This is a genomic window from Actinoplanes philippinensis, from assembly GCF_900113015.1.
Classification (GTDB): domain Bacteria; phylum Actinomycetota; class Actinomycetes; order Mycobacteriales; family Micromonosporaceae; genus Actinoplanes; species Actinoplanes philippinensis.
In genome coordinates this window covers 113,897-170,549 of record NZ_FONV01000015.1, presented here as the reverse complement: position 1 = coordinate 170,549, position 56,653 = coordinate 113,897, and the positions used below count along the sequence as shown (strand labels likewise).

54 protein-coding genes and 1 tRNA gene (2 of these 55 cut by a window edge) are annotated in these 56,653 nt (G+C 71.1%); 27 read left to right on the top strand and 28 right to left on the bottom strand.

Annotated features, from left to right (window positions below; translation table 11 throughout):
* A protein-coding gene (gene cobC / locus BM290_RS35855; RefSeq protein WP_239143955.1) for an Rv2231c family histidinol phosphate aminotransferase CobC crosses the window boundary here: on the bottom strand, positions 1 to 556 show its 5' portion. It extends 497 nt beyond the left edge of the window; 556 of the gene's 1,053 nt are visible here — the first part of the coding sequence; it begins with the start codon at positions 554 to 556; its stop codon lies off the left edge, out of view.
* 84 nt (positions 557 to 640) lie between these two features.
* On the opposite strand from cobC, the gene BM290_RS35850 reads away from it, so the two are divergent.
* Entirely contained in the window at positions 641 to 2,785 is a 2,145-nt protein-coding gene (locus BM290_RS35850) for a transglycosylase domain-containing protein (RefSeq protein ID WP_093620383.1), read from the top strand.
* Positions 2,786 to 2,830: 45 nt separating this feature from the next.
* Here BM290_RS35850 and BM290_RS35845 read toward each other — a convergent pair whose 3' ends face one another.
* Positions 2,831 to 3,463, bottom strand: a complete 633-nt coding sequence (locus BM290_RS35845) for a TIGR03086 family metal-binding protein (protein WP_093620382.1) — start codon at positions 3,461 to 3,463, stop codon at positions 2,831 to 2,833.
* Between the two features lie 110 nt (positions 3,464 to 3,573).
* Positions 3,574 to 6,462 carry a cobyrinic acid a,c-diamide synthase CobB gene (locus BM290_RS50965; RefSeq protein WP_342352060.1) on the bottom strand — a complete coding sequence of 963 codons (2,889 nt, stop codon included), beginning with the start codon at positions 6,460 to 6,462 and terminating at the stop codon, positions 3,574 to 3,576.
* 137 nt (positions 6,463 to 6,599) lie between these two features.
* Here BM290_RS50965 and BM290_RS35835 point away from each other — a divergent pair, with 137 nt between their 5' ends.
* On the top strand, positions 6,600 to 7,586 hold the full coding sequence (locus BM290_RS35835) for an SURF1 family cytochrome oxidase biogenesis protein (protein WP_239143954.1): 987 nt from the start codon (positions 6,600 to 6,602) through the stop codon (positions 7,584 to 7,586).
* Between the two features lie 128 nt (positions 7,587 to 7,714).
* Complete coding sequence (locus BM290_RS35830) at positions 7,715 to 8,146, top strand: hypothetical protein (RefSeq protein WP_093620381.1); 432 nt, start codon at positions 7,715 to 7,717, stop codon at positions 8,144 to 8,146.
* Between the two features lie 75 nt (positions 8,147 to 8,221).
* On the opposite strand, the gene BM290_RS35825 is transcribed toward BM290_RS35830, so the two are convergent.
* The 9 genes from BM290_RS35825 to BM290_RS35785 all read right to left on the bottom strand — a co-directional run bounded on the left by BM290_RS35825 (position 8,222) and on the right by BM290_RS35785 (position 18,840).
* Positions 8,222 to 10,024: an ATP-dependent DNA ligase gene (locus tag BM290_RS35825; protein WP_093620380.1), complete on the bottom strand. Its 1,803-nt coding sequence runs from the start codon at positions 10,022 to 10,024 to the stop codon at positions 8,222 to 8,224.
* Positions 10,025 to 10,317: 293 nt separating this feature from the next.
* Positions 10,318 to 10,506 carry a hypothetical protein gene (locus BM290_RS35820; RefSeq protein ID WP_239143970.1) on the bottom strand — a complete coding sequence of 63 codons (189 nt, stop codon included), beginning with the start codon at positions 10,504 to 10,506 and terminating at the stop codon, positions 10,318 to 10,320.
* A gap of 220 nt (positions 10,507 to 10,726) precedes the next feature.
* Entirely contained in the window at positions 10,727 to 12,202 is a 1,476-nt protein-coding gene (locus BM290_RS35815; RefSeq protein ID WP_093620379.1) for an FAD-dependent monooxygenase, read from the bottom strand.
* 15 nt (positions 12,203 to 12,217) lie between these two features.
* Positions 12,218 to 13,564, bottom strand: coding sequence for a dipeptidase (locus BM290_RS35810; protein WP_177320036.1), 1,347 nt, complete (start codon positions 13,562 to 13,564; stop codon positions 12,218 to 12,220).
* A gap of 57 nt (positions 13,565 to 13,621) precedes the next feature.
* On the bottom strand, positions 13,622 to 14,701 hold the full coding sequence (locus tag BM290_RS35805) for a M48 family metallopeptidase (protein WP_093620377.1): 1,080 nt from the start codon (positions 14,699 to 14,701) through the stop codon (positions 13,622 to 13,624).
* A 107-nt stretch (positions 14,702 to 14,808) separates the two neighbouring features.
* Positions 14,809 to 16,335, bottom strand: a complete 1,527-nt coding sequence (locus tag BM290_RS35800) for a cobyric acid synthase (protein ID WP_093620376.1) — start codon at positions 16,333 to 16,335, stop codon at positions 14,809 to 14,811.
* Positions 16,332 to 17,390: a cobalamin biosynthesis protein gene (locus BM290_RS35795; protein WP_093620375.1), complete on the bottom strand. Its 1,059-nt coding sequence runs from the start codon at positions 17,388 to 17,390 to the stop codon at positions 16,332 to 16,334. The genes BM290_RS35800 and BM290_RS35795 overlap by 4 nt, the downstream gene beginning before the upstream one ends.
* 1 nt (position 17,391) lies before the next feature.
* Entirely contained in the window at positions 17,392 to 17,862 is a 471-nt protein-coding gene (locus BM290_RS35790; RefSeq protein WP_239143953.1) for a hypothetical protein, read from the bottom strand.
* Between the two features lie 312 nt (positions 17,863 to 18,174).
* Positions 18,175 to 18,840, bottom strand: coding sequence for a single-stranded DNA-binding protein (locus BM290_RS35785; RefSeq protein ID WP_093620374.1), 666 nt, complete (start codon positions 18,838 to 18,840; stop codon positions 18,175 to 18,177).
* Between the two features lie 171 nt (positions 18,841 to 19,011).
* Between BM290_RS35785 and BM290_RS35780 the strand changes: the two genes are divergently transcribed.
* The 3 genes from BM290_RS35780 (at position 19,012) to BM290_RS35770 (ending at position 21,162) form a co-directional block, all read left to right on the top strand.
* A complete protein-coding gene (locus BM290_RS35780; RefSeq protein WP_093620373.1) occupies positions 19,012 to 20,094 on the top strand; it encodes an alpha/beta hydrolase in 1,083 nt (360 codons plus the stop codon).
* 18 nt (positions 20,095 to 20,112) lie between these two features.
* Positions 20,113 to 20,185: transfer RNA gene (locus BM290_RS35775), tRNA-Arg, on the top strand.
* Between the two features lie 95 nt (positions 20,186 to 20,280).
* Positions 20,281 to 21,162: an SPFH domain-containing protein gene (locus BM290_RS35770; RefSeq protein WP_093620372.1), complete on the top strand. Its 882-nt coding sequence runs from the start codon at positions 20,281 to 20,283 to the stop codon at positions 21,160 to 21,162.
* Between the two features lie 19 nt (positions 21,163 to 21,181).
* On the opposite strand, the gene BM290_RS50255 is transcribed toward BM290_RS35770, so the two are convergent.
* From BM290_RS50255 to BM290_RS35750, 3 genes are all read right to left on the bottom strand, one after another.
* Positions 21,182 to 22,153 carry a hypothetical protein gene (locus tag BM290_RS50255; RefSeq protein ID WP_239143952.1) on the bottom strand — a complete coding sequence of 324 codons (972 nt, stop codon included), beginning with the start codon at positions 22,151 to 22,153 and terminating at the stop codon, positions 21,182 to 21,184.
* A 310-nt stretch (positions 22,154 to 22,463) separates the two neighbouring features.
* Positions 22,464 to 23,303: a DMT family transporter gene (locus BM290_RS35755; protein ID WP_177320030.1), complete on the bottom strand. Its 840-nt coding sequence runs from the start codon at positions 23,301 to 23,303 to the stop codon at positions 22,464 to 22,466.
* A gap of 67 nt (positions 23,304 to 23,370) precedes the next feature.
* On the bottom strand, positions 23,371 to 23,589 hold the full coding sequence (locus tag BM290_RS35750) for a hypothetical protein (protein ID WP_093620371.1): 219 nt from the start codon (positions 23,587 to 23,589) through the stop codon (positions 23,371 to 23,373).
* A 119-nt stretch (positions 23,590 to 23,708) separates the two neighbouring features.
* Here BM290_RS35750 and BM290_RS35745 point away from each other — a divergent pair, with 119 nt between their 5' ends.
* Together BM290_RS35745 and serA are read left to right on the top strand one after the other, a co-directional pair.
* On the top strand, positions 23,709 to 24,632 hold the full coding sequence (locus BM290_RS35745; protein ID WP_093620370.1) for a phosphotransferase: 924 nt from the start codon (positions 23,709 to 23,711) through the stop codon (positions 24,630 to 24,632).
* A gap of 244 nt (positions 24,633 to 24,876) precedes the next feature.
* A complete protein-coding gene (serA, locus tag BM290_RS35740) occupies positions 24,877 to 26,094 on the top strand; it encodes a phosphoglycerate dehydrogenase (protein ID WP_093620444.1) in 1,218 nt (405 codons plus the stop codon).
* A gap of 40 nt (positions 26,095 to 26,134) precedes the next feature.
* Here serA and BM290_RS35735 read toward each other — a convergent pair whose 3' ends face one another.
* Positions 26,135 to 27,535 carry a hypothetical protein gene (locus BM290_RS35735; RefSeq protein WP_093620369.1) on the bottom strand — a complete coding sequence of 467 codons (1,401 nt, stop codon included), beginning with the start codon at positions 27,533 to 27,535 and terminating at the stop codon, positions 26,135 to 26,137.
* A 267-nt stretch (positions 27,536 to 27,802) separates the two neighbouring features.
* Complete coding sequence (locus tag BM290_RS35730) at positions 27,803 to 28,477, bottom strand: response regulator (protein ID WP_093620368.1); 675 nt, start codon at positions 28,475 to 28,477, stop codon at positions 27,803 to 27,805.
* A 207-nt stretch (positions 28,478 to 28,684) separates the two neighbouring features.
* On the opposite strand from BM290_RS35730, the gene BM290_RS35725 reads away from it, so the two are divergent.
* From BM290_RS35725 to BM290_RS35705, 5 genes are all read left to right on the top strand, one after another.
* The gene (locus tag BM290_RS35725) at positions 28,685 to 29,170 is read left to right on the top strand and encodes an HTH domain-containing protein (protein WP_093620367.1); all 486 of its coding nucleotides are present in this window, start codon (positions 28,685 to 28,687) and stop codon (positions 29,168 to 29,170) included.
* Between the two features lie 18 nt (positions 29,171 to 29,188).
* Positions 29,189 to 29,794 (top strand): class I SAM-dependent methyltransferase, encoded by a 606-nt coding sequence (locus BM290_RS50845; RefSeq protein ID WP_093620366.1) that lies wholly within the window; start codon positions 29,189 to 29,191, stop codon positions 29,792 to 29,794.
* A gap of 96 nt (positions 29,795 to 29,890) precedes the next feature.
* Positions 29,891 to 30,310 (top strand): MarR family winged helix-turn-helix transcriptional regulator, encoded by a 420-nt coding sequence (locus tag BM290_RS35715; RefSeq protein ID WP_093620443.1) that lies wholly within the window; start codon positions 29,891 to 29,893, stop codon positions 30,308 to 30,310.
* Complete coding sequence (locus tag BM290_RS35710) at positions 30,307 to 31,959, top strand: MDR family MFS transporter (RefSeq protein WP_093620365.1); 1,653 nt, start codon at positions 30,307 to 30,309, stop codon at positions 31,957 to 31,959. Before BM290_RS35715 ends, BM290_RS35710 begins: the two co-directional genes overlap by 4 nt.
* A gap of 90 nt (positions 31,960 to 32,049) precedes the next feature.
* Complete coding sequence (locus BM290_RS35705) at positions 32,050 to 32,358, top strand: antibiotic biosynthesis monooxygenase family protein (protein WP_093620364.1); 309 nt, start codon at positions 32,050 to 32,052, stop codon at positions 32,356 to 32,358.
* 67 nt (positions 32,359 to 32,425) lie between these two features.
* Here BM290_RS35705 and BM290_RS35700 read toward each other — a convergent pair whose 3' ends face one another.
* Positions 32,426 to 33,238: a GAF and ANTAR domain-containing protein gene (locus BM290_RS35700; RefSeq protein WP_093620363.1), complete on the bottom strand. Its 813-nt coding sequence runs from the start codon at positions 33,236 to 33,238 to the stop codon at positions 32,426 to 32,428.
* Between the two features lie 363 nt (positions 33,239 to 33,601).
* Here BM290_RS35700 and BM290_RS35695 point away from each other — a divergent pair, with 363 nt between their 5' ends.
* Positions 33,602 to 33,802, top strand: a complete 201-nt coding sequence (locus BM290_RS35695; protein ID WP_239143951.1) for a hypothetical protein — start codon at positions 33,602 to 33,604, stop codon at positions 33,800 to 33,802.
* 9 nt (positions 33,803 to 33,811) lie between these two features.
* Here BM290_RS35695 and BM290_RS35690 read toward each other — a convergent pair whose 3' ends face one another.
* The gene (locus BM290_RS35690; protein WP_093620362.1) at positions 33,812 to 34,321 is read right to left on the bottom strand and encodes a DUF1360 domain-containing protein; all 510 of its coding nucleotides are present in this window, start codon (positions 34,319 to 34,321) and stop codon (positions 33,812 to 33,814) included.
* A complete protein-coding gene (locus tag BM290_RS35685) occupies positions 34,321 to 34,569 on the bottom strand; it encodes a DUF6158 family protein (RefSeq protein ID WP_093620361.1) in 249 nt (82 codons plus the stop codon). Before BM290_RS35685 ends, BM290_RS35690 begins: the two co-directional genes overlap by 1 nt.
* 90 nt (positions 34,570 to 34,659) lie before the next feature.
* On the opposite strand from BM290_RS35685, the gene BM290_RS35680 reads away from it, so the two are divergent.
* From BM290_RS35680 to BM290_RS35670, 3 genes are all read left to right on the top strand, one after another.
* The gene (locus BM290_RS35680; protein WP_093620360.1) at positions 34,660 to 35,088 is read left to right on the top strand and encodes a hypothetical protein; all 429 of its coding nucleotides are present in this window, start codon (positions 34,660 to 34,662) and stop codon (positions 35,086 to 35,088) included.
* An 18-nt stretch (positions 35,089 to 35,106) separates the two neighbouring features.
* Entirely contained in the window at positions 35,107 to 35,424 is a 318-nt protein-coding gene (locus BM290_RS35675; RefSeq protein ID WP_093620359.1) for a DUF3817 domain-containing protein, read from the top strand.
* Between the two features lie 337 nt (positions 35,425 to 35,761).
* The gene (locus BM290_RS35670) at positions 35,762 to 36,724 is read left to right on the top strand and encodes a C40 family peptidase (RefSeq protein ID WP_239143950.1); all 963 of its coding nucleotides are present in this window, start codon (positions 35,762 to 35,764) and stop codon (positions 36,722 to 36,724) included.
* A gap of 129 nt (positions 36,725 to 36,853) precedes the next feature.
* Here BM290_RS35670 and BM290_RS35665 read toward each other — a convergent pair whose 3' ends face one another.
* Positions 36,854 to 37,855: a sigma-70 family RNA polymerase sigma factor gene (locus tag BM290_RS35665; protein ID WP_093620358.1), complete on the bottom strand. Its 1,002-nt coding sequence runs from the start codon at positions 37,853 to 37,855 to the stop codon at positions 36,854 to 36,856.
* 531 nt (positions 37,856 to 38,386) lie between these two features.
* Between BM290_RS35665 and BM290_RS35660 the strand changes: the two genes are divergently transcribed.
* Entirely contained in the window at positions 38,387 to 39,073 is a 687-nt protein-coding gene (locus BM290_RS35660) for an SDR family NAD(P)-dependent oxidoreductase (RefSeq protein ID WP_093620440.1), read from the top strand.
* Between the two features lie 8 nt (positions 39,074 to 39,081).
* Here the strand turns inward: BM290_RS35660 and BM290_RS35655 are convergent, their stop codons facing one another.
* Positions 39,082 to 39,675, bottom strand: a complete 594-nt coding sequence (locus BM290_RS35655) for a dTMP kinase (protein ID WP_093620439.1) — start codon at positions 39,673 to 39,675, stop codon at positions 39,082 to 39,084.
* A gap of 197 nt (positions 39,676 to 39,872) precedes the next feature.
* Here BM290_RS35655 and BM290_RS35650 point away from each other — a divergent pair, with 197 nt between their 5' ends.
* From BM290_RS35650 to BM290_RS35625, 7 genes are all read left to right on the top strand, one after another.
* Positions 39,873 to 40,457, top strand: coding sequence for a nucleotidyltransferase domain-containing protein (locus BM290_RS35650; RefSeq protein WP_093620357.1), 585 nt, complete (start codon positions 39,873 to 39,875; stop codon positions 40,455 to 40,457).
* 1 nt (position 40,458) lies between these two features.
* Positions 40,459 to 40,707, top strand: a complete 249-nt coding sequence (locus BM290_RS35645; RefSeq protein WP_093620356.1) for a hypothetical protein — start codon at positions 40,459 to 40,461, stop codon at positions 40,705 to 40,707.
* Positions 40,704 to 41,447, top strand: a complete 744-nt coding sequence (locus BM290_RS35640) for a metallophosphoesterase family protein (protein ID WP_093620355.1) — start codon at positions 40,704 to 40,706, stop codon at positions 41,445 to 41,447. Before BM290_RS35645 ends, BM290_RS35640 begins: the two co-directional genes overlap by 4 nt.
* Positions 41,448 to 41,489: 42 nt before the next feature.
* The gene (locus BM290_RS48740) at positions 41,490 to 41,633 is read left to right on the top strand and encodes a GPGG-motif small membrane protein (RefSeq protein WP_170167261.1); all 144 of its coding nucleotides are present in this window, start codon (positions 41,490 to 41,492) and stop codon (positions 41,631 to 41,633) included.
* A 163-nt stretch (positions 41,634 to 41,796) separates the two neighbouring features.
* A complete protein-coding gene (locus BM290_RS35635; RefSeq protein WP_093620354.1) occupies positions 41,797 to 42,753 on the top strand; it encodes an MHYT domain-containing protein in 957 nt (318 codons plus the stop codon).
* Between the two features lie 66 nt (positions 42,754 to 42,819).
* On the top strand, positions 42,820 to 43,515 hold the full coding sequence (locus BM290_RS35630; protein WP_239143949.1) for an HD domain-containing protein: 696 nt from the start codon (positions 42,820 to 42,822) through the stop codon (positions 43,513 to 43,515).
* 27 nt (positions 43,516 to 43,542) lie between these two features.
* A complete protein-coding gene (locus BM290_RS35625) occupies positions 43,543 to 45,162 on the top strand; it encodes a glycoside hydrolase family 13 protein (RefSeq protein ID WP_093620352.1) in 1,620 nt (539 codons plus the stop codon).
* On the opposite strand, the gene BM290_RS35620 is transcribed toward BM290_RS35625, so the two are convergent.
* Positions 45,070 to 46,530 carry an MFS transporter gene (locus tag BM290_RS35620; RefSeq protein ID WP_093620351.1) on the bottom strand — a complete coding sequence of 487 codons (1,461 nt, stop codon included), beginning with the start codon at positions 46,528 to 46,530 and terminating at the stop codon, positions 45,070 to 45,072. The two genes, BM290_RS35625 and BM290_RS35620, sit on opposite strands and share 93 nt — an antisense overlap.
* A 122-nt stretch (positions 46,531 to 46,652) precedes the next feature.
* On the opposite strand from BM290_RS35620, the gene BM290_RS35615 reads away from it, so the two are divergent.
* A complete protein-coding gene (locus BM290_RS35615; protein ID WP_093620350.1) occupies positions 46,653 to 47,777 on the top strand; it encodes a glycosyltransferase in 1,125 nt (374 codons plus the stop codon).
* Positions 47,778 to 47,780: 3 nt separating this feature from the next.
* Here BM290_RS35615 and BM290_RS35610 read toward each other — a convergent pair whose 3' ends face one another.
* The 4 genes from BM290_RS35610 to xylA form a co-directional block, all read right to left on the bottom strand.
* The gene (locus BM290_RS35610; RefSeq protein ID WP_177320028.1) at positions 47,781 to 49,220 is read right to left on the bottom strand and encodes an RICIN domain-containing protein; all 1,440 of its coding nucleotides are present in this window, start codon (positions 49,218 to 49,220) and stop codon (positions 47,781 to 47,783) included.
* Between the two features lie 2 nt (positions 49,221 to 49,222).
* Complete coding sequence (locus BM290_RS35605; protein ID WP_093620349.1) at positions 49,223 to 50,665, bottom strand: pectinesterase family protein; 1,443 nt, start codon at positions 50,663 to 50,665, stop codon at positions 49,223 to 49,225.
* Positions 50,666 to 50,942: 277 nt separating this feature from the next.
* Complete coding sequence (gene xylB, locus BM290_RS35600) at positions 50,943 to 52,322, bottom strand: xylulokinase (protein WP_093620348.1); 1,380 nt, start codon at positions 52,320 to 52,322, stop codon at positions 50,943 to 50,945.
* A gap of 2 nt (positions 52,323 to 52,324) precedes the next feature.
* Positions 52,325 to 53,512: a xylose isomerase gene (gene xylA, locus BM290_RS35595; protein ID WP_093620347.1), complete on the bottom strand. Its 1,188-nt coding sequence runs from the start codon at positions 53,510 to 53,512 to the stop codon at positions 52,325 to 52,327.
* A gap of 104 nt (positions 53,513 to 53,616) precedes the next feature.
* On the opposite strand from xylA, the gene BM290_RS35590 reads away from it, so the two are divergent.
* Positions 53,617 to 54,837, top strand: a complete 1,221-nt coding sequence (locus BM290_RS35590; protein WP_177320027.1) for an ROK family transcriptional regulator — start codon at positions 53,617 to 53,619, stop codon at positions 54,835 to 54,837.
* A gap of 192 nt (positions 54,838 to 55,029) precedes the next feature.
* Here the strand turns inward: BM290_RS35590 and BM290_RS35585 are convergent, their stop codons facing one another.
* A protein-coding gene (locus BM290_RS35585; protein ID WP_093620345.1) for a substrate-binding and VWA domain-containing protein crosses the window boundary here: on the bottom strand, positions 55,030 to 56,653 show its 3' portion. 101 nt of this gene lie beyond the right edge of the window; the window shows 1,624 of its 1,725 coding nt (coding positions 102–1,725); the start codon falls outside the window, past its right edge; it ends in the stop codon at positions 55,030 to 55,032.

Sequence of the window (56,653 nt, the reverse complement as noted above, 5' to 3'; positions counted from 1 at the left end):
ACTCCGGCTCTCCCGGCGCCCCGGCGCGGAAAGTGGTGTCGGCGAACGCCTCGTCGACCACCAGCACACGGCCCGGGCGGGCCAGTTTCGCCACGTCGGCGGCCGGGTGCAGCACCGAGGTCGGGTTGGTCGGGTTGCCCACGAAGACCAGATCGGCGTCCTCGGGGACCAGGCCCGGATCGAGCCGGAAGCCGTCCGCCTCGCGCAGGATCACCCGCTCGACCTCGTGGCCGGCGTTGCGCAGCGCCGCCTCCGGCTCGGTGAACTGCGGATGCACCACGACCGGCCGGCGGGCGCCGCGCAGCGCCTGGGCCAGCAGCACGAACGCCTGGGCCGCACCGGCTGTGAGCAGCACTTCTGCCGGGTCCCGGCGGTGCCGTGCGGCGACGGCCGCGGTGGCGCCGCGCTCGTCCGGGTACGCCGAGAGCGAGCCCAGCGACGCCGCGATCGGATCCGCCAGCCAGCCGGGCATGGCCTGGTGCCGCACGTTGACCGCGAGATCGATCAGGCCCGCACCCACCTCGGCGTCGCCGTGATGATCGAGGTCGAAACTCATGGGCTCAGCATGCCGGACCCGGTGGCACGCCTGACTTCGGCCGTTCCGTCCGAACATGAGCAGCTTTGGCCATACCGTCAAAGAGTGACGAACCGACACCTCACCGTAGCCGGAAGAGTCGCCCTCCTGATCCGGGCCGGGCTCATCGCGGGCCTGGTCATCACCGGCCTGTCCTACCCGTTCGCCGCGCTGGCCGGCATGGGTGTCAAGGCCGGCGCCGAAGCTCTCGAGAGCATGCCCGAGCAGCTCACCGAACTCCCCCCGGCCCAGACCACCTACGTCTACGCCGGTGACGGCAAGACCCTGCTCACGATGTTCTACGAGGAGCACCGCAAACACGTCGCCCTCAAGGACATGTCGCCGTACGTGATCAAGGCGATCGTGGCCTCCGAGGACTCCCGCTTCTACGAGCATCACGGTGTCGACGCCAAAGGCGTGGCCCGGGCCTTCGTCGCCAACCAGAAAGCCGGCGGCGTCTCCCAGGGCGCGTCCACGCTGACCATGCAATACGTCCGGATGGCGTTGCGCGACAGCGCCCGCACCCCGCAGGAGGCTCTCGAAGCCACCGAGCAGACCGCCGCCCGCAAACTCCGCGAGATGCGGCTCGCCATCGAGGTGGAACAGCGGCTCAGCAAGGAGGAGATCCTCGAGCGGTACCTCAACGCCGCCTATTACGGGCATCGTGCCTACGGCATCTTCGCGGCGTCGCAGATCTTCTTCTCCAAGGCGCCGCGTGATCTCGGCCTCACCGAGGCGGCGCTCATCGCCGGGCTGGTCAAGGCGCCGTCCGCCTACGACCCGGCCACCAAGAACCAGAAGGCCGCCCTGGACCGGCGCAATTACGTCATCGACCAGATGCTGAAGAGCAACGCGATCACCGCCGAACAGGCCACCTCCGCCAAGAAGTCGAAGATCAAACTGAAGCTCAGCACGCCGCCGAACGGTTGCATCTCTGTCGCCCCCAAGCACAACGACTGGGGCTTCTTCTGCGATTACTTCACCAGCTGGTGGCGCGAACAGCCGGCTTTCGGCCGGACCCCGCTGGAACGCGAGGAGAATCTGCGCCGCGGCGGATACCGGGTGGTCACCTCCATCGACCCCAAGATCCAGCGGTACGCCATGCAGCACGTCCTGGAGAAGGAGAGGAAGACCAGCGCCATCGCCCACGGACAGGTCGTCGTGCAGCCCGGCACCGGGCGGGTGCTCAGCATGGCGGTGAACCGCACCTACTCCCTGGACCAGGAGAAGAACGGCCGGCACAGCGACTGGCGTCAGGACGACGACGTCAAAGGCAATTACCCGAACACCGTGAACCCGCTGCTCGGCGGCGGCGACATGGCCGGTTACCAGGCCGGATCCACCTTCAAGATCTTCACGATGCTGGCCGCTCTCGAAGAAGGCCTGCCGCTGTCCACCTCCTTCTACGCCCCGCAACGGTTCGTCTCCCGTTACATCACCGCGCCCGGGCCGGCCACCTGTGGCATCTACTGGTGCCCCAAGAACTCCAGCAAGTCGATGACCGGCAACCAGAACATGTGGACCGGTTTCGGCAAGTCGGTCAACACGTATTTCGTGCAGCTCGAACAGCGGATCGGCTCGGAGAAGGCGGTCCGCATGGCCGAACGTCTCGGACTGCGCTGGCGCACCGACATCGACCGCAAGCTCGCCACCAAGGAGCACGCCTCCGGCTGGGGCGCCTTCACCCTCGGGGTCAGCGACGCCACCCCGGTCGAGATGGCCAACGTCTTCGCCACCCTCGCCGCCGAGGGCGAATTCTGTGAGCCGCTGCCCGTCCTCAGCATCCGCAACCCCGACGGGTCGAACGCCCTTTACCAGGACCGGCTCATCGCCGAACCCCGGTGCCACCAGGAGATCAAGGCGAACGTCGCCCGTGCGGCCACCGACGCGGCCCGCTGCGTCACCGGATACGGCTCGGCCCGCGGCGGCTGCGGCGGCTGGGGCACGTCGTCGATGGTCTACGGCACCATCGGGCGGCCGATCGCCGGCAAGAGCGGCACCACCGACGGCAACAAGACCGCGTGGTTCAGCGGATACACCCCGCAGCTGGCGGCGTCGGCCTTCGTCGCCGACCCGGACAATCCGGAACACCTGGTCGGGTCGGGCCGCTCGACCATGTCGAAATACACTGTCGCTCAGACCTTGCGTGATGCCCTCAAGGGCAAACCGAGAGAAGATTTCAAACCCCCCGCCGACAAGTACGTCTGGTAGCAGCTCGCAGAAGCCGCGCCCACCACGCCCGCCGCCGGACCGGGGTCAGCCTCCGGTCGCGGCGCGGGCCGTCGCGGGACGGCGGCGGGGTGGTCGCCAGGACGGGTCGCGACCGGCCAGGCCGACCGCTCTGAGCAGGAGATCCTCCTCGGCGTCGACCGGGAACCGGGGGCCGAACAGGCCGGGCGTGCCGTCGGCCGGGCCCTGGGCCAGGAACTCGACGAGCACCTCGAGGGCACGGGGATCGGCCGCGTAGTCCTGCTCGGTGGCGCGGGCCAGATCCCACCCGTGCATGATCAACTCATTCATCGCGACGGCGCCCATCGCGGTGGCCGGCAGGGTGACGCCGCCGGCCAGTGCCGTGCCGGTCCAGGCGGCCGGGTCACGCCAGGCGATGGCCAGGTCGGCCAGGAGCACCGGAAGACGGCTGCGCCAGTGTGGTGACAGATGCCCGGCCGAAGGCTGGGGCGGTGGGCCGTCGGTGCCCGGCACGCCGGCGCGTTTGCGGGCGGCCATCGTGAAGGCGGTGGAGAGGCCCATCAGATGATCGAGCAGGGCCGCGACCGTCCAGTCCGGGCATGGGGTCGGCGCGGCGAGATCGCGGTCGTCGACACCCAGCAGCAGCGCTCTGATCTGACGAACCGGCGGGTCGAAATCCAGCGGCACACGATCGGCCACGATCTCCTCCTTCGGTTGTCGTAGACCTCACCGTACGAGGGGGGTACGACAATTTCTCAGGTGGCGGATCGACCTTTCGCACGCTGGGCCGCTTCCGGCGACCGGATCGATCAGGTGTGCATGGAGAGGTCCGCGGTGTGGCCGTCGGGACCGCCCTGCGACCCCGGTGCGGGATGCTGTCCCGCCCCGGGAGACGTGCCCGGACCGTGCCCGCCCGCCGGTCCGTGGCCGCCGGGCTGGCCGTGCCCCGCCTGGCCGTTCGCACCGGACGACCCGTGCCCCGGCTGCCCGTTCCCACCGGGCTGACCGTTTCCGCCGGACAACCCGTTGCCGGGCTGACCGTTTCCGCCGGTCGGTCCGAAGCCACCCGGCTGGCCGTGGCCGTCTGTCTGGCCCGGAAAGTCGGATTGCCCATGGCTGCCGGGCTGGCCGGGGAACTCGGACGGGCCGCGATAGTCCGGCTGCGCCGCGAAGTCGCGCTGACCGTGGTCGCCGCCCTGCCCGGGGTAGTCGGACGGCCCGCGGAAGTCAGACTGCCCGCGGTCCCCCAACTGGCCGTGGAAGTCGGATTGACCCCGGTCGCCCAACTGGCCGTGGAAGTCGGATTGACCCCGGTCGCCCGGCTGGCCATGGAAATCGGACGGACCCCGGTCGCCCGGCTGGCCATGGAAATCGGACGGACCCCGGTCGCCCGGCTGGCCATGGAAATCGGACGGACCCCGGTCGCCCGGCTGGCCGTGGAAGTCGGATCGAGGCTGGAAGCTGGGCTGGTCACGATCGCTTGGGGAGCCGTGGAAATCGGGTCGGCCCTGGAATGGGGGCCGGCCCGGGAAGTCGGGCTGACCGCGGAAGTCGGACTGGTCGCGGAAAGCGGGCTGGCCGTGGTCGTCCCGCAAGCCGTGGAGATCCGGCCGGTCCCGGAAGTCGGACGGACCGTGGCTGCCGGGCTGTCCGTGGAAATCCTGCTGGCCCGGATAGTCCGCCGGGCCGTTCTGCCCTCGGAAATCCGGTGACCCGTGGAAGTCGTCCCCGGGGAACTCGGACTGGTCGCGATTGCCGGCCGGCCCGTGGAAATCGGACTGGCCGTGGTAGTCGGGCAGGGGCGGCAGCACCTGGCCGGTGAGCGGCGGCCGGCTGTCGGACGACGAGTGGCCGTGGTATCCCGGCAACGGCGGCAGCACCTGGCCGGACAACGGCTGCTGACTGGCCGGGCCCTGCTGGCCGGGCACACCGTTGCCGGGGCCGGCGGACATGCCCGGCGGCATCGGTGGGGCGGCTGGACCGTACCCCGGATTGGCAGTGCCGGGCGCCGGGATGCCCGAACCCGGACCGCTTCCGCCGGGGATGCCGGAGCCGGGAATCGGCTGGCCGGGAGGCACCGAGCCGGGCTCGTGCAGCATGCCGGGCGGCGGGCCGAGCGGAGCGCCGGGCGAACCCTGACCGACGGGAACCCCCTGTGGCGGCATCGCGGGCGGGGCCGACGGCATCCCCACCGGAGGGCCACCGGGCATGCCGGGCGGCATCGAACTCGGCTGGCCGGGGCCGGCCGGGGACCCGGCCGGGCCGTGCGAGCCGCCGGAGCCCGGCGAACCGGCAGGACCGTGGGCACCGGCGCTGTGCGGGCCGGACTGGCCCTGCGACGCGCCGCCGGAGTTGCCGGAACCGGGCGGGCCGGCGTGGGCGGCGGCGACCAGGCGGCGGGCGATCTCCGGGGCGGCTGCCCAGTGCAGCCCCAGCTGGGAGGCGTGGACCTGCCGCCAGACGAAGCCCTCCGGGTTGCCGCCCGACCAGGTCCAGGCGGGGCTGTTGCCGGCACGCGGGGTGACGACCGCCCGGTGCTGCTTGTAACCGGTGATCCGGGCGCCGGCCGGAGCCAGCACGGACGTGCCGGGGGCGGTTGCCTCGCGATACCCGGCGACGGTCTGCTCGGCGGTGGTCGCGGTGGCGTCCAGCACACCGCACATCGGGCGGCCGTCCAGCTCGTGGCCCAGCCACGGCAGCGCGACGCCCTCGGCGATCACCGGCCAGCCGTCCCGGGCGAACTGGGCGACGGCCGCGCAGAGCCGGCGGTTGGCGGAGAGCTCTTCCGCGTACCCCTCGGGAAGCCCCGCGCCCACCACCAGCGCCCGCGTGCCCGGCGGCAGTGCCTCGTCGCGCAGCGGATCGACCACCGCGACGTCCGCGCCCGCGGCGGTGAGCAGCTCGGCCGTCTCCACGTAGGTGTAGGGGGCGCCCTGGCCCCCGGCCAGGGCGATCACCGGCCGGTGATCGAACTGCTGCTCGCCGGCCGCCTCAGACGGGGTCCAGATCGGGCCCGGGATCGGCGGCGCGGACGAGGCCAGCGCCACCAGGCGCTCGATGTCGAGGGAACCGGCGACCGCCTCGCCGAGACGGCGCACCGCGCGCCCGGCCTCGACGGTCCGGTGCGCCACCGGGACCAGGCCGTGGGTGCGGGCCGGGAGGGCATTGGGCAGGTCACCGCGGTGCAGGGCGCCGAGCACCGGCATGCCGATGTCGTCCATGGCGCTGCGCAGCATCTGCTCGTGCCGGTCCGAGGCGACCCGGTTGAGGATCACACCACCGAGGTGGACCATCTCGTCGAACATCCGGAAGCCGTGCACCAGCGCGGCCAGCGAGTGGCCCATCGCGGCGACGTCGACGACCAGGACCACCGGCGCGCGCAGGGCGGCGGCGACCGAGGCGGTGCCGTCGATCTCCGGCTGGCCGGTGAGGCTGTCGAACAGACCCATCGCGCCCTCGATGACGGCGACCTGCGCACCGGAGGCGCCGTGGGCGAAGAGCGGCGCGACACGCTGCGCACCGACCAGGCGCGGGTCGAGGTTGCGGCCGGGCCGGCCGGCGGCCAAGCCGAGATACGCCGCGTCGGTGTGATCCGGGCCGACCTTGAAACCAGCCGTCGGGACGCCACGGCCGCTGAGGGCAGCGAGCAGTCCCACGGCGATGGCCGTCTTGCCGTGACCCGATGACGGCGCGCTCACGACCAGTCGAGGCTGGGCGGTGATCAATGTCTCCCCCGAGGTTCCGCAGGCGGCCGCCACGTGTTCTATCGACTGCCGGATGTCGCAGACTACCTGGCTGCGGCAGGAGCCACCGCTTCGCCAGGTAGCCTCAGGGGGTGTACCGGTTCCTGCTGACCCCGCGCTGGCTGGGCGCCGCAGCGCTCACGATCATCGCCTCGGTGGTCATGGTGATGCTCGGCAATTGGCAGCTGGATCGTTATCGGGAACGCACCGCCATCAATACCCGGATCGACAGCGCCAACGGCGTCGCGGCCGTCCCGCTGACCGAGGCGCTCGCCGCCCCGACCGCGGCCGGGACCGCCGGCCCGGATCCCGGCGAGGCTGTGGCCTGGACAAAGGTGACCGTGAGCGGCCGCTACGACCCGGCCAACGAGATTCAGGCCCGGGGCCGGACGGTCGGCAGCAAGGTCGGCTTCGAGATCCTCACGCCGCTGATCCTCGACGACGGCACTGCCGTTCTGGTGGACCGCGGCTGGGTGCCTGCGCCGCCCGGCGGCGCGCTCGAATCACCCCGGGTTCCGGCAGCTCCGACCGGCCGGGTCACGGTCACCGGCCAGATCCACCTGTCGGAAAGTAGACCCGCTCCGGTGGAACGCCGCGACGGCCGTCTGGACACCCGCCGGATCAGCCTGCCCCGCCTGGCGACCGAGTTGCCCTTCCCGGTGTACGGGGCGTATGTGCTGCTGAGCGAGCAGGCCCCGGCGGCCGATCCGGCGTTCGTGGCGATCCCCATCCCGCACGAGGACTCGTGGCAGAACGGTGGCTACGCCGTTCAGTGGTGGCTCTTCGCCGGCATGGTGTTCGTGCTGTTCGGCTGGCAGGCCCGCAAGGAGGCGCAGGAGCCGTCCGGCGGCGCTCGTCCGGCCGAGCCGGCGGAGCGTTCCCGGGATCGGGTGGCCCACGCCGACTCCCGGGATCGGGTCGTCGCGGCCGACTCCCGCGACCGGGCCGCCGAGGCCAGCTCCCGGGATCGGGTCGCCGCCGCGGATCGTGCCGCTGCGGCGGTGGAGACCGACCGGGTTGCGGCGGCGGACCGCGCTGCCTCGGCGGAGCGCAAGGCTGCCGACGCCGGGGGTTCCTAGCCCGGCCGGTGTGGCGGCCGGTTCCGTCCGGTGGCGGCCGGTTCCGTCCGGCGGGGCTTTCGGCTGCTTGTGGTGACGTGCGTGGCATCGTTTCGCGACAGAGGGCGGCGCCGATTAATGTCGCGGGCATGACCTTCCCGTCGGGTGATCCGTGGGGCGTGCCGTCGTCCCCGCCCGCGTCCGAGACACCGGCGTCGCCGGAGCCGTCCGGGCCGGTGATCGCGGAGATCGCCGAGATGCAGATCACCTCCACGACGGTGCGTACGCCAGTGGGCGATCTGCCGCTGGCCGGGTCGCGCTGGGTGGTCACCGATCACTGGCTGAGTCAGCGGCGCACCCCGACCTGGGCCCGGATCGTCGCCTTCGGTGGCATCTGCTTCACGGCCGGCCTGAGCCTGTTCCTCCTGCTCTTCAAGGAGGCGGTCGCTCAGGGCACGGTCAGCGTCACGGTGACGAGCGGCCAGCATCAGTACGTGTCGCGCGTCCCGGTTCGGCACGAGGACGATGTGAACGAGATCAACCAGCAGGTCAACTACATCCGCAGCCTCGCCGCCCTGTAGAGAGCCGGCGCCGGCTCCGCCCGTCCCGGTCAGGACGACCACGGTGGTCGACCGGTGACGGAAGGCTGCTGCTGATCAGGCCGGTGACGGTGGTCGGCCGGCTCCGATGGCCCGGACCGTGTCGATGGTGTCGGCTTCGGCGGCCGGCTTGTCGTCCCGGTAGCGAAGGACACGGGCGAAACGCAACGCGACACCGCCCGGGTAGCGGGGTGACGTCTGGACGCCGTCGAAGGCGATTTCCACCACCTGTTCGGGGCGGACGGTCACTCCCCAGCCGTTGTCGGCGACGGCCAGTTGCTGGAACCTTTCGGTCTGCCAGCGCAGCAACTCGTCGGTGAGCCCTTTGAAGGTCTTGCCGAGCATGACGAATCCGCCGGTCTCCGGGTCGCGGGCGCCTAGATGCAGGTTGGACAGCCAGCCATGGCGGCGCCCGTGGCCCCACTCGGCGGCGAGGACGACCAGGTCGAGGGTGTGGCGGGGTTTCACCTTCACCCAGGCGGAGCCGCGACGACCGACGTCGTACGGCGCTTCCGGGTCCTTGATCACGACGCCTTCCTGGCCGGCCGCGAGCGCCTCGGCGAACGCGGCGGCTGCTTCCTCCTCGGTCTCGGCGATCGATCGGCCGACAGTCGCGGCGGCCGGGACGATCTCGGCGAGGGCAGCCCAGCGGACCCGGCCTGGCTCGTCGAGCAGATCGACGCCGTCCAGGTGGAGAAGATCGAAGAAGTACGGCCGGAGGCCGGTGTCCGCCGCATGGCTGCCCGGCGGAGAGGAAACCCCACCGGAGGCGACGCCGGCGGAAGAAGGGGCCGCAGACGATAGGCCGGCGGACGAGCCCCCACCCGAGGCGACAGCAGCGGAGGAAGGGGCCGCGGAGGAGAGTCCGGCAGACGAAGGGTCAGCCGAGGACCCGCCGGCGGAAGAGTCTTCGGCGGAGATGCCGACGGCCGGGGTGGACGCGGTGTCGCTCGCGCGGGAGCCTCGACCGGTGGCCGCTCGCCTGGCGGGGGCTTTCGCGCCGCGGGTGGCGGCACGGCTGGAGGTTTCCTGGAAGGGGCGGGGCCGGCCGGACTCGTCGAGCAGCATGGCCTCGCCGTCGAGGATCACCTCGCGCAGCGGCAGCGCCCTGACCTGGGCGACCACTCCGGGGAGACGGGCGGTGACGTCGTCGAGGCTGCGGGTGAAGACGGCCACCTCGTCGCCGGAACGGTGGACCTGGATGCGGATGCCGTCGAGTTTGGTGTCGACGACGGCGGGTGTGCCGGTGGCCAGGAGAGCTGCCGCGACGTCGGGGGCGCTGCTCGCCAGCATCGGGCTCAGCGGGGTGCCGACCCGCAGGTGGATCTGGGCGAGCGCGGGCGCGCCGCCGGTCAGGGCGGCCTCGGCGACAGCCTTCAGGTCACCGGCGAGCAGGAGCGCCCGCCGGACCGTGGCGGCCGGCACCTGGGCGGCGGCGGCGATCGCCTCGGCCAGCAGGCCGGCCTGGGCGCCCTGGCGTAGCTCGCCGCCGAACAGGCCGATCAGCAGCAGTTGCTCCTGGGCGGTGGCGGCGGCGAAGAGGGCGCCGAGAAGCTGTTTGCGCCGGGCCTGCGATCCGGTGCCGGAGACGGCCGAGATCTCGGCGATCGCCGCGTCGACGGCCGCCACGGTCAGGGTGGCCTCGGCGGCGGGCTCCGGCCGGTCACGCAGTGCGGCGTAGCCGACACCGGTCTGTCGTTGTCGCAGCTCACCCGCGAGGTAGGCGGCCCCGGCCACGATCTCGCCGGGGCCGAGGCGTCGCAACGCTCCGGCGAGCAGCTCGATCTTCGCCTTACGGCCCGAGGTCGCGGCCACGGCGGCCGAGGTGGCTGCTATGTCAAGGAACCGCACGATCTCCATCCTGGCAGCCGAGCACGTCATCCGGTGCCCCGTGACATGCGCCGAACACGATCGGCCGAGACCGGGGCCGCAGGCGCACGCCCGGCCGGACGCGAGCCTGCGGCCTCGTCACGAGACCGCACCGGGTCAGCGATACCCCACCGCGCCGGGAACGAACACGAGACCCGGCGAGGGATCAGCAGCGCAGAAGCGGAACGAGCCGCGGGGGTGACGGTGCTGGGGACCCGGCGGGAGTGCTCACCCCGTACCCCCAGGGAAGTTGTCTGATTTTGACCTTGGTTTCGGTGTCGTGATCATGCGGCTTTGGGCTCCTCGATGCGGAAACCGCGAGCGCGGACCGAGTCGGCGACCCGGGCCAGCTCGGCGTCGAGCGTGCAGAGGACTTTGGAGAGATCGTCGAGGTGATCGGTGAGGGTGGCGTCGTCCCACCCGGAGACGTCGACGTCGCCCAGGGCGCGGGCCGCGGCACGGAGCCGGGCGATCGACTCGATCCGCTCGCGTGTGCGAAGTCGGTCGAGCGAGTCACGTGGGCCGGCGGGGGTGACCCGGGCCGCGCGACCGGCCAGCGCAGCGGAGAGCTGCGTGGCAGGCCTGTTGGTGGCAGGCATGTTCGGTGCAGGCGAGGCAATCGAACGCATGTTCGAATCCTAACAGGAATGATCGCCGCCGCCAGGGGCTGATCCACCCTGTGGACACCGGAATTCACCTGCCCAGGGCATGCCGGAACAGCGTGTCGGCCTCGGCCGGGACGGCCCGCGCGGCGACGAACCCGTCCGGCCGGACCAGGTAGAACAGGCCCGGCTGCAGGCCCGTCTCGGGGGCCGGCGGGAAGAGGTGCACCGGCATCCCGAGGTCGGGCGCGTCGGCTGTGGTGACCTCGCCGTACCCATGAATCTGCCAGCAGGCGGCGCGCAGGGCCGCATGGTTGACACCGGTCCAGGGCAGCCGGCGCCCGAGCACCGGGTCGCGGGGGCCGGACGGGCCGGCGTCGGGGTCGAGGCGGTAGTGGATGCGGATCTGCGACACGTACTGGAACAGGCGGGAGCCGCCGGACGAGGTGGGCAGCACCCGCACCGCGATCGGCGCGATCACGGGGATCAGGATGCGCCGCAGCGCCCGCAACGGCAGCCGGGTCGAGGTGATCGCGTTGAACACCCGGTCGGTGGTGGCGACGAGTTTGCGGGCGACCGGCCGGCGCTCGGCCTCGTAGCGGTCGAGCCAGCCGTCCCGGCGGGTGCCGCGCAGCACGTCGGAGAGTTTGAAGGCGAGGTTGTGCGCGTCCTGCAGACCGGTGTTCATGCCCTGCCCGCCGACCGGCGAGTGCACGTGGGCGGCGTCACCGGCGAGAAAGAACGGGCCGTCCCGGAAAGCGGCGGCGACCCGGTGATGCACGCGGTAGGTGGCGAACCAGCGGGCCCGGTCGTAGGTGACGCCGTAGGTGCGCAGCATCCGCTCGCGGGCGTCCTCCTCGTCCAGGTCGCCGTCGCCGTTCGTGTCGCGGACCAGGCCGATCAGCCGCCAGGCGCCCTCGCCGCGCATCGGGAAACCGAGCAGGAAGTCGGTCCGCTCGGGGCGCACGTTCACCGCCCCGGGTGTCAGGCCACGCGCGCCGAGCGCGTCGAGCACGAAGAAGCGGTGCGGGTTGGTGACCCCCTCGAAGTCGATCCGGCGAGCCTTGCGGACCACCGAGTTCGCCCCGTCGCAGCCGACGCAGAACCGGGCGCGGACCGTGTGGTTCCCGACTTTCGCCTCCACGCCGTCGTCGGTCTGCACCACCGCGGTCACCGGCGACTCCCAGAACACGTCGCCGCCGAGTTTGCGCAGATTGTCGTAGAGGATCTCCTCGTTGCGGCTCTGCTCCAAGACCTCGATGAAGGGGTACGGGGTGAGCCGCGCGCCGATCCGCCCGAGTGGAATACGCCCGAACGACCGCGCACCGAACCCGGGCGACAGCGCCTCGGCCCGGTGCGCGGCCTCCAGAACCTGGTCGCCGATGCCGAGCTGGTCGTAGATCTCCAGGCTGCGCGCCTGCACGACGAGCGCGCGGGACTCCGCCGTCGGACCGTCCTTGCCGTCCGCGACCATCACCTGCGCCCCGAGCCTGGTCAGCCAGTTGGCGAGCATCAGCCCGGTCGGACCGGCGCCCACCACGAGGACCTCACAAGTCAGCTCGGCCATCGGCCACCCCGTCTCCTACCTCGTCAGAGTCTCCGCAACGTTCTTGAGCAGCAGCGCCTCGGCGACACAGACCTTCTCGAACTCGCCCAGGTGCAGGCTCTCGTCCGGCCCGTGCGCCGCCGAATACGGGTCTTCGACACCGGTGACCAGGATCGCGGCGCCGGGGAACAGCTCCTGGAAGGTGGCGATGAACGGGATCGAGCCGCCGACACCCATGTCCACCGGGTCGGTGCCGTCCCACGCCGCCCGGAACGCGGAACGGGCCGCGTCATACACCGGACCGGTCGCGTCGATCACGCACGGCGAGCCGTCGCTCTCCAGCGTGACCTCGAGGCTCGCGCCCCACGGGACGTTCTTCTCCAGGTGGGCCCGGACCGCCTCGAACGCCGATTTCGGGTCCTCGCCGGGCGCCAGCCGCACGCTGATCTTCGCCTTGGCGGTCGGCTGCAACGCGTTCGCCGCCTCCAGGGTGCGGGGAGCGTCGATGCCGAGGACCGACACCGACGGCTTGGTCCAGATGCGGTCGGTGATGGTGCCCTTGCCGATCAGCTCCACCCCGTCGAGGATCCCGGCCTCATGCCGGAACCGGTCGGCCGGGTAGTCGACGCTTGCGCCCTCACGACCGACCAGGCCGGCCACCGCGACCTCGCCGTCGTCGTCGTGCAACGTCGACAGCAGCCGCGCCAGGGTGATCAGAGCATCGGGCACCGGGCCGCCGAACATGCCGCTGTGCACCGCACTCTTCAGCACCTTGACCTCGGCGAACAGGTTGACCAGACCGCGCAGAGAGGTGGTCAGCGCGGGCTGGCCGATGTCCCAGTTACCGGAATCGGCGATCACGATCACGTCGGAGCGCAGCTCCTCCAGGTGCTCGTGGATGATCGTGTCGAGGGAGTCGGAGCCATACTCCTCCTCGCCCTCGACGAACACGACGACGCCGACCGGAAGCTGGTCGCCGAACGCGCGCAACGCCGCGACGTGCGCCATCACACCCGCCTTGTCGTCGGCGGCGCCACGGCCGTAGAGGCGGCCGTCACGCTCGACCGGCTCGAACGGGTCGCTCGTCCACAGCGCCGGATCACCGGCCGGCTGCACGTCATGATGCGCATACAGCAGGACGGTCGGGGCGCCGGCGGGGGCCGCCTTACGGCCGATCACCGCGGGCTGGCCACCGTGGCGGACGATCTCGGTGTCGAGCCCGCACCCGCGCAACAGCTCGGCGACCGCCTCCGCGGACCGCTCCACGTGCGAGTGGTCGAAACCTTCGAAGGCGACACCCGGGATCCGCACCAGCCGTTCCAGGTCGGCGCGGACACCGGGCATCTCGCGCCGGATCGCGGCGCGCAGATCGGATTCACTCAGGCTCATGCCGCCGATCGTAGGCCGGAGATGTGACAGGTTTCCGGCCCGACCGATGGATCATGCGTCCGGTGTACCCTCTCCGCCGTTGTCGCGGCGCCCACGCCGGGCCGCGTCACTGGCCCAGCCATACGCCTTGCCGGCGGCTGCCCCGGCCAGATCGGCGGCGCCGCCGCCGAGCCGCCGCACCAGCCCGACCAGCGGGTCCTGCGAGGTGGCGAAGTCCTCCCGGTACGCCTTGGCGGCCGCTTTCACGTCCTCGGTGACCGACGCGTCGCCGTCGGAGTCACGGCGCGGGTAGTCGCCGCCGAGAATCTGCGCATACTCCCCCGAGTCGATCCACTTGCGCAGCTCGGCGGCCCGGGCGACCGGCACCGGGTGGCTGCTCCACGCGGTCATGCCGATCTTGTGAAGGCTGTCGCGCAGGTCACCGCCGCCCTCATACTCCGCGGCCTGCTCCAGGAACGCCGCGGTGTCGATCTGCGAGAGGTCGCCACCGCCGGCCAGTTTCATCAGCAGGCGCAGCGAGGCGGCCGGGTCCTGGCCGGCGAGCAGACCGGCCCGGTCGGCGGACAGCTCCGCCTTGCGCCACCACTCGTACATCGCCGCGATGATCGCCCGCAGCGCCATCACCCCGACCGGCAACCAGCTGATGCTGGCCAGCCAGCCGGTCAGGATCTGCAGGATCGTCTTGTAGACGGCGTGGCCGCTGCGGACATGCCCGATCTCGTGCCCCAGCAGGGCGCGCAGCTCGTCGTCGTCGAGCGTGTCGACAGCGCCCGTGGTGATCACGATGAACGGCCGGTCCAGGCCGATGGCCTGCCCGTTGATCCGCGGATCCGGCGTCACGAAGAGCTCCGGAAGCTCCGCCACGTCGAGCGTGCTGCCCGCCTCGGCGAAGAGCTGGTAGACCCTCGGATACTGCCGGTGGTCGACGCGGATCGCCCCGGCCAGGAACATCAGCCGGAAACCCCGCTCGTTCCACATACCGAAAAACGTTTTCACCACGTCGTCGAAACCACGCAACTCGCGCAGCGCGGACAGCGCTCCACGGTCTGCCGGATGCTCCCACGCCCTCGAGCTGATACCGGTCAGGGTCACGCGACGGCGTGCCGGCCGGTTGTCGTCCTCGGTCGTCATCTGCCTCACCCCGTTCTGCCGCTGCCGCGGCGCCCGGCCGCGCTTCCGCGCCCAACGTACGCCGGAGACGCAACGTGTGTCCCCTGCCTGCGACCCGGAGAAGTCCCCTACGGGGCGCCTGGGGGCAGGAACGGCAGACCCGGCGTCGGGCCCTTCTCGATCAGCCGCCACAGGGCGCCGGTGTCCAGATGTTCCTCGACGAGATCACCGAGAACGTCCAGGGCACGCTCCCGGACCCGGGCATATCGGGTGTCGGCGGCGACCGTGAAACCGTGCCGCCCGGCCAGGCGGGCCGCCTCGGTGAGGAACCTGCGGCGGAACCCGTCCGACTCGAACGCGCCGTGCCAGTGCGTGCCGAAGACGTTTCCGGCGACGGCGCCCTCCGGACGGCCGTCGTCGTAGTGCAGCAGCGGCTCCGGGGAGCCCGCCGACACGTACCCATGATGGATCTCGTAGCCGTGCGCCGGCTCACCCAGACCGTGCCCGGATGAGCGGGCCAGCGTCTTACCGGCCGCGAAGGTGATCTCCACCGGCAGCAGGCCCAGCCCCGGGACCGTTCCGCGGCCGCTCTCCACGTCGTCGTGGATGCTCCCGGCCAGCATCTGGAAGCCGCCGCAGATGCCCAGCAGCGGCTTGCCCGCGGCGGCGTGCGCGCGGACCGCGTCGGCCAGGCCCGTCTCCCGCAGCCACGCGAGATCACTCACGGTGGCCTTCGAGCCGGGAATGACCACCAGGTCGGCGTCGGCGACCTCGGCCGGTTCCACCGTCAACTGCACCCGCACCCCCGGCTCGGCGGCCAGCGCCTCGGCGTCGGTGGCATTCGAGATCCGCGGCACCCGGATCACCGCGACGCGAAGCCAGGCGGTCCCGCGAGGCGGTCCCGGACGGCCCAGGACCCGGCCGTACGCGAGAGAGTCCTCCCCGTCGAGCCAGACATCGGAGTGGTACGGCAGAACGCCGTGCACCGGCCGGCCGGACGCCTTGGTGATCATGTCCAGTCCGGGGCGGAGAATCCCCAGATCACCCCGGAACTTGTTGATCACGAACGCGGAGACCAGCTCCTGATCCTCCCGGGACAGCAGGGCCAGCGTGCCGAAGAACGCGGCGAACACCCCGCCCCGGTCGATGTCACCGACCACCACCGTCGGCAGGCCGAACCGCCGGGCCAGGCCCATGTTGACGAAATCGCCGTCCCGCAGGTTGATCTCGGTGGGGCTGCCGGCGCCCTCGCAGATCACCACGTCGTAGTCGGCGCGAAGGTCCGCCAGAGCGGCGTGGGCGGTCTCGGCGAGCCTCGGGCGCAACGTGCGGTAGTTACCGGCCGTCACCGTGTCGACGGCCTCGCCCAGCAGGACCACCTGGCTCGAACGGTCGCTGCCCGGTTTCAGCAGGACCGGGTTGAAACGCAGGTCGGGGGCGACACCGCACGCGTCGGCCTGCATCGCCTGGGCCCGGCCGATCTCGCCGCCGCGGCCGTCGGCGGTCACGACGACCACCGAGTTGTTGGACATGTTCTGGGCCTTGAACGGGGCCACGCGGACGCCGCGGCGGTGCAGCCAGCGGCAGATGCCGGCGGTGAGGACGCTCTTGCCGGCGTCCGAGGTGGTGCCGGCGATCAGGAGGCCGCCGGTCATGAGCGGCCGCGCGGGCGGAATGGTGCTTTGAGTGTTCTCGGCGCTTTGGGTGCTCTCGGGGCTCTCGGCCCTTCGGGCCCCGCCCCGCCCCCGCCGCCTCCACCGGCTGTGATCGTGCCCCGTACCGCGGCGACGGCAGCCGTCAGCACGACGGCGACCGCCCCCACCGCTCCCGAGAGCCGCGCCGCCCGCCGCAGATGCGCAGCCGACGGCCGTGGCCCGTCACCCAGGAACGGCCGTGTCTCACTACGTCCGAAATAGACGTTCCGCCCGCCGAGCCGCACCCCCAGCGCCCCCGCCATCGCGGACTCGCACTGGCCCGCGTTGGGCGACGGATGGTCGTCCCGGTCGCGCCGCCACACCCGCAGTGTCTCCTTCGGTGTCCCGCCCACCACCGGCGAGACGGCCACGGTGATCAGCCCGGTGAGCCGGGACGGCCCGAGGTTGAGCAGGTCGTCGAGCCGGGCCGACGGTGTCCCGAACCGGGCGAACCGCGGCGACCGGTGCCCGACCATGGCGTCGAGCGTGTTCGCGGCCCGGTAGCCGAGGAGCCCGGCCGGGCCGAGGAGCGCGCCCCAGACGAGTGGCGCGACGACGGCGTCGGAGGTGTTCTCGGCGACGGATTCGACGGTGGCGCGGGCGAGTTCGGGTTCGTCGAGTGCGGACGGGTCGCGGCCGCACAGGTGGTTGAGCCGGCCTCGGGCGGCGGGCAGGTCGCCGGCGTCGAGATGGCGGGCCATGGTGCGGGCTTCGCGGCGCAGGGTGCGGCCGCCGAGCACGGTCCAGGTGGCGGCGGTGGTGACGGCGAACCGGGCGGCAGGGTGGTGGCGGGTGGCTCGTGCGGCGGCGAGTCCGGCCAGGACGGGCACGCCGACGGCGATGGTGGTGAACAGCGCTCCGGCCGTACGGGTGGGCCGGTGGAGGCGCCGTTCGAGGGCGGCGGCGGTGGTGCCGTAGCCGGCGACGGGGTGCAGGCGTCGTGGGTCGCCGAGCGCCGCGTCGAGCAGGTATCCGGCGATGAGGCCGGCCGCGTCGGGGGCCCAGCGTGGTGGCACGTCAGCGGCCGAACGGGGTGAGGTCGAACGCCCAGACGGCGAGGGCCGGCGGTTCGTTGCCGGTGTCGTCGGGGTACGGCACGGGTTCGAGCTCGCCCCAGACGATGGAGCCGGGGGCGCGGTCCTCGAGGAATTCGACGACGATGGCTCGCAGGTCGTCGGTGATCTGGTAGTCGGTGGTGAACGGCAGGTCGCTGGGTTTGCACGTGCGGGCGGAGCAGCGGAGCTGCCCGGCGACGGCGTCGTGCCAGACGTAGAAGGTGGCGGTGCCCCGATGGCCGAGGCCGGCCACCCGGTCTCGAAGGCTGGTGGCGGTCTCTTCGAACGCGGTGACGACCTCGTCCGCGGACAGGCCCATGCGCTCGTGCGGCGGGGCGCCGAACCAGTTGGTGTTGGCGTCCTCGGCCGGCTGGTCCTCCGGCGATAGCACCATCGTCTCGGTCGCGAGAGCGCGGATGTCCTTCAGCAGCACGGGTTCAGTCTGCCGGTTGGTGATGCGGGAAGCCCACCCGGGCCGCTCCGTCCGGTGGCTGTTTCAGAGGGTTTGATCGGCTGGTCCCGATGGGCGGGGGGCCTGATCGTCGAGTAAGGCCATGCTGTGTGCCCTTTCGGCTGTTGTGGTGCGCATCCCTCGTTCGGGGGACCGCGGCGGCCCGGCCGGTCGTCCCGCCACCCGGGCGGTGGTGGGGGACGTGATCCCGGTGCCGGCCGGGCCGCCGGGCGCCGCCGCGACCGGTCATCCGCAGGGATCCGGTGGCCGGTGGCGGCGGCTCGGGGAAAGGTCTCAGGCGGCGACGGGTTCGCGGCGGGTGGTGCGCCGGGTGCGGCGGGTGTCGGCGGGCGGGGCGGAGACGGGCACGGCGGGGCCGGGGGCGCCGGGTGCTTCGGGGGCGTCGCCGGCTTCGGCGGTCTCGTCGGTGATGCCGGCGACGACTTCGAGGAAGGTGGGGCCGTCGTCGTCGGGGGTGGGGTCGGGGAGGCCGTCGCCGAGGCCGACGGGGATCTCCTCGTCGTCGAGGGCGACGGTGGTTTCGCCGCGGATGACGGCGTCGGCGTCGGGGCTTTCGATGGTGCTGTTGGCGGCGGGTTTGTTGCGGTAGAAGCGGGAGCGGCCGCGGGCCAGGTCGTGGCCGATGGCGAAGGCCTCCATCTCGTAGGAGACGCGGTTGTTGTTGTCGTCGTCGACCCAGTCGCGGGTGTAGATGCGGCCGTAGACGACGATCGGGTCGCCGACGGCGATGGAGGACGCGACGCCTTCGGCGAGGCGGCGCCAGGCGGTGACGCGGACGCGCAGGCTGTTGCCGTCGGTCCAGCGGTTGGTCTCGCGGTCGAAGCGGCGGGCGGTGGACGCGATCCGGAAGTTGGCGACGAGGGTGTTGTCGGTGGTGGTGCGCCGCCATTCGGGGGCGGTGAGCACATTGCCGACGACGACCAGGTTGGTTTCGAACACGACGTTGGTTCCTCTCTGAGGGGCCGGTGGTGCGGTCGGGTTCGAGATTGCGTCACTGACGATGATCTTGCGGTGACCGGTTGTGGACGGCGGCGGATTGTGGATGACGGTCGTGAAGGATCACGGATCTGGTATGGCGCGACGGCCGGTACCCATGGGTAACCTGTCGGCGTGGAGACCGACGTCCTCGGATGGCCGTACGAGCGGCACACCATCGAGCTGGGCAGTGACGACGAGGGCCCCGTGGTGGCGACACTGGTGCGCCGCCGGGCGGAGACTCCCTCGCGGCGGGCCGTGCTACACGTTCACGGGTTCGTGGACTATTTCTTCCAGACCCACATGGCCGATTTCTTCGTCGAGCGGGGCTGGGATTTCTATGCGCTGGACCTGCGGAAGTACGGGCGGAGCCTGCTGCCGCATCAGACGCCGAACTTCGCGCGGAGCCTGACCGACTACTTCCCGGAGCTGGACGAGGCGGTCCGGGTCATCCGCGAGGACGACGGTCACGATCAGCTGCTGGTGACGGGTCACTCGACGGGCGGTCTGATCACGTCGTTGTGGGCTCATGCGCGCCGGGATCAGGGCAAGGTCGACGGCCTGTTCCTGAACAGCCCGTTCTTCGACTTCAACCTGCCGTGGCTGCTGCGTCGCCCGTTGATGTCGCTGGTGCTCGCGGTGAACGGCCGGTCGCCGTACAAGAAGATGCCTGTCGCTTCTCTGGGTTTGTACGGCAAGAGTCTGCACAGTGACCATCACGGGGAGTGGACCTACGACCTGGCGTGGAAGCCGATTCTCGGGTTCCCGGTGACGATGGGCTGGCTGGAGGCGATCCGCCGGGGGCAGCGCAAGCTGCGGTCGGGTCTGGCGATCGACGTGCCGGTGCTGGTGGCGTGTTCGACGCGGACGTTCCGGGGCCGGGACTGGCACGAGGATGTCCGGGTGACGGATTCGGTGCTGGATGTGGGGCACATCGTGCGCTGGGCGCCGGGGCTGGGTTCGCGGGTGACGATCGCCCAGTTCGACGGCGGCATGCACGATCTGACGCTTTCCGGCAAGGACGTACGCGCCGAGGTGTTCCGCGAGTTGGGACGCTGGGTGGACGGTTTTCTGCCGGCGCCGGGTGTGGTGGAGGCGGAGATTCCGCCCGCGCCGGAGGATCAACCGGGCATTGCCGCCGTTCTGGAGGAGGCGGAGGCCGCGGTGGAGCGGGCCGCCGCGGACGAGGCGGACGACAAGTCCGGCACGACCGCCTAGGATGTGCTGGCTAGGCCAGCGCTCGTAGCTCAGCGGATAGAGCAGTGGACTTCTAATCCACCGGTCGCAGGTTCGAATCCTGCCGGGCGCGCAACACTTCCTCGTTGATCGGGTGGCTTATCGTCACACCGTGATCATCTTTGGTCACGGTCGTGTGATTCTGCCTGATCAGGAGTTCTGATTTCGTTGTTCGTCTTCGGTCTTCTTCTCGCCGGTGTCGCGGTGTTCGCGCTGCTGGCCGTCATCTTCGGTAAGAGTGACAAGGTTCGCCGCCCGGCGTGGGCCACGTTCGCGGTGAGCCTGTTCCTGGCGGTGGCGTCGATCGTGACGGCGTCGATCACGGTGGTGCCGACGCGGAATGTCGGCATCGTCACGAGCTGGAACAAGCCGACCGGCCGGACCACGGGCGCGGGCCTGCAGTGGACGTTGCCGTGGCAGGGTATCGACGAGTGGGACGCGTCGGGTCAGACGTACGCCCATCTGGGTGACCAGTGTGTGTGGGTGACGATCGCGGCGCAGCGGCGGGCGTGCATCCCGGTGCAGATCGAGTGGTCGGCGCAGGCGGAGAAGGCGCCGGAGAACTGGGCGGCCTACCGGGAGGTGGGTGACAAGAGCCGGTTCGAGGTGTTCGTGGAGCGGCGGGTCAATCCACAGATCAACGGTGCGATGACGTCGATCTTCGCGTCGTTCGATCCGCTGGGGGCGGTGGATCCGACGAGTGGGGACGCGCCGGCGCCGGATCTGAACAAGACGTACAAGGACACGCTGATCACGGCGTTGAACGCGGAACTGGGCGACGAGATCGTGGTGAAGTCGGTGGCGTTCGAGTCGCCGCGTTACGACGAGCCGACGACGCAGGCGATCGCCGCGTACGGCCAGAAGATCCTGGAGGCCCGGAACCTGGAGATCGACAAGGCGAACGCGAAGACCAGGGCGGAGATCACCCGGACCGACGCGAGTGTCGACCAGGTGGCGCGGTGTCTGCAGATCGCGGAGAAGCTGGGCAAGGAGCCCGGTCTGTGCATGGGTGGGACGGTGTCCCTGACCCGCCCGGTCCAGGCGGGCTGAGCGGGTCAGGGATTCGGGCTCAGCGGACCTGGACGCGGACCGAGTCGAGGGCCGGGGTCTGGTTGGCGCGTTCCATCATCGGGATGCGGTGCGAGCCGTCACCGGCCCAGGCGGAGCACTGGAAGGTGCCTGCTTGGGCCAGTCCCGGCACCTGGATGGCGACGGTGTCGGGGGTGGCGCCGCCGCGGCTGTCCTCGGTGGCGACGAAGAAACCGGGCACCGGGTCGGGCGCGGGGGCCTGCTGCTGGCTGTCGAGGATCCGGCAGGCGGTGTGGAAGTGGCCGCGGACGAGCCCGTTCTTCAGGACGCTGGACTCGACGTAGTAGCCGCCCTGCCCGGCGGCGAGGAACCGGTCGCGGATCAGGTTGCGGGTGCTGACCTGGATCGTGAACGCCTGGTTCCGGTTGACCTGGCGGGGCGCGCTGGTGATCAGCAGGGTCGGGTTGTTGGCGGCGTTGCCCACTTCACCGAACTCGGTGGAGACGCACCGGTTGCCCTTCTGGAAGCCGTCGTGGGCTTCGAGGCGGCTGGTGTCGCAGCTGTCGGTGAGGATGCCGAGGTTGTTGCCGGGCTGGGCGGCGGCCGGGGTGGTGACGGCGGGCGCGCCGCCGTTCTGGTTCAGCGTGCAGACCGACAGGCGTTCGGCGTTGAGGTTGGGCCGGGGCGCGTTGCGGGAGATCGCGGTCTCGATCCGGTTGATCGCCGCGAACCGCTTGTCCTTCAGCGGGCCGAGGATCGCGTTCTGGATGAAGTTCGCGCCGCCCTGTCCCTGGGTGGCGGCGATGCGGTTGTTGGCCTCGTTGATCTGCTGGTCGATCTGCCGGAGGTTGCTGTCCACTTCGGCCTGCGCCTGCTGCGGGACGGCGACGGTGATGTAGACCTGCGGACAGTTGACGGTGGGCACGGCGGCTTGGGCGGCCGAGGCGATGCCGATCCCGGCGCCCGCCATGGTCACGGCGAGCCCGACGGTGATGACGAGTTTCCGGTGCATTGGCCTGCTGCTTTCCCGATCCCGATGGAACCCTACGGGCATCGATACGGGAACGCTCCCAGTTCGGATCAACGCGGTGAAAAAGATTTCGATCATGCCGCGCCGAGGGCTTCGGCCGGGGCGAGAGTCTTCCCCCTCGCCTATCGACCGTCCTCAGGGTCGTGGATCGCAGCGGGTGCCACACTCTGGCCGAAACCACCGCCCGGCCCAGCCAGCGATCACAGCCCAGCGCCCGCCGCACGCCGCACGCCGGCCGAGGCCACCGCCCGGCCCAGCCGGCGATCACCGCCCAGCGCCCGCCACACCCAGGTCAGGCCGCCGCAGCCGCTCCCGTCGTCGACGAGGCCGCGCTGCGCCGCGCCAGCCCCACCACGCCCCACCCCATGACCAGCGCCGCCACCGCCACCGTCACGAGCCCGCCCGTCCCGAAACGGACCCCCTCCCCGAACAGCACCACTCCGGCCACCGCCGCGACCAGCGGATTCGTGACGCTGACCGTGGCCAGCGGCGCGGCCAGCCCGGCACCCCGGTAGGACAGCTGGCCGAGCAGGTAACCGCACACCGCGAACGCCGCCACCAGCATTGCCGCAGACACCGACACAGCGCCCAGCCCGCCGGTCGTGAACGAGGTCAGCACCGCTTTGGACAGCACCGAGGAGATCCCGAACGCGGTCCCCGCCGCCGCGGCCAGCAGCACCGCCCGGCTTCGTGGCCCGGCCCGCCAGGCGCCCAGCGAGCCCACGAACACCACAGCGGCGGTGATCAGCCCGAGCCGGTGGGTGACCGGCCGGGTCAGCAGCTCCGGGGTGTCCGGCTCCACCGACAGCGACAGGATCAGCGCCAGCCCGGCGACCGTCGCCGCCGCGTCCCGCCAGGACGCCGCGCTGATCCTCGTCCGATACCGGACCACCTCGATGGGCAGCGCGAACAGCAGGGTGAGCGTGCCGAGCGCCTGCACCACGGCGACCGTGCCGAAGTTGAGCGCCACCACGTGCAGGCCCGCGCCGGCCCCGGTGAGCAGCAGCGCCGTCGCCCAGCGGGACCGGCCGCGGTGCCCGCTCCCGGCGAGCCGCTCCTGGGCCACCGCGGCGCCCGCGTAGGCGGCCACGGACAGCAGGGAGAGCAGCACGGCCCAGCCCAGCGATCCCACCGCGTCACCTCGAGACAGGTTCTCCACCGACGATACCGAGCCGGGAACGCCGCCGGCCGGCCGTCCCCTACCCCGAACCGGCGCCGTCAACCCGCGGACCGGCGCGTCCGGCGCGGGCCCGGGCGAGACGCGCCGCCTGCCGGTCGATCAGGCCGTGGGCGCGCCGCCGGCCCACCTCGCGCCGCTCCTGTGCCAGCCGCTCACGGCGGCGGGCCGCCCGCTCCACCCGCTCGTCGAGGATGCCCTGCCAGTCGTGTCCGGCGCCGCCGGCGAACGTCTCCGTCATGCCCCACATCCTCACCCCGGCGGGTGACCTCCCGGCCCGTTGTCCACAGCGGCCCGTTGTCCACAGGCGCCGGGAAATCCGGTTGGGCGTCACGGCCGGTTCCTGCCACGATCGCCGGCATGGTGGTGGCGAGTGGCGTGCGGATCGGCTGGGATGATCTGCCCGGCCCGGTCCGGCGGGAGATCGAGCAGATCATCGGCGGCGGGCCGGTGGTGGCGGCGGAGTCCCAGGCGGGAGGCTTCTCGCCGGGCACCGCCGACCGGGTCCGCACCGAGTCGGGCCGGCGGGCGTTCGTGAAGGCGGTCACGCCGGCTCTCAACGCGGATTCGGCGGCGATGGCCCGTGCCGAGCTGCGGATCAGCACGGCGATGCCGGTGGGCGCGCCGGTGCCCCGGGTGCTCGGCGGGTTCGACGACGGCGAGTGGGTGGTGCTGGTCCTGGAGGATGTGGCCGGCGCCCATCCGCGGACTCCCTGGGTCGAGGCGGAGATCCGCGGCGCCGCCGCCGCGCTGCGTGACCTGGCCGCCGCGCTCACGCCGGCGCCGATCTCCGGTCTGCCCTCCGCGGCCGACCGGCTGGGGCCGGCGTTCGGCGAGTGGCGGCAGGTGGCCGCCGACCCGCCGGCCGATCTCGACCCGTGGGCGGCGCGGCGGCTCGACGACCTGTGCGCGGCCGCCGATCGGGGCGTCGCCGCGCTCGCCGCGGGCGACACCGTCACGCACACCGATCTGCGGGCCGACAACATCCTGATCCGGCCGGACGGCCGGTTCGTCTTCATCGACTGGCCGTGGGGCTGCACCGGCCCGGCGTGGCTCGACGCGACGCTGCTGGCGATCAACGTGGTGGTGCACGGCGGTGATCCGGGTCCGCTGCTGGCCGGTGTCGACCGGGAGATCGTCGTCGGGGTCTTCGCGGGCGCCGCCGGCTACTTCCTGCACCGTGCCCGGCAGCCGGCCCCACCCGGTCTGCCGACGCTGCGGGAGTTCCAGCGTTTCCAGGGCGACGCCCTGGTGCCGTGGCTGCGGGAGGCTTTCGGCGACTGACCCGACGCCGTCGCGGCACCGCGAGTTTCTCCTGTTTGCGAGGGCGGCGGCGGATCCGGCCGCCATCACCGAAACGTGGCTGAACCACACCCGCCGCCGTCCCGTAACAGTTACGGGGTCGACCGGTAGATGGGACCTCCAGCACACCGCACCGGGCCCCGCACACCGGGGGACTAGGCTTGACGCCCGTGAACTGGGCTTCGGCGTGGCGGCCCGGGCGCCCAACCGAATCATGGAACGGAAGATGATGAGCGACCAGCCCAAGGTGCGAGTCCTGCTTCTGGAGAGCATTCACCCCGACGCGGTTTCCCGCCTCGAGGAGGACGGCTTCCAGGTCGAGTCCCTGCGCAACGCCCTCGACGAGGTCGAGCTGATCGAGCGCATCTCCGGAGTCAACCTGCTCGGCATCCGCTCCAAGACGCAGGTGACGGCGAAGGTGCTGGAGGCCGCCGACAAGCTCGTCGCCATCGGCGCGTTCTGCATCGGCACCGACCAGATCGATCTGGCGGCGGCGTCGGCGGGCGGGGTGGCGGTGTTCAACGCCCCGTTCTCCAACACCCGTTCGGTGGTGGAGCTGGCGATCGCCGAGATCATCGCGCTGACCCGGCGGCTCACCGAGAAGAACACGTTGATGCACGCCGGCGTGTGGGACAAGTCGGCCGACGGCGCCCACGAGATCCGCGGCCGCCGTCTCGGCATCGTCGGTTACGGCAACATCGGCACCCAGCTGTCGGTCCTCGCGGAGAATCTGGGCATGTCGGTGTCGTTCTACGACACCGCCGACAAGCTGGCGCTGAGCAACGCGCACCGCTGCGCCAGCCTGGACGAGTTGCTGGAGTCGAGTGACATCGTCACGCTGCACGTCGACGGCCGGCCCGGCAACGCCGGTTTCTTCGGCGCCGAGCAGTTCGCGAAGATGCGGGCCGGCAGCCTGTTCCTCAACCTGTCCCGCGGGATCGTCGTCGACCACCTGGCGCTGCGTGACGCGCTGAAGAGCGGCCACCTGGCCGGCGCCGCCGTCGACGTGTTCCCGGCGGAGCCGAAGGGCCGCGGCGACGAGTTCCTGTCCGAGCTGCGTGGCCTGCCGAACGTGATTCTCACCCCGCACATCGGCGGTTCGACCGAGGAGGCCCAGTCTGACATCGGCGGCTTCGTGGCGAACAAGCTGGCGAAATTCGTGACCGAGGGCAACACTTCGCTGAGTGTCAACCTGCCCGGCGTCACCCTGCCGGAGCTGCCCGGCATGCACCGCATCGTGCACATGCACAAGAACACGCCAGGTGTGCTGGCGCAGGTCAACCGGATCCTGGCCGAGCACAACGTCAACGTCGAGGGTCAGATGCTCTCCACCCGCGGGGAGTATGGCTACCTGATCACCGACATCGCCCGCGGCTACCCCGACGAGGTGCTGGACCAGCTGCGCGACATGGAGCAGACGGTCCGGCTGCGCGTGCTGAACTGATACGCGTCTGACGGCGACCGAGGCCACCTGACCGGGCAGGTCAGGTGGTCTCGACCGTCAGGAGGGTGACCGGCGCGAGCGCGTCGACGTCGTACCGGTTGCCGGTGGTCCAGTCCTTCGGGGTGAGTGTCGAGCCGGGGGCCACGTCGCGCAGGGTCCGTGCGCCGGCTGTCACCGTTCCGGCGCCGCCGCCGACCTTTATCCGGACGGGGCTGCCGGTGGGTGCCCGCAGGAGCAGCTCCTCCATCCCGCCGGTGATCTTCATGGGGACGGTGCCGGCCGCCTGGGCGAGGGTGACCTCGGCCCGCCGGGTGCCGCCGACGATCTCGATCCCGCGGACACGGCCGGCGCTCAGGTCGACGATCCGCTCGGCGGAGTATCCGGAGAAGCGGATGGTCCACCGCACCTTCGCGGCGAGCAGCACCTCCACCTCGCCGCCGGTTCCGGCGGAGTCGCGGGTCACGTCGACCCGCAGCCGGTCGTCGCGCATCTCCGCGCTGGGCCGGACTCCGGCGCCCTCGGGGGAGCTGATTCGGTACAGGTCGTCGCCGAGGTCGGCGATCCGCAGTTGCACCCGGTCGGTGGCGGCGAGCAGCTCGAAGGTGGCGATCGTCCGGTCTTCGAGGGGCCCGCTGGCGACCCGCTGGTCGCGGCCCCCGCCGAGCACGGCGGCGATCTGGTTGTCGTCGCCGGTGTAGTAGATGACGCCGGTGAGCACGACGACCGCCAGGGCCACCACGCCGAGGATCGCCATGCCGGCCGTGACGAGCCGGGACTGCCGGCGCGGCGGGCCGGAAGCGGGCGGTGCGGAGACCGGCCCGTGGGAGAGCGTGGACGGCGCGGACGTCGCCGGCAGGGTGCCGGTCCAGGCGGCCGGTTCGTCGCGCCGCTCCCAGCCGTCGGACGGCCACGGCGCGTTGCCGGCGGCCGGTGGCGCCGGTGAGGTGACGGGGCCGGCGTCGAACGATTCCGGCCACGGCGCGGTGGAGGCCGCCGGTAATCCGGGGCCGGCCGGCTCCGGGTCGCCCCATGACGGCCCGTCGGCGCCGTTGCCGGACGTGCGGGCGATGGGCAGGTCGTCGGAGCGAGAAGCGGACGACGATTCCGGGTACGGGGAGACGGCCGCCGAGTCCCGGCCGGAACGTCCCCGGCGAGGCAGATCACCGGAGCCCACCACCGCCGGCTCCTCGGCCACACTCCGGAACCCCCCGGTGTCGTCGGACACCCGCCGCAGCCCACCCGTGTCGTCGGAGACCCGCCGCAGACCACCCGTGTCGTCGAGCCCGCGTCCCCGCCCGGCCCGTGCCCCGCCGATCGGCCCGTCGCTGAACCCGAACGAGACCCGCCCCGGCCCCGCCGGTGACGCCGGCCCGAACTCGGGTGCGGGCGTGTCGTCCCCGAAAGCCGAGGACGACGACGAGGAGGACGAGGACGACGGCACCGCCGGCGAGCCCGGAGCGGCTACCGGCGACGAGATCGACCCTGACTCGGATGGTTTCGGATCGCCGAACCAGCCGAGGGGTTTCTCGTTCCCCTCGGGTTCGGGCTCCCGAGCCGGCCGTCGCCGAAGTGGCAAGGCCGAGTTGTCCTCCCCCGGCCCTCCGGCCGGAGCGGTACGGTCCACGATTCCTCCCTGCGCAGCGCACCCACGATGTCCCCCGTAGGAAGTACGTAAGGAACCGCTCTTCCGGATGAGTGACCGGAAGGTTTACCGCGGGTCAGGTCGAACGAGTCCGCGCCGGGTGGCGATGGCGACCGCCTCGAGCTGGCTGTGGGCGCCGAGTTTGGCGAGCACCGCCTTCTGGTATCCGCGGCAGGTGTGCACGCTGATGCCAAGCCGGCGGGCCACGGCGCGGGCGTCGAGACCGGCCGCCATCAGCTGCAACACCTCGTCCTCGCGCTGGGTGAGGCCGCCGGCGGTGAGGCCGTTGCCGCGCTGTCCGGCGACCGCCGGGGTGGTGCTGCGCAGCAGCCGGGCGAGGATGTCGGTGGAGACCGTCATGCTGCCGCGGTGGGCGGTGCGCAGCGCATTGAGGACGTCACCGAGCGCGCCGTTCTTGGAGAGGAACCCGGCGGCGCCGGCGGTGGTGGCCCGCCGGACGAGCGTCTGGTCCTCGCTGGCAGTGAGGATCACCACACGTGAGGCGGGCTGTCGTACCCGAATGAGTTCGGCGATGGCGATGCCGTCGGCATCGGACAGTTCCGGGTCCATCACGATCACGTCGGGCAGCAGCTCGGCCGCGAGGCGTAGCGCCTCCGCGCCGGTCCGCGCGTGCCCGACCCATTGGAGGTCGGCCTGACCTGCAAGAGCGTGTCCCAGAAGCTCGGCGAAGGTCTGGTGACCGTCGACGACGAGCACAGTGATCGTGTCGCCGCTGTCCATACGTCACCTTCCTCGATGTGCCCCCGACGGGCTCCGCGCAGTCTAAGGATTACCCGACGGACTGCCTTCCCTACCAACAGGCTGCCCACCCGTACGCCCGACGCCCGGATGCCTCCGAGCGGATCCGATGATGAGTCGTTCGGTCAACTCGACCCCCTCGCTTTGGGGCTTGCCGCCGGTACGGCTGAAACAGCAGAGTTCTGGATCATGCACGACATCCAGCTCTTCGGTGTTCTCGAGGTCCGTACCCGTGGCATCCGCCTGTCCGGGGAAGACTTCGGTGGCGCCCGGCCGCGTCATCTCCTCGCCCTGCTGGCGTTGCGGGGTGAGTGGTCGCTTGTGGAGCTGGCCGACACGCTGGGTGTCTCCGCGACGACGCTCAACGATGATCTGGGGATTCTGCGGGACCGGCTGGAGCCCGGGGTCGGCCATCGTGATTCGGTGATCACGTCGCATCAGGGCCGGGTGGGTCTGGCCCGGGAGCGGGTGCACATCGACACCGTCACGTTCGACCAGCTGGTGGCGATGGCCGCGGAGCGCCCGCCGGCCCGTGCCGCCCGGCCGCTGGCGGCGGCCGCCTTCCTGGCGTCGCGCCCGCTGCTGGAGGACGAGGACGCGGTGTGGGCCGCCGAGGCCCGTGCGGAGTACCGGGCGAAGCTGATCACCGCGAGCGAGCCGCAGCCGATCGGCTGAGGCCGCCACAATCATGGGGTGCTGCCCACCACCCTGTCGCCAGTGCCGCTGGCTCCGGAGCTGTCCCTGTATCTCGTCACCGAGCCGGTCGGCCTCTTCGACCTGACCGGCGGTGAGTTCCACAGCGACCGGCCGCCGCCGTTCTGGGCGTTCGCCTGGGCGGGCGGTCAGGCGCTGGCACGTTTTCTGCTGGATCACCCGTCCGAGGTGTCGGGTCGCCGTGTTCTGGATGTGGCGACCGGCTCCGGGGTGGCCGCGATAGCCGCCGCCCATGCCGGGGCGTCCGCGGTGGCGTGTTCCGACATCGATCCGGCCGCGGTCGAGGCCGCGCACCGCAACGCGTCCGCGAACGGCCTCTCCCTGGTGGGCCATCTCGACGATCCCGAGGTGCTGCTGGCCGGGGATGTCTTCTACAGCCCGGTGGTCGCCCCGAAGATGGTGGCCCGGCTGCGCGCTGCCCGGAAGAGGGGCGCCGAGGTGCTGGTCGGTGATCCGGGCCGTGGTTTCTTCCCGGAGCGTCTCTTCGATCTGGTGACCGAGTACGTCGTGCCGGTCCCGCGGACCCTCGAGGACACCGAGACGCTCACCACCGGCATATGGCGGATGCGTTCATCAAGCAACTAGTTGTAGGCTACACGCATATCTCGATCCGGAGGAACGACGCCCGTGCACGAACAGCAATCCACCCGGCTGGCCGACGAAATCACGCGGTTGGTCCGGATGGGCGCGCGATTCCGGGGCATGCTCAAGACCGGAGATCTCGGCGCCGAGTTCTCCGCTCTGATGCTGCTGCCACCGTTGCGCGCGACGGGCCCCATGCGGGTCACCGACCTGGCCGAGGTCAAAGGGGCCGATCCGTCGACGGTCAGCCGTCAGGCCGCCCAGCTGGTGAAGGCGGGCCTGGCCCGCCGCGAGGCGGATCCGTCGGACGGCCGGGCCTCGCGCCTGGCCATCACCGACAGCGGGGTGGCCGCGTGCGAGCAGGTGCGACAGGCCCGGGTGGCGATGCTCACCCAGGTCCTGGCCGACTGGCCCGCCGACCGCGTCGCCGCCTTCACGGATCTTTTCGAAGAGTTCAACAACGCGGTCGAGGCGCACCTGCGCACCGACCCGGCATCACCCCCACGGGAGACTGCGTGAGCCACCCAGCCCCACCGGCGCCCGCGCCGGTGGAATTCACCCACCGCCAGATCCTGACGATCCTCGGCGGCCTGATGATGGGCATGTTCCTCGCGGCGCTGGATCAGACGATCATGGCCACCGCGACCCGGACCATCGCCGACGACCTGCAGGGCTTCGACCTGCAGGCCTGGGCCACCACGGCCTTCCTGATCACCTCGACGATCTCCACCCCGCTGTACGGCAAGTTGTCCGACATCTACGGCCGCCGCCCGTTCTTCCTGCTGGCGATCGGCATCTTCATCGTCGGCTCGTTCCTCTGCGGCCTCTCCGAGAACATGTGGCAGCTGGCCGCCTTCCGGGCCATCCAGGGCCTCGGCGCCGGCGGCCTGATGTCGCTGGCGCTGGCGATCATCGGCGACATCGTCCCGCCCCGCGAGCGCGCCAAGTACCAGGGCTTCTTCCTGGCCGTCTTCGGCACCGCGAGTGTTCTCGGCCCGATCCTGGGCGGCTTCTTCGCCGGCGCCGACACGCTCCTCGGCACCGACGGCTGGCGCTGGGTGTTCTACCTCAACGTGCCGATCGGCCTGGCCGCGATGGCCGTGGTCGCCAGGGTCCTGCACCTGCCGCACCACCGGGTCGACCACCGCATCGACTGGCCGGGCGCGCTCACCCTGATCCTCGCTCTGGTGCCGCTGCTGACCGTCGCCGAGCAGGGCCGCGAGTGGGGCTGGGGCTCCGGCCGCTCGATCGCCTGCTACGTGATCGGCGGGATCGGCCTGATCGGCTTCGTGCTGGCCGAGCGCGCCTACAAGGACGAGGCGCTGCTGCCGCTGGCCCTGCTCGGCAAGCGCACCGTCGCGGTCGGCGTCACCGCCAGCACCATCCTGGGCATGGCCATGTTCGGCGGCCTGATGACCGTCCCGCTGTACCTGCAGATCGTGAAGGGCTCCTCGGCGACCCTGGCCGGCCTGCAGATGATCCCGTTCGTCGTCGGCATCATGACCGGCTCGATCATCTCCGGCCAGCTGATCTCCCGGACCGGCCGCTACCGGATCTTCCCGATCGTCGGCAGCGTCTTCATGGTCATCTCGCTGTACCTGTTCTCGCTGGTCGGCGCGGACACCCCGCTCTGGCGGACCATGCTGGTCATGGTGCTGATGGGCCTCGGCCTGGGCAGCAACATGCAGCCGATGATCACCGCCGTGCAAAATGCGGTGTCGCCCCGCGAGATCGGCACGGCGACCGGCGCGGTCACGTTCTTCCGGTCGATGGGCGGCACCCTCGGCACCGCGGTCTTCCTGTCGGTGCTGTTCAACGTGCTGCCCGGCAACATCGAGAAGGCGTACACCGCGGCACAGCCGACCGCTGAGTTCCAGCAGGCGATCGCGGCCGACCCGTCACAGGCCGAGACCTTGAAGGTCGCGATGAGCGGCGCCGGCCTCAGCGACACGTCGTTCCTGAGCAGGCTGGCCGACCCGATCTCGCACCCGTTCAAGGTCGGCTTCGCCGACAGCGTGCACGTGGTCTACCTGATCGCGTTCTTCGTGATGATCCTCGGCCTGATCGTGGTCTTCTTCCTGCCCGAGATCCCGCTCTCGCAACGCTCGGCCCAGCAGGCCAGGGCCGAGGAGGCGGCGGTCAAGGAGGGCAGCGAGGCTCCCGCTTAGATCATTTCGCGGGGGTACGGGCGAAGCGCACCGTCCGTGCCCCCGGTGTCGTCGCGTCCCCTTCCCAGGAACGCGCAGTAGCGTGACCGCATGGCTGTTGTGAAGATCAACGCGATTGAGGTCCCCGAGGGCGCCGGTCCCGAGCTGGAGAAGCGGTTCGCGGCCCGGCACGGCGCCGTGGAGAGCTCACCCGGTTTCCTCGGCTTCGAGCTGCTGCGCCCGGTCGCCGGCGACACCCGCTACTTCGTCTACACGCGCTGGGAGTCCGAGGAGGATTTTCAGAACTGGGCGAACGGCGGCGCCAAGGAGGCCCACGCCGGTGAGCGGGCCAAGCCCGTGGCCTCCGGCGCCAGCCTCCTGGAGTTCGAGGTCGTCCAGTCGGTGCAGAAAGCCGGTTGACGCCGCCGAGGGTGTGTTCCCGTGACGGGGACACACCCTCGGTCGTCTCCGGAGCCGTGCGGCCGTCTCAGGAGCTGTTACGGGCGGCTGCGGCCACCAGGCGGGTGGCGACGGTCCCCCGGTCCAGGCCGAGCCGCTGGGCGCTCTCCTGGAGGATCGCGTAGGCCTCCTGGACCCCGCAGCCCCGCTGGGCGATGATCACGCCGACCGCCCGGTCGACCTCGGCGCCCTCGGTCAGCGCCTCACGCCGGTGCAGCTCCCCCAGCAGCACCTCGGCCTGGCCGGCCAGAGCCATCGCGGTCACCAGGACCTCCGGGTCCACCTCGCCGGCCCGGTCGGGGTAGATGCTGACCGCCCCGACCGCGGTGCGCCGCACGTCCAGCGGGATCGCGGCGACCGCCCGCAGCCCGTCGGCCCGGGCGGCGCCGGCCAGTTCCGGCCACCGCTCGTCGGCGGGCAGGTCGCCGGCGGTCACCACCGAGCGGGTGCGGGCCGCCTCCATCGCGGGGCCGGTGCTCCCGGCGTACTGCAACCGGTCGAACGTCTCACCGGCCGGCCCGGACGCGGCCGCCGTGAGGGGCCCGCCCTCGCCGATCAGGGTGACCGAGCAGCGGACGACGCCCGGCAGGGTGGCCGTCGCGAAAGCGGCGAGCCGGTCGAGAGCCTGGTGGAGGGAGTCCGCGGTGAGCAGGCGGACGGTCACCTCGTGGAGCAGCCCGGCGAGCTCCACCGGGTGCGGGCCGGGGACGGCAGCGGCGGGAGCCGTGTGCCGGGCGCCCCGGCGCGGTGAGCTGAGCGATGACGTGCCGTTTTCGGGGGTGCGCCGGGCCAGCCGGGCGCCACGCTGCGCGGCCGGGACACGACGTTTCGGGGCAGACACCCGACGGATATTGCCACGTCTATCCGGAATCGCGCACGCTCAGGTGCCTCGATCGGGGAGTGTTGCGGCATTAAACCGTCTCGTCCGATCTGCGGCGCCGGAGAGGCCGGAAAGAATTTTGCGCCGCCCCCCGGTTGCCCGGGAGGCGGCGCGAACGCCGGTGTGCAGGTCGCCTCGCGGCGAGTGGCTCAACACGGCTCCAGCCGAACGGTAGTCCGTGCAGGCGTTGGGTGAGGCCCGGGGACACTGGGCACACCGGCATCCGTTCACAACCGTCGGCACCGCCCGGTGATTCCATGAGCAGCTGTGACCTGGATTACACCCCCGGGTTTGACGGGAACGCCTGCGGGTAGACCACCCGCCGTGACCGACGACATCCGTGAGCTGGACTCCTTCCTGGACGCCGCCTACGACGCCCAGGAGCGCCTGACCAGCGGAGACCTGCAGCGCCGGGCGATCGCCGCGGATCTTCCGGCAGCCGCGCTGACCCGCATCGACGCCCTGCCCGAGGGCGAGTACGCGCAGGACGAGGCGGCCGAGGCGTTGCGGGCCCTGCGCCCCTGACCGCCCGCGTCAGACCCGCTCCGCCTTCTCCTTGGCGATCGAGTACCCCATCTGCAGGAAGTCGGAGACGGCCGTGGCGGTCAGCGCGGTGGCGGCCAGCCGGGTCAGCCGGGGCGCCAGCACCAGCCCGCCGGTGAGCCCGGTCGACACCCAGACGGCCAGGCAGAACGGGCAGGTGATCAGCTCGCCGATGCCGTGCCGGACGCTGCTGCCACCGTCCCGGACCTCCTCGTTGAGTTCCGCCGCCCCGGCCGGCTCGGCGTACCGGGTGAACGGGGCGCGCAGCGGGCTGGTGACCGCGTCCTTGGCGACCAGCCGGCTCAGCTTGTGGGTGGCGATCGACAGCAGCGCCACGTCGGCCATCGACGGGCGCTCCGGCAGCGGGCGCCCGCTGAGCCGCACCGCCGCGGCGAGCGCGCCGGCCATCGCCCCGAACGCGCCGATCGCGGCCAGGTAGCCGTCGAGCGGCCGGTGCTCGTGCGGCGCGTACGCCCGGGCCAGCCGCGACAGGACGGTCATCAGAAGTCCCGGGTGAGCCGGTCCGGGTCGACCTCACGGCCCGGGAAGCGCGCCATGTACTCGGTCTCCAGCTCGGCGGTCCGCTTGAAGTGGTTCTCCAGCGCCGCGTCGGGGCCGTGCCGCAGGGCGTCGAGACGGGTCCGGTAGAGGCTCGACAACTCCCGGAAGAGGTCGTCGTCGGCCAGCCCGGCCGGGTCGATGCCGGTGTCGAAGATCACCGCGGCGCCCTCGTCGTTCCGCGCGTTCATCGTCGTCCGCCTCCCGCTGGTGTCGGCTTCCCTCGCCTGCACGGGTTGCCCGGGGAGGCACCCGCCAAACCCGCCGGTAGTCTCGGGGGTATGAAAGGGCTGTGGTCTCCGGCGTGGGTGGCCCGTCATCTCCTGGCGCTCGTGCTGGCCGTCGGGTGCCTGGTCCTGGGCTGGTGGCAGTACAGTCGTGCGGCCGACGGCAACGCGATCAGCTGGGGCTACATGTTCCAGTGGCCGGTGTTCGGTGGCTTCGTCGTCTTCATCTGGTGGCGTGAGGTCCAGCTGGCCCGCCGCAAGGCCGCGGGTGAGCCGGTGACCGCCCCCGAGCCGCCCGCCCCGCCGGCGCCCGCCGGCCGCGGCGCGCCGGTCACGCTGGGCCGCCCGGTCCGGGTCGCGGTCGGGCAGGCCACCGGCGATGCCCCCGATCCGGAGCTCGACGCCTACAACGACTATCTGGCCTGGCTCGCCGCCCATCCCGGTGCGCGCCCGTCCGACTACCCCGGCCGCATCACCACATAAGTCAAGGAGTCACCCGCCGTGCAGGGAGCCCTCACCCGTTACCGGATCATCGCCTGGATCGTCGGCGTGTGCCTGCTCGCCCTCACCGTCGGCATGGTGCTGAAATACGGCCCGGCCGACGACCCGACGGTGGTCGAGACGGTGGGCCAGTTGCACGGTTTCCTCTACATGTTCTATCTGGCCGCGACCTTCGACCTGTCCCGGCGCGTGCCGTGGCCGTTCAAGCGGATGCTGCTGGTCATGCTGGCCGGCACGATTCCGTTCCTGTCGTTCTGGGCCGAGCGCCACGTGAGCCGGCACTGGGTTCCCGAGGCCGCCCCGGCACTGGTCGAATAGTCCGTTCGCCGCTTCGGGATAACGCTCAGCGGCGACCGAATAACAGCCCGTTATCGGGACTATTCTCGCAAGTCCGGCCATTGGTGAAAATCACTCGGCCAGGCCTTGATTTCTTTTCTTCCGTCGATAGGTTAATGCGGTTGGTCCGGTCCGCAGCCACAAACCCTCGGGTGGCGCCGGCCAACGCCGCCGAATGACACGCGGCGATCCGGCGTCCACCCCCAGGACCGCCGGCCGCCGCAACCGGACCGGATACACACGCGGACAGGGTCTCTCTTCCAGCCCGACGGTCCCGCCGACCCGGTAGGCGGCCAAGCGGAAGAAAGGCCCCTGACCAGTGCCACACCCCCGTACCCGGTTCCGGGCGCTCGTGGTCGCGCTGACGGCGTTCGCGATCACGACGTCGGGAGCGACGGCAGCCCATGCGGCGCCGTCCGCGAGTGAGATCAAGAAGAAGATCGACGCCGCCTCGGAGAAGCTCGAGGACGTCACCGAGCAGTACAACAAGCTTCGCCTCGACGCGAAGGCCACCAAGGCCGAGGCGGCGAAGCTGGAGTCCTCCCTCAAACCGGCCCAGGCGGCGCTCGCCGAGGCCACCGCCAAGGTGCAGACCATCGCCACCACCACCTACATGCAGGGCCGGACCGGCGCGATGACGGTCCTGGTGAGCGGCGACTCGGCGACCCTGCTGGAGCGGCTCGCGGTGCTCGACCAGATCACCCGGTCCAACCAGCAGGACATCGACACCTTCACCCAGACCACGGCCACCTTCGCCGACCGCAAGGCCGCGCTCAAGGTGACCCAGGACAAACAGGCCGCTCAGGCGACCGAGCTGATCAACCGCAAGAAGAAGATCGAGAACGACCTGGAGAAGCTGTACGACATGCGCGAGGCCGCCTACGGCAGCGCGACCGAGGACAGCGGCTCGTACACCGGCGAGATCCCGGACATCCCGGGCTCGGCCGGCAAGGCGGTCACCTTCGCGTTCAACCAGATCGGCAAGCCGTACGGCTACGGCGACGCCGGTCCGGGCTCGTACGACTGCTCGGGTCTGACGATGGCGGCGTGGGCGGCGGCGGGCAAGTCGTTGCCGCACAACGCCGCCGCACAGTACAGCGCCACCGCACGGATCAGCCGAAGTGATCTGCAACCGGGCGACCTGGTGTTCTATCGGAGCAACGCCCATGTGGCGATCTACGTCGGAGGCGGGAAGATCATCGATGCTCCCACCGCCGGCCGGGACGTGCTCCATCGAACGATCGACATCATGACCCCGAACGGCTACGGCCGGGTCAAGTAGCGGCCGGCTCCCCGGGCTGTCCCGACGTCGTCGGGACAGCCCGAAGCACCAGCCGGACCCGGCCAGGACACGAAAAGGCCGGCGCCCCCGCTCGGGACGCCGGCCTTGATCGTTTCAGTGAGGCGCCGGTCAGGCGGCCTGCAGACCCTCGGCCCGGGCCAGCTCACGCAGCCGGCCGAGCGCCTGGATCTCCAGCTGGCGGATCCGCTCCCGGCTCAGCGAGAAGCGCGACGCCACCTCGGTCAGCGAGTGCTCCCGGCCGTCCTCCAGGCCGTAACGTGCCCGCATGATGCCGGCCGACCGGTCGTCCAGGTGGTTCAGCAGGCCCTCGATGCGCTGCCGCTCGAGCGCGTTGAGGACGATCTCCTCGGGGCTCGGGGCGTCGCTGTCGGCGACCAGGTCACCGAGGTTGGTGTCGCCGTCGTCGCCGACCGGGGTGTCCAGCGAGACGGTGTCCTGCGCCCAGCGGGTGAGCTCGTTGACCCGCTCGACGGTGACGCCCAGCGCGGCCGCGATCTGCTCGGGCTCCGGGTCGGCGCCCAGCTCGCGAACCAGCTGCCGGGTCACGTTGCGCATCCGGTTGACGTCCTCGACCAGGTGGACGGGGAGCCGGACGGTGCGCTCCTGCTGGGCGATGGCCCGGCTGATCGCCTGGCGCACCCACCAGGTGGCATAGGTGGAGAACTTGTAGCCGCGCTCGTAGTCGAACTTCTCGACCGCGCGGACCAGGCCGGTGTTGCCCTCCTGGATGAGGTCCAGCATCGGCATGCCGGACCGGACGTAGCGGCGTGCGATGGAGACGACCAGCCGAAGGTTGGCCCGGATGAACAGGTCCTTCGCGCGCTGGCCCTCGGTGACGAGGCGCTCCAGCTCCTCCCGGCTGACGCCGCGGCGCTCCTCGCCCGTCTCGAGCAGGTGCTCGGCGTAGAGGCCCGCCTCGATTGCCTTCGAGAGTTCGACCTCCCGTGCGGCGTCCAACAACGGCGTCCGGGAGATCTCGTGCAGGTAGACTCCGACGAGGTCGCGCTCTTCGGCGACCTGGTCGGTACGCATCACGGTGTTCTTCTCCACGTTGCCCACGGTCCCCTCATTGCCGTCACTAACCCTGTTACGGGCATTACCTGCGTCCATCAGCCCTCTCCCGTAACGTCCGCAGCTCGTGCATTGCGGTTGCTGACACATCTACACAACAAATTGCTGGCCGCACTGATTCCGGCTGGTGGATCGAAAGTGTCACGAATGTCTGGGTGCTTCCTGAGAGCCCAGTGCGCGGAAGCTGAATACGGCATCTTCGCGATCGTCGTGCAGACGATCGGATACCCTCTGCGCGCTTCATAACACCATCGGCCTCTCATCGTCACAGCGACGGGCATCACCCTGGGCTACGCGATGCTCGTCACCCCGGAGTACGGGTTTCGCGCTCCTGGGGTTCATGTGCAGCATCGGCCGGGCTCCCACGAGCCTGAAACAAACGCCCTCGCGAAAGATCCCGGGTCCGGAGGCCGAACGGGACCATCGGTCACAATGCGCCACGCCAGGCCACAGTTCACTCGCCCGCACGGGTGACGCCGGGCGAGCACGGAACATTCCCAGGTGGCGGCCAGGTTCAGCGGTGAAGTGAGGAACAGCACACTCACCACGGTGTGACAAGCTGCCCCCATGATCTCGACGCGTACGGCTCTGGTGACCGGCGGCAACGGCGGGCTCGGCACCGCCACGATCAGTGCACTCCTGGCCGCGGGATGGCGGGTGGTGGCCCCGGTGCGATCCGGGACGGCCGGCCGGCTGCCGGCCGGAGCCGTCGCCGTGGAGGCGGACCTCACCGTCGAGGCGGACGTGCGGGCCGCCGCCGCCACCGCCGCGAGCGACCCGGAGGCGCCGCTGCGGGCCGTCGTCAACCTGGTCGGCGGGTATGCGGGCGCCGACCTGATCGCGGACACCCCGGTCGCCGACTTCGAGGCGATGCTCACGATCAACCTGCGGCCCACTTACCTCACCACGGCGGCGGCTCTGCCGTACCTCATCGGGGCCGGCGGCGGGTCGGTGGTCTGCGTCTCGTCCCGCGCCGCGGTGTCGCCGTTCCCCGGCGCGGCCGGCTACGTGACCGCCAAGGCCGCGGTGCTGGCCTTCGCCGCCGCGGTCGACGTCGAATACCGCAAGCAGAACGTGCGCTGCAACACCGTCCTGCCCAGCGTCATCGACACCCCCGCCAACCGGGCCGCCATGCCGGACGCCGACCACAGCCGCTGGGTGGCCCCGGCCGCCATCGCCGACACCATCGTCTTCCTGGCGTCCGACGCGTCCGCCCCGACCAGCGGAGCACGGATCCCGGTGTACGGCCAGGCCTGACCGCGCGCTCAGCCCTGACCCAGCTCCGCCAGGATCGCCTTGGTGACCTGCTCGGGAGTGCCGTTCGCGTCGATCACCACGAACGAGGGGTACTCCCGCAGCGACCGGTAGGCGCCGTCCGCGGTCCGCAGATACTCCATCGTCTCGGTGTCGTAGCCACGGCGCTCGATCCGGTCCTGGGCCACCTCCGGGTCGACGGCCAGGAAGAACGTCACGTCCGGCCGCGGGAACAGGCGGTAGGCCAGCCGGGCGGCACGCACCGCCCACGGGCGGGCGCCGTGCGCGGTGAGGCTCGCGTACTGGCACACCGCATACCGGTCCATCACCGCGATCTCCCGGCGCACCGCCCGCCGCAGCAGGGTCCGGGCGATCGCGAGCCAGCGCAGCACCGACTCGACGACGAGCGTGCCCCGGCGGCCGAACAGGTCCTCGGCGTCGGCCCGGCCGGTCATCACCGCGATCCGGCCGAACCAGTGGCGGCCGCCGGCGTTCTGCCGATACGCCGCCGGGTGCCCGGCCGCGGCCAGCTCGGCGGCGACGACACGGGCCTGGGTGGTCTTACCGGAGCCGTCGATGCCGACCAGGGCGATGGTGCGCGGCATCCGGCGGGAGCCGCCGGAGGGGGCGGAGGCCGGGCCGGACTGCGCGAGGAGAGCCATACCAACCGACGGTAGCGCCCGCCGGCACCTTCCGTTCCGCACCGGCGGGCGCGAAAGGTCCTCCAGAATGGTCGTGCGGGTTCAAGGTGCCACGACTCCGGGTAGTCGTTCACGAACCGGACACGGGACAGGAGGACGGCATGCCACACCGTGTGGACGAGGGTCTGGCCATCACCTTGAAGCGGGTCGCCTCGACGTTGAAGAGCGCGGACATCCCCTTCGCGCTGGGCGGGAGCTTCGCGGTGTACGCCCGCGGCGGCTACTCCAGCGATCACGACGTCGACTTCCTGCTCCGGGAACAGGACAAGGAACGGGCGTTGCAGGAGCTGGCCGCGGTCGGGTTCGAGACCGAGCAGCCGCCGGAGGACTGGCTGGTCAAGGTCTACGACGAGGGCCGGATGGCGGATCTGATCTACCGGCCGGTGGAGTCGCCGGTCGACGACGAGACGCTGCGGGACACCGAGCAGATCTCGGTCGAGGCGATCTACATGCCGGTGATCTCCGCCTCCCGGCTGATGGTGCACAAGCTGCTCAGCTACAGCCAGCACTACTGCGACTTCGCGACCGGGCTGCCGGTGGCACGTTCCCTGCGCGAGCAGATCGACTGGGAACGGGTTCGCCGGGAGACCATCGCGTCGCCGTACGCCGAGGCCTTCCTGGTGCTCCTGGACCGTCTCGACGTGGTGCCGTTCCCGGGGGCGAGGGAATTGAGGGTAGGGGGATGACATGACCAACCAGATCGATCTCGAGGCCGAGATCCAGCGCCTGCTCACCGAACACGACCGTGTCGCCGAGCAGGGCATCACCGTGCAGCGGCGGGACAACGTGGTGGTCCTCGGCGGGGAGGTGGAGAGCGCCCAGCGCCGTGACGAGATCTGCCGCCAGATCACCAGCCACTTCCCCGAGATCGAGATCACCTGCGACATCGGCATCACCCGGGCGCAGGCCCCGAGTGACGTGGAGGAGATTTCATGATCCGGATCGCCGCCGTCGGCGACGTCCACGTGGACAAGGACGTGGTGGGCCGCTACCGGCCCGCCCTCGAACAACTGCCCGAGCGCGCCGACGCCCTGCTCGTCGCCGGCGACCTGACCCGGCACGGGACGGTCGACGAGGCGCAGTGCTTCGCCACCGAGTTCGGCGGCCTGGCCGTCCCGGTCGTGGTGGTCCTCGGCAACCACGACCACCAGAGCGACCAGGAGCAGCAGGTCACCGAGGTGCTCACCGACGCCGGGATCACCGTGCTGGAGTGCTCCTCGACGGTGCTGGAGATCCGCGGCCACCGGCTCGGCATCGCCGGCGCCAAGGGGTTCGGCGGCGGCTTCGCCGGGGCGTGCGCCAGCAATTTCGGCGAGCGCGAGATGAAGACGTTCGTCGGGGTGACCGAGGACATCTCGGCGCGGCTCGGCGAGGCGCTGCGCGCGGTGGAGTGCGACGCCCTGGTGGCGCTCACCCACTACGCGCCGGTGCCGGAGACCCTGATCGGCGAGCCGCTGGAGATCTACCCGTTCCTCGGGTGCTACCAGCTCGGCAACGCGATCGACTCGGCGCCGACCGCGCTGGCCCTGCACGGGCACGCGCACCACGGATCGGAGCGTGGCCGGACCCCCGGCGGCGTCCCGGTCCGCAACGTCGCGCACCCGGTGATCAAGCAGGCGTACAACGTGTACCAGTTGCTCTCCGAGTCCGTGGATTCCGAACTCGTGTCGGCCTGAACCCAGGTTTCCGATTTCGAGGGGCCGGGTAACCGAGATGACATGGACCTTCTGCTTTGGATTCTCGCCGTTATCCTCGTGGTCGCCGGTGTTCTCGCGCTGTTCCGGCGGCAGATCCTCTGGGGTGTCGTACTGATCATCGTCGGTCTCCTGGTGGGCCCCGGCGGCGTCAGCATCTTCACCTGATCGTCCTGTATCCCCCGGTCAATCGCTGTCCCCGATCCTGAACCGGGGTCGCCGCGGCTCGGTCCTCAACGGACACAGCCTCGGTGGCCCCGGTTCTTCTCTTTCGTGCGCCGCCGCACACAAGGTGCGATGTACGCCCGCGGATATCTGACTCAATCCCGGCGTGGCTGACGTCCATCACTTCACCTATGGCGCTTACAACCCGATAGCCGCGTACCTGCTGGCTTTCCTCGGCTCCTTCCTCGGGCTCCTCTGCGCGGGGCGCGCACGTGACGCCCATCACCGCAGCCGGCGCAACCGGTGGCTGGCGATCGCCGCGTTCGCGATCGGCGGCGGCGGGATCTGGCTCATGCACTTCTCCGCGATGCTCGGCTTCGACGTGCCGGTCAGCCCGGTCCGCTACGACCTGCCGCTGACCGTGCTCAGCCTGGGCTTCTCGGTGGTGACCGTGGGCGTCGGCCTGATGATCGTCGGCCACGGCCGGCGCAGCGTCCCCCGGACCCTGGTGGCCGGCCTGCTCACCGGGTCCGGCGTGCTAGCCATGCACTACACCGGCATGGAGGGCATCCGCATCCCGGCGACCATTCACTACTCCCCCGTGCTGGTGGTCGCGTCCGGGCTGATCGCCATCGCGGCCAGCACCGTGGCGCTCTGGTTCGCCGTCTCGGTACGGGGCTGGCTGCGGGCCACCGCCGCCGCCGCGGTGATGGCCGTCGCGGTCTGCGGCATGCACTACACCGGCATGGCCGCCATGTCGATCGAGCTGACCCCGGGCGCGCCGCCGGCAGGCGGGATCCGGCCGCTCACCATGCTGGTCCCGATCATCCTGATCACCACGGCCACCATCGTCGGGGTGGCGCTGAGCGCGCTGCAGGCGATGACCGAGGAGGAGTTCACCGACGGGGCCGGCAGCCCGAGACGGGGCGTGCACGCGGAGCCCCCGCCGGCGTGGACGACGAGGCACACGCCGATCGGCGCGATGCGGCTGACCCCGGCCGCCCGGGCGGTCGCCGCGGGCCGGGCCGCCGCCGGGAGCCGTCCCTCTCCCGGGCCACGTCCGTCACCCCGGCCGTCACCCTCTCCGGCGCAGGCCGCGCCACCGGCCACATCCGGCAGCTGATCGAAACCCATCCCCAGCCGCTATCCGGTATACCTGATCGACATGGCGCCAAGGATGCTGCTCTCGATGCCACTGCACGCCATCACCGAGGTGTACGGCGAAGCCGGCCTACGTGACCGATTCGCTCTGGAGATGGAGTCGTTCCCCGCCGGCGAGCGTAAACAGCTCGCCGAGGCCCTGGAGCTGGCCTCCGATCTGCACGCCGCCGACCGCCGGGTCCGCGAGCCGTACGTCAACCATCTGCTCCGGGTCGCGATCCGGATCATCCGCTACTACGGGGTGCGCGACGTCGACGTGCTGGTGGCCGCGCTGCTGCACGACGCGGTCGAGGACCACCCGGCCGAGCTGGCCGGGCTGGAGACCGGCGCGTCGCACCCGGAGCTGACCGCGGCGGCGGTGGCCGAGCTGGCCCGCAGGTTCAACCCGCGGGTCGCCGAGCTGGTCCGGTCGGTCACCAACCCGCAGTACGACCCGGACCGTGACAAGCACGAGCAGTACCGGATCCACGTCGCGGAGAACCTGGAACGCGACCCGTGGGCACGAGTGATCAAGATCTCCGACTTCACCGACAACGGGGTCGGCGTCATCCACACGACGCTGGACAAGGCGACCAGCTCAGCCCGTAAGTACCGGCCGCTCGTGCCCAAACTGCGGGAGCTCGTCGGGCGGCCCGACACGCCGCTGTCCACGCAGGCCAAGGAGCACATCCTGGACCAGCTGGACCTGGCCGAGGAGCGTTTCGCCGCGATCCTCGACGAGTAGGGCCGGGACCCGAACTACCGTGGGGCCATGCCTACTGACGCCTGGTGGCGCGACGCGGTCATCTACCAGATCTATCCCCGATCGTTCGCCGACGCGGACGGCGACGGCATGGGCGACCTGCCCGGCATCACCGCCCGGCTGCCCCTGCTGCGGCGGCTCGGCGTCGACGCGGTCTGGCTGTCGCCGTTCTACCCCAGCCCGCAGCACGACGCGGGCTACGACGTCGCCGACTACCGCGGCGTCGACAGCCGGTTCGGCTCGCTCGGCGACGCCGACAAGCTGATCGCCGCCGCCCACGAGCTGGGCCTGAAGGTCATCGTCGACCTGGTGCCCAACCACACGTCCAGCGAGCACGCATGGTTCCGGGCCGCGGTCGACGCCGGCCCGGGCAGCCCCGATCGGGAGAGGTACATCTTCCGCGACGGCGAAGACGGCGGCGACCAGCCGCCCAACTCGTGGCAGAGCGTCTTCGGCGGCTCCGCCTGGGAGCGGCTGCCGGACGGGCAGTGGTATCTGCATCTGTTCGACGTCTCCCAGCCCGACCTCAACTGGGACCACCCCGAGGTCCGCGCCGAGTTCCTGGACATCCTGCGGTTCTGGCTGGACCGCGGGGTCGACGGGTTCCGCGTCGACGTGGCGCACGGCCTGATCAAGGACGCCGAGCTGACCGACTGGACGGCCCCGTCGGTGATCCTGGGCGGCCTGGACCCGGTCGGCCCGCCGCCACCGATGTGGGACCAGGAGGGCGTGCACGAGATCTACCGGCAGTGGCGTTCCGTCCTCGACGAGTACCCGGGCGGCCGCATCCTGGTCGCCGAGGCGTGGGTGCAGCCGGAGGAGCGTCTGGCCCGGTACGTGCGCCCGGACGAGATGCACCAGGCGTTCAACTTCCCCTACCTGGAGGCGCCCTGGGAGCCGACGGCGCTGCGGGAGATCATCGACTCGTCGCTGGCCGCCAACGACGCGGTCGGCGCCACCACCACCTGGGTGCTCTCCAACCACGACGTGGTGCGGCACGCGTCCCGGCTCGGGTTCCCGCCCGGCGAGGGCCGCAAGCCCGGCATCGGCATCGGCGACCCCCAGCCGGACAGCGCCCTCGGGCTGCGCCGGGCCCGGGCCGCGACCCTGCTGATGCTGGCGCTGCCCGGTTCGGCGTACCTCTACCAGGGCGAGGAGCTGGGCCTGCCGGAGCACACCACACTGCCTGACGAGTTCCGGGAGGACCCGGCCTGGGAGAGGTCCGGACACACCGAGCGCGGCCGCGACGGGTGCCGGGTCCCGATCCCGTGGGAGGCCGACGCCCCGTCCTACGGGTTCGGGCCGGCCGACGCGAGCTGGCTGCCGCAGCCGAAGATCTGGGCCGAGTACGCACTGGACCGCCAGATCGACGTGCCCGGCTCCACCTGGGAGCTGTACCGGTCGGCGCTGGCCACCCGGCGCGACCGCGAGCTGGGCTCCGGCGAGCTGGCGTGGCTGGCGGGCGACGAGGGCACGCTGGCGTTCCGCAACGGCGACGTGACGGTGGTGACCAACTTCGGCGCCGAGCCGGTGTCGCTACCGCCCGGCGCCCGGGTCCTGCTGAGCAGCGAGCCCCTCGACGCCGACGGGCGGATCCCCGCCGATGTGACGGTCTGGTCGGTGTTCTGAGGCGACCGCCAGCAGGGCGGCGTGCGTGTCGGCCATGTCCGCCGCCACCGTCCTGCTGGCCAGCCAGTACATGATCCCGGTCGGCACGAAGAAGACCTGGAAGGCGGCCAGCCCGACCGCGTAGTTCAGCGGCGGCGGGTAGGCCCCGGCCAGGCTCGCGAAAGCGACCGCCACCAGCACGTTGCCACCCGCCCGGCCGGCGCCGTTGACCAGGTTGCCGAGGCTGTAGACGGTGCCGCGATGCTGCGGCGGGTTGACGTCGGAGATCATGGCGAACCAGTTCGGCGAGTTCGCCGACGTCAGCATCAGCGCGAACACCGACACCACCAGGCAGATCCCGACGGTCGGCTCGGTGACCACATTGGCCAGCACACCACGGACCACCGCGGCGGTCCCCTCACCGTCCGGCACGGTGATCCTCATGGGGACGAAGAACAACACCACATAGAGGGGTACGGCGGAAAGGATCCCGATCGACGCGACCAGGGCACGGCCCCGGGGCGTACGCCGCTGCAACCGGTCCCCGGCCAGGCCGCCGAGGATCGACAGCGCCGCGCCGAGCTGGAAGATCGTGGCGAACACACTGCCGATCAGCACCGCCGTGCCGGTGGTGTAGCCCTGGTCCTCGGCCCGCGCCCGGAACAGCACCGGCAGCCACACCATCGACCCGAACGCGATCTGCGCGGTGCCGCCCTGCAGGATCAGCCACACGTTGGTCCGCCGCCGCAGGATGACCGGCAGATCCTCGTGGTGGATCCGCTCCTCGTAGTCGACACCGGCCAGCTCGGGCTGGCTGTCACCGCGCGGCACGTTGAAGGTGAACAGGTACGCCCCGGTGGCGACCAGCCCGGCCACCGCCGTCACCAGGAACGGCCGCCGCCAGTCGTCGTGCCCCAGCAGCCCGCCGATCAGGGTCCCGGTCAGCGTGCCGACCCCCTGCGACAGGCCCCAGAAGCTCATCACCAGGCCCCGCCGCCGCGGTGAGATCAGGTCGCTGACCACCGAGAAACTGACCGACGCCACCCCGCCCAGCCCGAACGCGGCCAGCACCTGCCCGGCCAGGAACATGCCGTAGCCGCCGGCCAGCCCGGACCACGCGGTGCCGGCCACCCAGATGATCGTGCCGGCCACCAGCACCGGTTTCCGATCGGTGCGGTCGCCGAGATAGGCGAACCCGATCGCGGCGACCGCGCTGATCAGGAACATGATCGTGGTGGCCAGCGCGATGTGCGCCTCGGTCACCCGCAGCTCGGCGCCGATGCTGCCGTAGAGCGGCGGGACGATGCCGATGGCGATGTTGTCGAGAGCCGCGAGAACGACGAAGACCACCACGCTGTACCCGCGGTGCACCGTGCCGCCCCTGCTCATCACCGGTGAAGGTTATCGCCAGCGGGGCAGGGGCGCGTGCCCGCACGCGGCTGTCGTCGATCGTTCGGCGAGTGGTCAGTGGGCCGTTGCCGCGGTGTCCACCACCGCCGTCACCGTGGGGCATGCTGATCGCCCGGGTCGCCAACTTCGTCCACGCCACGTCCGGCGGCCTGCGCACCGCGCTGCGCGAACTCGGCCGGGGCTATCAGGCGGCCGGGCACGAGGCGGTGCTGATCGTTCCCGGCGCGGAGGCCGGCGAGGAGGAGACCCCGCAGGGCCGGGTGATCACGGTTCCCGGGCCGGCCGTGCCGGGGCTCGGCGGGTACCGGGTGCTGCTGAACCACGGGGCGGTCCGGGCGGTGCTGCGCCGCCTGCGGCCGGACCGGATCGAGGTGCACGACCGGAGCACGCTGCGCTGGCTGGGCGGCTGGGCCCGGGAGAACGGCGTCCGGTCGATGATGGTGTCCCACGAGAGCCTCGACGGGCTGCTACGGCTCTTCGGCCCCGGCGGACCGGCCGGACCGTGGGCCGCCGATCGGCTCAACGCGCGGACCGTCGCGGCGTTCGACACGGTGGTGTGCACGACCGGGTGGGCGCAGCGGGAGTTCCTGCGGCTCGGGGCCGCGCCGGTGCGCGTACCCCTCGGCGTTGCTCTTGATCGTTTCTCGCCGGCCTCGCGGGACGCGGCCTTGCGGACCGCTCTCGCCGGGTCCGCGCCGGTCCTGCTGCTGCACTGCGGCCGTCTGTCGGCCGAGAAGGAGCCGCGGCTGTCGCTGGACACCCTGGCCACGTTGCGTGCCGAGGGGGTGGACGCGGTGCTGGCGGTCGCCGGTGACGGGCCGTTGCGCGCGGATCTGTCGGCCGCGGCGGAACGGCGTCGTCTGCCCGCCCGGTTCCTGGGTCATGTGCGGGACCCGCGCGGGCTGCTGGCCACCGCCGACGTGGTGCTGGCGCCCGGACCGATCGAGACGTTCGGGTTGTCCGCGCTGGAGGCTCTGGCCAGTGGGACGCCGGCGGTCGTGCGATCGGTCAGCGCCCTGCCGGAGGTGGTCGGCCCGGCCGGGGTGGCCGCCGGCCCGGACGGTTTCCCCGCTGCCGTGCGGGAGCTGCTGGCCCGCCCGGCCGGCGAACGGCGCGCGGCCGCCCGTACCCAGGCCGAAGGTTTTCCCTGGTCCAAAGCGGTGGAAGGGTTCCTCGACGTGCATGCCGGGGTGGCGGCGCTGCCCGGAGGCAGCGCCGCCCGGTGACCGTCAGTTGCCGATGTTCGCCTGCGGGCCGGCGTAGGTCGCCAGCAGCGCCGGGATGTCGGCCGCCGCGTCGAGGGTGTACGCGTAGAAGCTCTTCGGGTCGAAGGCCGAGCCGTTGGTCTGCTGCTTGCCCGACGAGTTCTTGACGATGCTGCCGCTCTGCTTGAGCTGGGCGGCCGACGTGTCGTTGTAGAACGGGTTCACGACGTTGTCGAAGTAGCTGTTCTCCAGAACCATCTTCGTGCCGCCGCGCGACAGGTTGCCGTACGACGTGATGTTCTGCAGGTAGTTGTTGTAGAGGTGCGCGTACGCGACGTTGTCGGTGCTCGGGTTCCGCTGCACGGTGTTCTTGATCCAGTTGTGGTGGATCGTCATCCGCGAGGTGACGTTCTCGGTCCAGCCGATGCCGAACGCCTTGTTGCCGGTGTCGAGCACGTTCCAGGACACGGTCAGGTACGTGGTGTCCTTACGGCTGTCGATCATGCCGTCGTTCATCCGGGTGATCTTGTTGTGGTCGATCCAGATGTGGTCGGCGGTGTCCATCTGGATGCCGTCGTAGTCGTACGTCTTGTCGTCCGGGTCGTCCTCGGTCATCTGCGTGTCGCGGATGGTGAGGTTGCGGATGATGACGTTCTTGACGCCCTCGCCGAGGAAGAACCCGCCGCCGACGATCTCGCCCCCGGTCCCGGCGCCGACGATCGTCTTGTTCGACTTGACCTTGAGCTCGGTGCCCTTCGGGGTGATCGTGATGGGCGCGCCCACCTTGATCACGTAGGGCTCGGTCGCGGTGACGTACCTGGTCAGGTCGGCGAGGGTGGTGACGGTGACCGTGGCGCCGGCCGCGCCGCCGGTGGTGCCGCCACCGGTGGAGGCGAACCCGTCCGGAGTGGACGCCCAGGTCCGGCCGGATGCCGACACCGGGGTGAACGCCCACTGCTTGTTGCTGTTGGCGCTGCAGGTCTCCTGGATGACGGCCGCGCCGTTGGTGGTCGACGCGCCCTGGTCGGAGATGCACAGACCGTTGCCCACGTTGATGATCTGGAACGTGTCGGTGCCCGACGCCACGATCTTCCACTGCTGATTGGTCTGCGAGCTGACACACGAGTACTGCTGCAACTGCTGACCCGACGTCGTCGACGCCGACGGCACATCGATGCACTTGCCGCTGTTCACGTTCTGGATCAAGAAATTGCCGCCCGACGCCACCAGCTTGAACTGCTGCCACGTCGAGTTCGCGGTACAACCCCACTGCTGCAGCAGGGCACTGTTCGCGGTCGACGCCGACGGCACGTCGATGCACTTGCCGCTCTTCTTCACGATCAACTGATAGGCGACACCGGTTACCGGAGCGGTCGCCGCGTCCGACGGCAACACCGAATACCCGATGAGCCCGGCGGGGACGGCCAGCAGGGCGGCCGCGAGGATGACGCGCTTCTTCTTCATGCTCAGCCCACCGGGTTCCAGTTGTCGGTGCCCGCGAGGTACTTCTGCGGGGTGTAGTTCGCGGCCTGCGAGTCGCTCAGCTGCGGCCGGTTGCTGTTCGTGGTCGCGCCGGCGCCGGTGTTCTTGTACTCGAGGAACCGCGCGTTCTGCCAGACGTTGCCGGACATGTCGGTCCAGGGCTGGGCGGTCTTCATGGTGGCGCTCAGGCTCGACTCCCGGAACAGCACCTGCGCGTTCGGGCCCCACGGGCGGCCCAGCTGGGTGGTGTTGTTCGTCGCGCCGGTGATCGTGCACTTGTGGAAGAGGAAGCCGTACGGGTTGGCCGCATCGGTCCGGGCCGCCGTGATCGGGCCGCCGGTGGTCCGCTTCTCGTAGACGCTCGTCGCGGTGAAGACACCCGTGCCCGAGCCGAAGATGAAGTCGACGGTGCCCTCGACGTACGAGTTCCGCACGTAGGTACGGCCCGCGTTGAGCAGGAACGTGTCCTGGTCACCGAGCAGCCGGACGTTGTCGAGCTGGGTCCGGTCGCCGCCCACGTTGAGCGCCACGGCCTGATCGCCGGTCTCGTACGTGTTCTCGTCGTAGTCGTTCGACACGGTCAGGTTCTTCGCGATGAAGTCCTTGCCGTTGACGAACATCGTCGCGCTGCCCGAGGTTCCGCTGGTGTAGGCGGAGTTGTTGTAGACGATCACGGTCTGCGAGGCGGAGCCGCCGCCACCGGTGAGCGTGATGTAGGGCTTGTTCGACGGGATCGTGACGACCTCACGGTAGGTGCCCGGCTTGATGGTGATCTCGACCCGGCTCGTGTTGTTCGCCGGGACCGCGTCGATCGCCGCCTGCACCGTCTTGTACTTGCCGGTGCCGTCGGCGGCCACCGTGAACGAGCCGGTGGAGCCACCGGAGACCGCCGTGAACGCCCACTGCTTGTTCGAGTTGGCGGTGCACGTCTCCTGGATGACGGCCGCGCCGTTGGTGGTCGACGCGCCCTGGTCGGAGATGCACAGACCGTTGCCCACGTTGATGATCTGGAACGTGTCGGTGCCCGACGCCACGATCTTCCACTGCTGATTGGTCTGCGAGCTGACACACGAGTACTGCTGCAACTGCTGACCCGACGTCGTCGACGCCGACGGCACATCGATGCACTTGCCGCTGTTCACGTTCTGGATCAAGAAATTGCCGCCCGACGCCACCAGCTTGAACTGCTGCCACGTCGAATTCGCGGTACAACCCCACTGCTGCAGCAGGGCACTGTTCGCGGTCGACGCCGACGGCACGTCGATGCACTTGCCGCTCTTCTTCACGATCAACTGATAGGCGACACCGGTCACCGGAGCGGTCGCCGCGTCCGACGGCAACACCGAATACCCGATGAGCCCGGCGGGCACGACCAGTGCGGCCGCGACACCGAGCAGTGCCCGCTTCCGGGCTTTTCTCTCTGCCACTGCGGTCCTTCCTACGTGCTTGGGGATGACGGCCGAGGGGGAACGGCCGATGTTCCTGTGCACGTAGATGCCGCTCGAGGCGAGAGACAACAAAAACTTCGAAAACTTTTCCGGGGTACGGTCCACGCGCCCCCCGCCGCGCGCAAGAGGCAGCCGGCCGGATCCCGGCGCCGTATCAGGCGCGCCGATACACACGCCGAGGGCCGGCTGACGAACTGCGGCCGGCGCCCAGCGCTGTATCGGGCCTGCTGATACGGCGCTGGGGGCCGGCCGGGGTTCAGCCGCGGGCGGCGGCGTACTGCTCGCGAATCCGCGGGACGGGGTCGGCCTCGTACACCTCGGGGGTGTCCGCGGACCAGACCGGCGGGACGTCTCCGCCCGCGGTGACCCACGCGGCCTGGCGGGCGGCGCCGTCGGCGACGTACTCGCCGGGCGGCGGGACGACCACCGGCTTGCCGAAGAGCGCCGGCGCGATCCGGCGGACCGCTTCGCTGCGCGCCCCGCCACCGACCAGGACGATCCGGTCGGCGACCGCGCCCGAGGCGGTGAGCGCGTCCAGCCCGTCGGCGAGAGCGCACAGCATGCCCTCGACGGCGGCCCGGGCGAAGTGCGCCGGGGTGGACGTCCTCAGGGTGAGCCCGTGGACCGTGCCGGTGGCGTCCGGACGGTTCGGGGTCCGCTCGCCTTCCAGGTACGGCACCAGGACCAGCCCGTCGGCGCCCGCCGGGGCGGACAGCGCGAGCCGGGACAGCTCGTCGTGATCGACGTTCAGCAGCTTGGCGGCCGCGTCCAGGACACGGGCCGCGTTGAGCGTCACCACGATCGGCAGGAACCGGCCGGTGGTGTCGGCGAACCCGGCGACCGTGCCGGACGGGTCGTTCGGCGAGACCTCCGACGACGCGAAGACCGTGCCGGACGTGCCGATCGAGACGATCACGTCGCCGGGGGCGGCGCCCGTGCCGAGAGCGGCCGCCGCATTGTCCCCGGCGCCGGGACCCAGCAGGGCGCCGTTGGGCAGGTGCCCGGCGATCCCGGTGGGGCCGAGCACCTCGGGCACGATCAGTGACCGGCCGAACCCGAGTTCCAGCAGATCGTGACGGTACTCATTGGACCTGGCGGACCAGTAGAGCGTGCCGCTGGCGTCGCTCCGGTCGGTCCGCAGGTCGCTGAGAGAGGTGGATCCGGACAGCTTCCAGGTGAGCCAGTCGTGCGGCAGGCAGACCGCGGCCACCTTCGCCGCGTTCTCCGGCTCGTGGCGGGCCAGCCAGCGCAGCTTGGTCAGGGTGAAGCTGGCGACCGGCACGATGCCGACCGCGTCCGCCCAGGCCGCCCCGCCGCCGAGCTCGGCGATCAGGTCGGCCGCCGCGCCGGCGCTGCGGGTGTCGTTCCACAGCAGCGCCGGGCGGACCACGTCACCGTTCTCGTCGAGCACGACCATGCCGTGCTGCTGGCCGGCGACCGAGACGGCGGCCACGTCGTCCAGACCACCGGCCTCCTCGATCGCCCGCTGCAGCGCGGCCCACCACGCGTCCGGATGGACCTCGGTGCCGTCCGGGTGCGTGGCACGGCCCTGCCGGACCAGCTTGCCGGTCTCGGCGTCACGGATCACGACCTTGCACGACTGGGTCGAGCTGTCGATCCCGGCGACGAGCGCCATGATTACCGGGCCCCGAGCACGTGCTCGATGGCGAGCTGGTTGAGCTTCACGAAGTGGTAGCCCTGCGCGCCCGCGGCGTCGGCGTCGAAGTCCTCGAACGCGCTGCGGTCGGCGAGCAGGTCGCTGTAGCTCTCGCCCGGGTTCAGGGTGGGCACGCCCAGCTCGGCGACCTTCGCGGCGGCCAGCGCCTCCTGCACCTCCGGGTCGGCGCGGAACGCCTTGGCCCGCTCCTTGAGCAGCAGGTACATCTTGATGTTGGCGCGGGCCGACTCCCAGACGCCGTCGAAGTCCTCGGTACGCGACGGCTTGTAGTCGAAGTGACGCGGGCCCTCGTAGGCCGGGGCGCCCTCGACGCCACCGTTCTCCAGCAGGTCGACCAGGGAGAACGCGCTGAGCAGGTCACCGTGGCCGAAGACCAGGTCCTGGTCGTACTTCGGGCCGTGCTGACCGTTCAGGTCGATGTGGAACAGCTTGCCGTGCCACAGCGCCTGGGCGATGCCCTGGGTGAAGTTGAGCCCGGCCATCTGCTCGTGGCCGACCTCCGGGTTGATGCCGAACAGCTCGGGCCGGTCCAGCTCCTGGGTGAACGCGATGGCGTGGCCGGCGGTCGGGAGCAGGATGTCGCCGCGGGGCTCGTTCGGCTTCGGCTCGATGGCGAAGCGGAAGCCGTAGCCACGGTCCTCCGAGTACTGCGCGAGCAGGTTGAGGGCCTCACGGTAGCGGTCGAGCGCGGCCTGCACGTCCTTGGCCGAGTCGTACTCCGCGCCCTCCCGGCCGCCCCAGAGCACCAGGGTCTTGGCGCCCAGCTCGGCGCCGAGGTCCATCTGGCGCAGCACCTTGCGCAGCGCGTAGCGGCGCACGTTGCGGTCGTTGCTGGTGAAGCCGCCGTCCTTGAACACCGGGTGGGTGAACAGGTTGGTGGTCACCATCGGCACGATCAGGCCGGTCTCGTCGAGCGCCTTCTTGAAGCCGGCGACGATGCCGTCCCGGGTCTGCGCGTCGGCGCCGAACGGGACCAGGTCGTCGTCGTGGAACGTGATGCCGTAGGCGCCGATCTCGGCGAGCTTGTGAACGGCCTCGACCGGGTCCAGAGCCGGGCGGGTGGCGTCCCCGAACGGGTCGCGGGCCTGCCAGCCGACGGTCCAGAGGCCGAAGGAGAACTTGTCGTCGCGTGTGGGCTGGACGGACACGGGTAACCTCCCGGAAATTGTTTAGTGGTTGAATTATTTGACCGCGGTATGGCACTGTCAAGGGCGTGTTGGCCGCTTCCACGACTCCGGTTCGCCAAGCGAGCGTGCGCGCCCATAATCTCGCGCTCGTGCTGCACACCGTGGCAAACAGCACAGATCCGCCATCCCGGGCAGCGGTCGCCACGGCCACCGGATTGACCCGTGCGACCGTTTCTGCCCTGGTCGACGATCTAGTTGCCGGCGGTCTCCTCGTCGAGGTCGACCCGCCCCCGCGTACCGGCGCCGGCCGCCCCGCCGTCGGGCTCACCCTCACCTCCGCCGGACCGGCCGGGCTCGGGCTGGAGATCAACGTCGACTACCTGGCCGCCTGCGTGGTCGACCTGACCGGCGCCGTCCGCCACCGCCACGTCGAACGCGCCGACCAGCGGCCCGCCGACCCGGCCCAGGCCCTCGCGGCGCTCGGCCGGCTCGCCGCCACCGCCCGGCACGCCGCCGAGGCCGACGGGCTCATCGTCGCCGGCGCCGCCCTCGCCGTCCCCGGCCTGGTCGCCGGCGGCGTGGTCCGGGTAGCGCCCAACCTCGGCTGGCAGGACGTCGACGCGGTGGCCGCGCTCCGCGCCGTCCCGGAACTGGCCGGCCTCCCGATCACCGTCGACAACGAGGCCAACCTGGCCGCCCTCGGCGAGCTGCGAGTCACCGGCGGCCCGCCTCCCACCGGCACCGCCGCCCCCACAGCTCAGGCCATCGCCGCCGCGGCGCCCGGTGTCACCGCCCCGGCCGGCGCCGCGCCGGACCCCGCTGCCGCTGCCGCGGGGGATCTCCCGATCCCGGGTCACCCCTGGGATCGGCGTTCGTTCCTCTACATCTCCGGGGAGATCGGCATCGGCGCGGGGCTCGTGATCGACGGCGAGCTCTATCGCGGGGTGCGAGGCTGGAGCGGTGAGATCGGGCACGTCACCGTCTATCCCGACGGGCGGCCGTGCCGGTGCGGCGCACGTGGCTGCCTCGAACAGTATGCCGGGCAGGAGGCCCTGGCCCGGGACGAGCAACTGGCCGCCGCCGCGCTGGGCATCGCACTGTCCGCTGTGGTCAACCTGCTCGACGTGCCGGTGATCGTGCTCGGTGGGGCCTATGCGCCGATCTTCGGTTCGCTGCGCGACGGGATCGAGGCCGAGCTGCGGCGGCGGGTGCTCACCGCGGGACTCGCGCCGGTCACACTGCGCCCGGCGGCGCTCGGGCCGGACGCGGCGATGCGGGGCGCGGCGGACACGATCATCCGCGCGGTGCGCGAGGACCCCGCCGCCTGGCTGCGCCGCCTTTCCTGACGGACCGGGCGCCGTGGGCGTCACGGAGTCCCGGCGTCCGGTGGGGCACGGGCCGGTGTCGAGGCCTCTTGCGCGCGGCGGGGCGCGTCGACCGTACCGCCGCGGGGGTTTGATCCTGAAGGGCCGGAAGGTGGCGGAAAGGCGACGGCCGCCGGCCCTCGGTGAGGGACGGCGGCCGTGGCGCTGCGGTGGCTAGATGACGCCGGTTCGCGATCCGATGGCCTGGGCGAAGATGCTGGTGATCTTCGTCGGGTCGGGGGCCAGGAAGACGCCGCTGTTGCTGTTCGGGAGAGCGTCCCGCAGCATCTTCAGCTCGTCCACACTGACCTTGTCGCCGATGCCGATGAGCACCAGGCGGATCGGTTTCTTCGGGTCCTGGGCCTTCTTGAGCGCGTTGACGACCTGCTCCTTGTTGAGGCCGTCCGCGTTCTCGTTCTCGCCGTCGGTGAAGAGGATGACCGAGTTGATCTTCTGCGGTGAGTAGTTCTTCTTCACGTGGTTGTACGCGTCGACGACCGTGTCGTAGAGGCCGGTGCCGCCGTTCTGCTTCGGGTCGAGCTGGGCGATCGAGTTCTGCAGCTTCTCCCGGCCGGTGGTCAGCGACGTGATGCCGACCAGCGACCTCCACGGCTTCGCGCCGTCCTCGTTGGTGGAGAACCGCCACACGCCGACCGACCACTTGTTGCTGAAGAGCGAGAGGCCCACGCTGGCGGCCGCCTGGGTGACCTGCGCCCGGGTCTTGCCACCGGCGGTCGGCACCACCTCGGCCATCGAGCCGGACGTGTCGAACACGGTGAGCGCCTGGCCCGGCTTGGTGGTCGCGATCCAGCCGCCGACCACGGCGCTCAGGTCGCCGCCGGTGAGGCTGGCCGCGCCCGCGGTGCCCTCGGCCGACTTGGTGGCGGCGGGGGTGACCGCCGGCGACGCCTTGGGGGCGCCCATCGGGGCCGGGAAGTTCGCGCCGTAGGTGCCGTCCGGCGAGCGCAGGCCGGCCGTGGCCAGCGCGTTCTTGGCGGCGGGGGACTGCAGCTCCTTGAGCAGCAGGTCGGCGGCGTCCGACTTCTGCTTGTCGACCACCTGCGGCATGACCGTGTACGGGTAGTCGAGCGGCGCCGGGCTCGGCTCCATGTAGATGGCGCTGAGCGGGATGGCCGGGCGCTCGGCGTTGTAGGCGACCACGTCCTCCTCGGACAGCGGGGCCGCGCTCACCGTGTTGCTGCCCCCGATGTCGGCCTGCGACTTCGGGAACTTGGCCACCAGCTCGTCGCGCAGCACCGCCTTGTTGGCGTCCAGCGCGGTGAGCGCCCGCGACTTGGCCTTGAGGGCCTCGATCGGGTCGCCGCCGACAGCGCCGGAGGCCTGGCTGAGCGCGAGCAGGCTGGTCAGGCCGGACGCGTCCTGTGTCGGGTCCATGATGCCGACCTGGAGCGGCTCGTCGGCGCTGAAGTTGGTCAGCAGGTCGCCCCAGCCGATCGACTTGTTCGGCCAGCCGAAGTTCTTCGCGATCGGCTCCGGCATCGCCAGCACGAGCGGGCTCTGCGCGACCGACGTGACGGTGCTCGGCAGGAAGCCGGCGGCCTCGGTCTGGATGCGCAGCAGCCAGGTGGAGGAGTCCGGGATCCACACGTCCGGGACCTGCTTCGCCTCGGGCGCCGGGTTGAGGCCGATGAGGGCGACCGAGTGGTCGCGCGTGACCGCGCTCGCGATCGTCGCCGGGAGCTCCTCGGTGACGTCGACCGCGACACAGGTGCCATCGACGGCGGCACCCGCCTTGGTCCACTGATCGGCGACCGACTGCACGGCGGGCACGATCTCC

Excerpts from the sequence above, each read along its gene's own strand:
- BM290_RS35620 (WP_093620351.1), bottom strand. The coding sequence starts at position 46,530 with ATGAGCAGGGGCGGCACGGTGCACCGCGGGTACAGCGTGGTGGTCTTC.
- BM290_RS35800 (WP_093620376.1), bottom strand. The coding sequence starts at position 16,335 with ATGACCGGCGGCCTCCTGATCGCCGGCACCACCTCGGACGCCGGCAAG.
- xylB (WP_093620348.1), bottom strand. The coding sequence starts at position 52,322 with ATGGCGCTCGTCGCCGGGATCGACAGCTCGACCCAGTCGTGCAAGGTC.
- BM290_RS35685 (WP_093620361.1), bottom strand. The coding sequence starts at position 34,569 with ATGAACGCGCGGAACGACGAGGGCGCCGCGGTGATCTTCGACACCGGC.
- BM290_RS35825 (WP_093620380.1), bottom strand. The coding sequence starts at position 10,024 with ATGGAGATCGTGCGGTTCCTTGACATAGCAGCCACCTCGGCCGCCGTG.
- BM290_RS35680 (WP_093620360.1), top strand. The coding sequence starts at position 34,660 with ATGAAAGGGCTGTGGTCTCCGGCGTGGGTGGCCCGTCATCTCCTGGCG.
- serA (WP_093620444.1), top strand. The coding sequence starts at position 24,877 with ATGATGAGCGACCAGCCCAAGGTGCGAGTCCTGCTTCTGGAGAGCATT.
- BM290_RS35610 (WP_177320028.1), bottom strand. The coding sequence starts at position 49,220 with ATGAAGAAGAAGCGCGTCATCCTCGCGGCCGCCCTGCTGGCCGTCCCC.
- BM290_RS35655 (WP_093620439.1), bottom strand. The coding sequence starts at position 39,675 with ATGCCGCGCACCATCGCCCTGGTCGGCATCGACGGCTCCGGTAAGACC.
- BM290_RS35690 (WP_093620362.1), bottom strand. The coding sequence starts at position 34,321 with ATGACCGTCCTGTCGCGGCTGGCCCGGGCGTACGCGCCGCACGAGCAC.
- BM290_RS35665 (WP_093620358.1), bottom strand. The coding sequence starts at position 37,855 with ATGGACGCAGGTAATGCCCGTAACAGGGTTAGTGACGGCAATGAGGGG.
- BM290_RS35815 (WP_093620379.1), bottom strand. The coding sequence starts at position 12,202 with ATGGCCGAGCTGACTTGTGAGGTCCTCGTGGTGGGCGCCGGTCCGACC.
- BM290_RS35705 (WP_093620364.1), top strand. The coding sequence starts at position 32,050 with ATGGCTGTTGTGAAGATCAACGCGATTGAGGTCCCCGAGGGCGCCGGT.
- BM290_RS35725 (WP_093620367.1), top strand. The coding sequence starts at position 28,685 with ATGCACGACATCCAGCTCTTCGGTGTTCTCGAGGTCCGTACCCGTGGC.
- BM290_RS50255 (WP_239143952.1), bottom strand. The coding sequence starts at position 22,153 with ATGCACCGGAAACTCGTCATCACCGTCGGGCTCGCCGTGACCATGGCG.
- BM290_RS35715 (WP_093620443.1), top strand. The coding sequence starts at position 29,891 with ATGGGCGCGCGATTCCGGGGCATGCTCAAGACCGGAGATCTCGGCGCC.
- BM290_RS35805 (WP_093620377.1), bottom strand. The coding sequence starts at position 14,701 with ATGACGACCGAGGACGACAACCGGCCGGCACGCCGTCGCGTGACCCTG.
- BM290_RS35730 (WP_093620368.1), bottom strand. The coding sequence starts at position 28,477 with ATGGACAGCGGCGACACGATCACTGTGCTCGTCGTCGACGGTCACCAG.
- BM290_RS48740 (WP_170167261.1), top strand. The coding sequence starts at position 41,490 with ATGGACCTTCTGCTTTGGATTCTCGCCGTTATCCTCGTGGTCGCCGGT.
- BM290_RS35830 (WP_093620381.1), top strand. The coding sequence starts at position 7,715 with ATGACCTTCCCGTCGGGTGATCCGTGGGGCGTGCCGTCGTCCCCGCCC.
- BM290_RS35750 (WP_093620371.1), bottom strand. The coding sequence starts at position 23,589 with ATGACGGAGACGTTCGCCGGCGGCGCCGGACACGACTGGCAGGGCATC.
- BM290_RS35625 (WP_093620352.1), top strand. The coding sequence starts at position 43,543 with ATGCCTACTGACGCCTGGTGGCGCGACGCGGTCATCTACCAGATCTAT.
- BM290_RS35645 (WP_093620356.1), top strand. The coding sequence starts at position 40,459 with ATGACCAACCAGATCGATCTCGAGGCCGAGATCCAGCGCCTGCTCACC.
- BM290_RS35630 (WP_239143949.1), top strand. The coding sequence starts at position 42,820 with ATGCCACTGCACGCCATCACCGAGGTGTACGGCGAAGCCGGCCTACGT.
- BM290_RS35745 (WP_093620370.1), top strand. The coding sequence starts at position 23,709 with ATGGTGGTGGCGAGTGGCGTGCGGATCGGCTGGGATGATCTGCCCGGC.
- BM290_RS35640 (WP_093620355.1), top strand. The coding sequence starts at position 40,704 with ATGATCCGGATCGCCGCCGTCGGCGACGTCCACGTGGACAAGGACGTG.
- BM290_RS35615 (WP_093620350.1), top strand. The coding sequence starts at position 46,653 with ATGCTGATCGCCCGGGTCGCCAACTTCGTCCACGCCACGTCCGGCGGC.
- BM290_RS35650 (WP_093620357.1), top strand. The coding sequence starts at position 39,873 with ATGCCACACCGTGTGGACGAGGGTCTGGCCATCACCTTGAAGCGGGTC.